At 66.8% G+C, this 56660-nt stretch carries 59 protein-coding genes and 9 pseudogenes (1 of these 68 running past the window's edge); 46 read left to right on the top strand and 22 right to left on the bottom strand.

The window, feature by feature from the left end:
• A pseudogene (locus tag RBJ77_RS22300) lies at positions 1-16 on the top strand (MerR family transcriptional regulator); it begins 276 nt to the left of the window's first position.
• Positions 17-384: 368 nt separating this feature from the next.
• On the opposite strand, the gene RBJ77_RS22295 reads toward RBJ77_RS22300, so the two are convergent.
• Complete coding sequence (locus tag RBJ77_RS22295) at positions 385-840, bottom strand: hypothetical protein (RefSeq protein ID WP_372346646.1); 456 nt, start codon at positions 838-840, stop codon at positions 385-387.
• A 151-nt stretch (positions 841-991) separates the two neighbouring features.
• Positions 992-1417: a hypothetical protein gene (locus RBJ77_RS22290; RefSeq protein ID WP_372346645.1), complete on the bottom strand. Its 426-nt coding sequence runs from the start codon at positions 1415-1417 to the stop codon at positions 992-994.
• 1146 nt (positions 1418-2563) lie between these two features.
• On the opposite strand from RBJ77_RS22290, the gene RBJ77_RS22285 reads away from it, so the two are divergent.
• Positions 2564-2902 (top strand): ANTAR domain-containing protein, encoded by a 339-nt coding sequence (locus RBJ77_RS22285; protein ID WP_372346644.1) that lies wholly within the window; start codon positions 2564-2566, stop codon positions 2900-2902.
• Positions 2903-3742: 840 nt separating this feature from the next.
• Here RBJ77_RS22285 and RBJ77_RS22280 read toward each other — a convergent pair.
• Both RBJ77_RS22280 and RBJ77_RS22275 read right to left on the bottom strand, forming a co-directional pair.
• The gene (locus RBJ77_RS22280; RefSeq protein WP_372346643.1) at positions 3743-3934 is read right to left on the bottom strand and encodes a hypothetical protein; all 192 of its coding nucleotides are present in this window, start codon (positions 3932-3934) and stop codon (positions 3743-3745) included.
• A gap of 12 nt (positions 3935-3946) precedes the next feature.
• Positions 3947-4270 carry a hypothetical protein gene (locus tag RBJ77_RS22275; protein WP_372346642.1) on the bottom strand — a complete coding sequence of 108 codons (324 nt, stop codon included), beginning with the start codon at positions 4268-4270 and terminating at the stop codon, positions 3947-3949.
• A 667-nt stretch (positions 4271-4937) separates the two neighbouring features.
• Here RBJ77_RS22275 and RBJ77_RS22270 point away from each other — a divergent pair.
• From RBJ77_RS22270 to RBJ77_RS22255, 4 genes and pseudogenes are all read left to right on the top strand, one after another.
• Complete coding sequence (locus tag RBJ77_RS22270) at positions 4938-5732, top strand: hypothetical protein (protein ID WP_372346641.1); 795 nt, start codon at positions 4938-4940, stop codon at positions 5730-5732.
• Between the two features lie 9 nt (positions 5733-5741).
• Positions 5742-5867 (top strand): hypothetical protein, encoded by a 126-nt coding sequence (locus RBJ77_RS22265; RefSeq protein WP_372346640.1) that lies wholly within the window; start codon positions 5742-5744, stop codon positions 5865-5867.
• Positions 5868-6135: 268 nt separating this feature from the next.
• On the top strand, positions 6136-6330 hold the full coding sequence (locus RBJ77_RS22260; protein WP_372346639.1) for a hypothetical protein: 195 nt from the start codon (positions 6136-6138) through the stop codon (positions 6328-6330).
• 277 nt (positions 6331-6607) lie between these two features.
• Positions 6608-6812, top strand: a pseudogene (locus RBJ77_RS22255) (cold-shock protein).
• Positions 6813-7136: 324 nt separating this feature from the next.
• On the opposite strand, the gene RBJ77_RS22250 reads toward RBJ77_RS22255, so the two are convergent.
• Together RBJ77_RS22250 and RBJ77_RS22245 are read right to left on the bottom strand one after the other, a co-directional pair.
• Complete coding sequence (locus RBJ77_RS22250) at positions 7137-7454, bottom strand: hypothetical protein (RefSeq protein WP_372346638.1); 318 nt, start codon at positions 7452-7454, stop codon at positions 7137-7139.
• Positions 7451-7783, bottom strand: coding sequence for a hypothetical protein (locus tag RBJ77_RS22245; protein WP_372346637.1), 333 nt, complete (start codon positions 7781-7783; stop codon positions 7451-7453). The genes RBJ77_RS22250 and RBJ77_RS22245 overlap by 4 nt, the downstream gene beginning before the upstream one ends.
• Before the next feature lie 707 nt (positions 7784-8490).
• On the opposite strand from RBJ77_RS22245, the gene RBJ77_RS22240 reads away from it, so the two are divergent.
• The 5 genes from RBJ77_RS22240 (at position 8491) to RBJ77_RS22220 (ending at position 13552) form a co-directional block, all read left to right on the top strand.
• Positions 8491-8733 carry a hypothetical protein gene (locus RBJ77_RS22240; protein WP_372346636.1) on the top strand — a complete coding sequence of 81 codons (243 nt, stop codon included), beginning with the start codon at positions 8491-8493 and terminating at the stop codon, positions 8731-8733.
• A gap of 27 nt (positions 8734-8760) precedes the next feature.
• A complete protein-coding gene (locus RBJ77_RS22235; RefSeq protein ID WP_372346635.1) occupies positions 8761-9123 on the top strand; it encodes a hypothetical protein in 363 nt (120 codons plus the stop codon).
• A 78-nt stretch (positions 9124-9201) separates the two neighbouring features.
• On the top strand, positions 9202-10353 hold the full coding sequence (locus RBJ77_RS22230; RefSeq protein ID WP_372346634.1) for a hypothetical protein: 1152 nt from the start codon (positions 9202-9204) through the stop codon (positions 10351-10353).
• A 2580-nt stretch (positions 10354-12933) separates the two neighbouring features.
• Positions 12934-13125 carry a hypothetical protein gene (locus tag RBJ77_RS22225; RefSeq protein WP_372346633.1) on the top strand — a complete coding sequence of 64 codons (192 nt, stop codon included), beginning with the start codon at positions 12934-12936 and terminating at the stop codon, positions 13123-13125.
• A 127-nt stretch (positions 13126-13252) separates the two neighbouring features.
• Positions 13253-13552, top strand: coding sequence for a hypothetical protein (locus RBJ77_RS22220; protein ID WP_372346632.1), 300 nt, complete (start codon positions 13253-13255; stop codon positions 13550-13552).
• Positions 13553-13578: 26 nt separating this feature from the next.
• On the opposite strand, the gene RBJ77_RS22215 is transcribed toward RBJ77_RS22220, so the two are convergent.
• Positions 13579-13815, bottom strand: a complete 237-nt coding sequence (locus tag RBJ77_RS22215; RefSeq protein WP_372346631.1) for a hypothetical protein — start codon at positions 13813-13815, stop codon at positions 13579-13581.
• Positions 13816-14827: 1012 nt separating this feature from the next.
• On the opposite strand from RBJ77_RS22215, the gene RBJ77_RS22210 reads away from it, so the two are divergent.
• Positions 14828-15766 carry a hypothetical protein gene (locus RBJ77_RS22210; RefSeq protein WP_372346630.1) on the top strand — a complete coding sequence of 313 codons (939 nt, stop codon included), beginning with the start codon at positions 14828-14830 and terminating at the stop codon, positions 15764-15766.
• Between the two features lie 882 nt (positions 15767-16648).
• On the opposite strand, the pseudogene RBJ77_RS22205 reads toward RBJ77_RS22210, so the two are convergent.
• Positions 16649-17792, bottom strand: a pseudogene (locus tag RBJ77_RS22205) (IS3 family transposase).
• Here RBJ77_RS22205 and RBJ77_RS22200 point away from each other — a divergent pair.
• Together RBJ77_RS22200 and RBJ77_RS22195 are read left to right on the top strand one after the other, a co-directional pair.
• Positions 17685-18215, top strand: a complete 531-nt coding sequence (locus RBJ77_RS22200) for a hypothetical protein (RefSeq protein WP_372346897.1) — start codon at positions 17685-17687, stop codon at positions 18213-18215. The pseudogene RBJ77_RS22205 and the gene RBJ77_RS22200 sit on opposite strands and share 108 nt — an antisense overlap.
• Positions 18216-18258: 43 nt before the next feature.
• Positions 18259-18477, top strand: coding sequence for a hypothetical protein (locus RBJ77_RS22195; RefSeq protein ID WP_372346629.1), 219 nt, complete (start codon positions 18259-18261; stop codon positions 18475-18477).
• A gap of 225 nt (positions 18478-18702) precedes the next feature.
• Here RBJ77_RS22195 and RBJ77_RS22190 read toward each other — a convergent pair whose 3' ends face one another.
• From RBJ77_RS22190 to RBJ77_RS22175, 4 genes and pseudogenes are all read right to left on the bottom strand, one after another.
• On the bottom strand, positions 18703-18807 hold the full coding sequence (locus RBJ77_RS22190) for a helicase (RefSeq protein ID WP_372346628.1): 105 nt from the start codon (positions 18805-18807) through the stop codon (positions 18703-18705).
• 183 nt (positions 18808-18990) lie between these two features.
• A complete protein-coding gene (locus RBJ77_RS22185; protein ID WP_372346627.1) occupies positions 18991-19344 on the bottom strand; it encodes a hypothetical protein in 354 nt (117 codons plus the stop codon).
• 20 nt (positions 19345-19364) lie between these two features.
• Positions 19365-19670 (bottom strand): annotated as a pseudogene (locus tag RBJ77_RS22180) (helicase associated domain-containing protein); the annotation flags it as partial.
• 499 nt (positions 19671-20169) lie between these two features.
• Positions 20170-20898: a hypothetical protein gene (locus tag RBJ77_RS22175; RefSeq protein WP_372346626.1), complete on the bottom strand. Its 729-nt coding sequence runs from the start codon at positions 20896-20898 to the stop codon at positions 20170-20172.
• 68 nt (positions 20899-20966) lie between these two features.
• Between RBJ77_RS22175 and RBJ77_RS22170 the strand changes: the two genes are divergently transcribed.
• From RBJ77_RS22170 to RBJ77_RS22155, 4 genes and pseudogenes are all read left to right on the top strand, one after another.
• On the top strand, positions 20967-21410 hold the full coding sequence (locus RBJ77_RS22170; RefSeq protein WP_372346625.1) for a hypothetical protein: 444 nt from the start codon (positions 20967-20969) through the stop codon (positions 21408-21410).
• A gap of 582 nt (positions 21411-21992) precedes the next feature.
• A complete protein-coding gene (locus RBJ77_RS22165) occupies positions 21993-22901 on the top strand; it encodes a LamG domain-containing protein (protein WP_372346624.1) in 909 nt (302 codons plus the stop codon).
• A 53-nt stretch (positions 22902-22954) separates the two neighbouring features.
• Complete coding sequence (locus RBJ77_RS22160) at positions 22955-23317, top strand: LamG-like jellyroll fold domain-containing protein (RefSeq protein ID WP_372346623.1); 363 nt, start codon at positions 22955-22957, stop codon at positions 23315-23317.
• Positions 23230-23421: pseudogene (locus RBJ77_RS22155) on the top strand (LamG-like jellyroll fold domain-containing protein); the annotation flags it as partial. The gene RBJ77_RS22160 and the pseudogene RBJ77_RS22155, both read left to right, overlap by 88 nt.
• Here the strand turns inward: RBJ77_RS22155 and RBJ77_RS22150 are convergent.
• The gene (locus tag RBJ77_RS22150) at positions 23415-23576 is read right to left on the bottom strand and encodes a hypothetical protein (protein ID WP_372346896.1); all 162 of its coding nucleotides are present in this window, start codon (positions 23574-23576) and stop codon (positions 23415-23417) included. The pseudogene RBJ77_RS22155 and the gene RBJ77_RS22150 sit on opposite strands and share 7 nt — an antisense overlap.
• Before the next feature lie 45 nt (positions 23577-23621).
• On the opposite strand from RBJ77_RS22150, the gene RBJ77_RS22145 reads away from it, so the two are divergent.
• The 13 genes and pseudogenes from RBJ77_RS22145 (at position 23622) to RBJ77_RS22085 (ending at position 31725) form a co-directional block, all read left to right on the top strand.
• Positions 23622-24059 (top strand): hypothetical protein, encoded by a 438-nt coding sequence (locus RBJ77_RS22145; protein WP_372346895.1) that lies wholly within the window; start codon positions 23622-23624, stop codon positions 24057-24059.
• Between the two features lie 765 nt (positions 24060-24824).
• Positions 24825-25193, top strand: a complete 369-nt coding sequence (locus tag RBJ77_RS22140) for a hypothetical protein (protein WP_372346622.1) — start codon at positions 24825-24827, stop codon at positions 25191-25193.
• A gap of 19 nt (positions 25194-25212) precedes the next feature.
• Positions 25213-25392 carry a hypothetical protein gene (locus tag RBJ77_RS22135; protein ID WP_372346621.1) on the top strand — a complete coding sequence of 60 codons (180 nt, stop codon included), beginning with the start codon at positions 25213-25215 and terminating at the stop codon, positions 25390-25392.
• Positions 25389-25949 carry a hypothetical protein gene (locus RBJ77_RS22130; protein WP_372346620.1) on the top strand — a complete coding sequence of 187 codons (561 nt, stop codon included), beginning with the start codon at positions 25389-25391 and terminating at the stop codon, positions 25947-25949. The genes RBJ77_RS22135 and RBJ77_RS22130 overlap by 4 nt, the downstream gene beginning before the upstream one ends.
• Positions 25946-26548: a hypothetical protein gene (locus tag RBJ77_RS22125; protein WP_372346619.1), complete on the top strand. Its 603-nt coding sequence runs from the start codon at positions 25946-25948 to the stop codon at positions 26546-26548. Before RBJ77_RS22130 ends, RBJ77_RS22125 begins: the two co-directional genes overlap by 4 nt.
• Positions 26549-26728: 180 nt before the next feature.
• Positions 26729-27031 carry a hypothetical protein gene (locus RBJ77_RS22120; protein WP_372346618.1) on the top strand — a complete coding sequence of 101 codons (303 nt, stop codon included), beginning with the start codon at positions 26729-26731 and terminating at the stop codon, positions 27029-27031.
• 174 nt (positions 27032-27205) lie between these two features.
• Positions 27206-27439, top strand: a complete 234-nt coding sequence (locus RBJ77_RS22115; protein ID WP_372346617.1) for a hypothetical protein — start codon at positions 27206-27208, stop codon at positions 27437-27439.
• A 115-nt stretch (positions 27440-27554) separates the two neighbouring features.
• Positions 27555-27908 carry a hypothetical protein gene (locus RBJ77_RS22110; RefSeq protein ID WP_372346616.1) on the top strand — a complete coding sequence of 118 codons (354 nt, stop codon included), beginning with the start codon at positions 27555-27557 and terminating at the stop codon, positions 27906-27908.
• A gap of 393 nt (positions 27909-28301) precedes the next feature.
• Entirely contained in the window at positions 28302-28751 is a 450-nt protein-coding gene (locus RBJ77_RS22105; protein WP_372346883.1) for a hypothetical protein, read from the top strand.
• Positions 28752-29872: 1121 nt separating this feature from the next.
• A pseudogene (locus RBJ77_RS22100) lies at positions 29873-29995 on the top strand (hypothetical protein); the annotation flags it as partial.
• A 91-nt stretch (positions 29996-30086) separates the two neighbouring features.
• The gene (locus RBJ77_RS22095) at positions 30087-30632 is read left to right on the top strand and encodes a hypothetical protein (RefSeq protein ID WP_372346615.1); all 546 of its coding nucleotides are present in this window, start codon (positions 30087-30089) and stop codon (positions 30630-30632) included.
• Positions 30610-30849, top strand: a pseudogene (locus tag RBJ77_RS22090) (polymorphic toxin-type HINT domain-containing protein); the annotation flags it as partial. The gene RBJ77_RS22095 and the pseudogene RBJ77_RS22090, both read left to right, overlap by 23 nt.
• Positions 30847-31725 (top strand): hypothetical protein, encoded by an 879-nt coding sequence (locus RBJ77_RS22085; RefSeq protein ID WP_372346882.1) that lies wholly within the window; start codon positions 30847-30849, stop codon positions 31723-31725. The pseudogene RBJ77_RS22090 and the gene RBJ77_RS22085, both read left to right, overlap by 3 nt.
• 437 nt (positions 31726-32162) lie before the next feature.
• On the opposite strand, the gene RBJ77_RS22080 is transcribed toward RBJ77_RS22085, so the two are convergent.
• On the bottom strand, positions 32163-32639 hold the full coding sequence (locus RBJ77_RS22080; protein ID WP_372346881.1) for a DUF3732 domain-containing protein: 477 nt from the start codon (positions 32637-32639) through the stop codon (positions 32163-32165).
• A gap of 1032 nt (positions 32640-33671) precedes the next feature.
• Here RBJ77_RS22080 and RBJ77_RS22075 point away from each other — a divergent pair.
• Positions 33672-34233: pseudogene (locus RBJ77_RS22075) on the top strand (NUDIX hydrolase).
• Positions 34234-36036: 1803 nt separating this feature from the next.
• Positions 36037-36327 (top strand): hypothetical protein, encoded by a 291-nt coding sequence (locus RBJ77_RS22070; RefSeq protein ID WP_372346614.1) that lies wholly within the window; start codon positions 36037-36039, stop codon positions 36325-36327.
• On the opposite strand, the gene RBJ77_RS22065 is transcribed toward RBJ77_RS22070, so the two are convergent.
• From RBJ77_RS22065 to RBJ77_RS22050, 4 genes are all read right to left on the bottom strand, one after another.
• Positions 36293-36805: a hypothetical protein gene (locus tag RBJ77_RS22065; RefSeq protein ID WP_372346613.1), complete on the bottom strand. Its 513-nt coding sequence runs from the start codon at positions 36803-36805 to the stop codon at positions 36293-36295. The genes RBJ77_RS22070 and RBJ77_RS22065 overlap by 35 nt on opposite strands.
• 191 nt (positions 36806-36996) lie before the next feature.
• Entirely contained in the window at positions 36997-37119 is a 123-nt protein-coding gene (locus RBJ77_RS22060; protein ID WP_372346612.1) for a hypothetical protein, read from the bottom strand.
• A 167-nt stretch (positions 37120-37286) separates the two neighbouring features.
• A complete protein-coding gene (locus RBJ77_RS22055) occupies positions 37287-37613 on the bottom strand; it encodes a hypothetical protein (RefSeq protein WP_372346611.1) in 327 nt (108 codons plus the stop codon).
• Between the two features lie 58 nt (positions 37614-37671).
• Positions 37672-37923, bottom strand: coding sequence for a hypothetical protein (locus tag RBJ77_RS22050; RefSeq protein WP_372346610.1), 252 nt, complete (start codon positions 37921-37923; stop codon positions 37672-37674).
• 2739 nt (positions 37924-40662) lie between these two features.
• Between RBJ77_RS22050 and RBJ77_RS22045 the strand changes: the two genes are divergently transcribed.
• The 12 genes from RBJ77_RS22045 to RBJ77_RS21990 all read left to right on the top strand — a co-directional run bounded on the left by RBJ77_RS22045 (position 40663) and on the right by RBJ77_RS21990 (position 51096).
• Positions 40663-41448: a hypothetical protein gene (locus RBJ77_RS22045; protein ID WP_372346609.1), complete on the top strand. Its 786-nt coding sequence runs from the start codon at positions 40663-40665 to the stop codon at positions 41446-41448.
• Positions 41351-42286 (top strand): IS5 family transposase, encoded by a 936-nt coding sequence (locus RBJ77_RS22040; RefSeq protein ID WP_372346608.1) that lies wholly within the window; start codon positions 41351-41353, stop codon positions 42284-42286. Before RBJ77_RS22045 ends, RBJ77_RS22040 begins: the two co-directional genes overlap by 98 nt.
• Positions 42225-42407 carry a hypothetical protein gene (locus tag RBJ77_RS22035; protein WP_372346607.1) on the top strand — a complete coding sequence of 61 codons (183 nt, stop codon included), beginning with the start codon at positions 42225-42227 and terminating at the stop codon, positions 42405-42407. Before RBJ77_RS22040 ends, RBJ77_RS22035 begins: the two co-directional genes overlap by 62 nt.
• A 723-nt stretch (positions 42408-43130) precedes the next feature.
• Positions 43131-43634 carry a hypothetical protein gene (locus tag RBJ77_RS22030; protein WP_372346606.1) on the top strand — a complete coding sequence of 168 codons (504 nt, stop codon included), beginning with the start codon at positions 43131-43133 and terminating at the stop codon, positions 43632-43634.
• 392 nt (positions 43635-44026) lie between these two features.
• Positions 44027-44188: a hypothetical protein gene (locus RBJ77_RS22025; RefSeq protein ID WP_372346605.1), complete on the top strand. Its 162-nt coding sequence runs from the start codon at positions 44027-44029 to the stop codon at positions 44186-44188.
• Positions 44189-45214: 1026 nt separating this feature from the next.
• Complete coding sequence (locus RBJ77_RS22020) at positions 45215-45733, top strand: hypothetical protein (RefSeq protein ID WP_372346604.1); 519 nt, start codon at positions 45215-45217, stop codon at positions 45731-45733.
• A 589-nt stretch (positions 45734-46322) separates the two neighbouring features.
• Positions 46323-46553 carry a hypothetical protein gene (locus tag RBJ77_RS22015; RefSeq protein WP_372346603.1) on the top strand — a complete coding sequence of 77 codons (231 nt, stop codon included), beginning with the start codon at positions 46323-46325 and terminating at the stop codon, positions 46551-46553.
• A 964-nt stretch (positions 46554-47517) separates the two neighbouring features.
• Positions 47518-47814 carry a hypothetical protein gene (locus RBJ77_RS22010; protein WP_372346602.1) on the top strand — a complete coding sequence of 99 codons (297 nt, stop codon included), beginning with the start codon at positions 47518-47520 and terminating at the stop codon, positions 47812-47814.
• A 303-nt stretch (positions 47815-48117) separates the two neighbouring features.
• Positions 48118-48561 carry a hypothetical protein gene (locus RBJ77_RS22005; protein ID WP_372346601.1) on the top strand — a complete coding sequence of 148 codons (444 nt, stop codon included), beginning with the start codon at positions 48118-48120 and terminating at the stop codon, positions 48559-48561.
• Between the two features lie 577 nt (positions 48562-49138).
• The gene (locus RBJ77_RS22000; RefSeq protein WP_372346600.1) at positions 49139-49291 is read left to right on the top strand and encodes a hypothetical protein; all 153 of its coding nucleotides are present in this window, start codon (positions 49139-49141) and stop codon (positions 49289-49291) included.
• Between the two features lie 1336 nt (positions 49292-50627).
• Positions 50628-50927 (top strand): hypothetical protein, encoded by a 300-nt coding sequence (locus RBJ77_RS21995; protein WP_372346894.1) that lies wholly within the window; start codon positions 50628-50630, stop codon positions 50925-50927.
• A complete protein-coding gene (locus RBJ77_RS21990) occupies positions 50854-51096 on the top strand; it encodes a barstar family protein (RefSeq protein ID WP_372346599.1) in 243 nt (80 codons plus the stop codon). The genes RBJ77_RS21995 and RBJ77_RS21990 overlap by 74 nt, the downstream gene beginning before the upstream one ends.
• A 561-nt stretch (positions 51097-51657) precedes the next feature.
• On the opposite strand, the gene RBJ77_RS21985 is transcribed toward RBJ77_RS21990, so the two are convergent.
• The 4 genes and pseudogenes from RBJ77_RS21985 to RBJ77_RS21970 all read right to left on the bottom strand — a co-directional run bounded on the left by RBJ77_RS21985 (position 51658) and on the right by RBJ77_RS21970 (position 54691).
• Positions 51658-52191, bottom strand: coding sequence for a CbrC family protein (locus RBJ77_RS21985; protein WP_372346598.1), 534 nt, complete (start codon positions 52189-52191; stop codon positions 51658-51660).
• Complete coding sequence (locus RBJ77_RS21980; RefSeq protein ID WP_372346597.1) at positions 52188-52751, bottom strand: DUF4240 domain-containing protein; 564 nt, start codon at positions 52749-52751, stop codon at positions 52188-52190. Before RBJ77_RS21980 ends, RBJ77_RS21985 begins: the two co-directional genes overlap by 4 nt.
• Positions 52752-52833: 82 nt before the next feature.
• A pseudogene (locus tag RBJ77_RS21975) lies at positions 52834-53891 on the bottom strand (IS3 family transposase); the annotation flags it as partial.
• A gap of 332 nt (positions 53892-54223) precedes the next feature.
• On the bottom strand, positions 54224-54691 hold the full coding sequence (locus RBJ77_RS21970) for an Rrf2 family transcriptional regulator (RefSeq protein WP_372346596.1): 468 nt from the start codon (positions 54689-54691) through the stop codon (positions 54224-54226).
• A gap of 140 nt (positions 54692-54831) precedes the next feature.
• Here RBJ77_RS21970 and RBJ77_RS21965 point away from each other — a divergent pair, with 140 nt between their 5' ends.
• Positions 54832-56064, top strand: a complete 1233-nt coding sequence (locus tag RBJ77_RS21965) for an NAD(P)/FAD-dependent oxidoreductase (protein ID WP_372346595.1) — start codon at positions 54832-54834, stop codon at positions 56062-56064.
• The last annotated feature ends 596 nt before the right edge of the window (positions 56065-56660 follow it).

The following is a 56660-nucleotide window of genomic DNA, read 5'->3' as shown; positions in this document are numbered from 1 at the left end:
CACGAACCGCAGATGAACCCGAGACGGGCCCGGTCGGCCCTCTGGCGAGGCAGCGGCACCGCCCGACGTCGAGGGCGCTCCGTAGGGCGCAGCTACTCTTCGATGTCGTACTGATTGAGTCAGCAGCTCGCCACCGCGACCCGCTTCAAGGGCTCCACCCGGCGCGGCGAGGCTGCCCCGCCGTGATGGCACGCGTCGACCAGCGCTCCGCGCCGTCCTTGACCTCTGGCACCGGCTTGCTGGTCGGGTAGCGAGCCGCGTCAGGTGTCGGCCCGATGGCGCGCGCCTCCGCCTGAGCCGATGGACTCTGGTCGGGGCCATCGTGCAGCAACTCACTCCTGCTGAGCGGAGTAGATCATAGAGTGCGGTCTCGGCCCGTCGCGCTCACCCCCGTGGCGCGGAGGGCCGACCCAGGTCACGACGTACGGGGACCACGCCGGTCTCCGTACGCACCGCGCCCGCCGGGCGGGATCGGCGCCCGGCGCTGGCTGCGCAGAGCGGCGAGGGGGTCCCACCCGATCGGCTCGGCCTCCCGTTCACGATGCGGACCAGGGCCAGCGTCTCCAGCTGGCGTAGCTGGTAGTGGACCGCCGACCGTGACCGCAGTCCGACCGCTGTGCCGATCCGGGTGAGCGTGGGCGGTTCACGGTGCTCGCGGATCCACGCCCGTACGAAGTCGAGGATGGCGTGCTGCCGCTCGGTCAGGTCAGGCATGATCGCGGTTCCTCTCGCGGGCTGCCGCCGCATCTGCATACGGGCGCCGGCGAGTCCGGCCTCCCAGTAGGGATGCGCGGTCAGACGGACGGAGAGCAGCACCAGGCGCCGCCGCAGAAGCGGCATGCGGGCCGCGCTCGTGCGCGAGCGCCTCGTACGCGCGCGTCCATTCCATCTGTGCGTGTACGAGATCATCCGGAATCGGCAGGTTGCGCATGCACCAAGCAGATCAGGTGTTCGATTTTCTCGACAAGCCGCGGCCCGTAGGAGCCGTGGACTACTCCGGTTCGTTGGTCAGGTGTAGGCCGAGGTGGATGATCCGGTGGGCGATGTCGCTGGTGGTGGTGTCGTCGGTGTAGGAGCGGGCTTTGATGAGGGCCAGGGCGTCCGTGATGCCGCAGCCTTCCCTCTCGCGGTGATGCCGGCGGCCTGGTGGACCTCGTCGTGCAGGTCGGTTTCCCGTACAGCCAGGGTCGCCGTCCGGGCCGAGGAGGATGTCCTCGGTCAGGGCCGCACCGACGCGCTGGAGGTCCGCCTGGCTGGGGCAGCTGCGCGTGGTCGTACACCACCAGCACACCGAGCGCGTGCCTGCGGCGGTGAGCGGCACGGCGGCAACAGCCCGCAGCCCGAGATCGTGGATGCCGCACCCGTAGGCCGGCCAGCGCGCCAGCAGATCGGAGCCCGCGGCGGCCACCAGCACCACCGGTACGCGCCGCCTCTTTTTTCGCGCCTTGGCCGAGCACCCAGCCCAGATCCTGCGCCCGTTCGGCACGCTCATCGGACGAGGCGACCGCGAGGCGCTGCATGTTCGGGCCGAGCAGCACCAGCGCCCCGGCGTCGGCCCCGCACGCCGCGACGACACTGCTCGCGAAGAGGGGACGGGCTTCCTGTGTGCTGTGCGACCAGGCGGCCAGCCGGCGGGCGTAGCGCCTCCTGGATCTCGGCAGCCGCCAGGTGGCGGCGGCCGTCGCGCGGTGGCGCGCGGCCAGATGCCGGAGCGTCGCAGGTTCGCTGTGCTGTGCCAGGCGATCGTGCTGCTCGGCCCGCCGCGGCCGCAGCCGCCGCACGGGCACGCGCTCGGCAGCACGCTGCCGCGCTATCTCGGCATCGTCACCCCAGGGTCGGTCCACGCCCACACCCGAAAGCTACTCCCAGAACTCCCCGTGTGAAACATTCACACGGCAAGAGATCAACTCGGTCCCAATCCGGGCTGTTGCTCCGCAAAGCTGGTGCAAGAGGACGATCTGAGGGCTCAGACTCCTGGCAGGAGGATGCATCGGCGTCGAGAGGGCGACCATGGCGGACAGGTTGCGGATCTTGCTGGTCGACGACCACGAAGACACCCTGCTCGCCCTGCAGGCTGCCCTGATACCCCTCGGCTATCCGGTGGAACGCGCGACCGGGGCGCCCGTGCGCTGAAAGCTGCGTTGAAGGGCGGTGTCGGGCTGATCGTCATGGACGTGCGCATGCCCCTGCTCAGCAGGGCTGGAAGTGGCCCGCTATCTGGTTCGTCTGGATCAGACCCGCCACATTCCCATCATCCTGGTCACGGGGGTGCGCTCTGGACGATGAGCTGACCGGCGAGGCCTTGAGGCGGGGGTTGCCGACATCATCCACAAACCGATCGACGTCCACGCCTTGCGGGTCAAGGCCGCGCTATCTGATGCGCCAGAGCATGGAGTCTGCGGGTACGCCCGCATCGGATCGGCGCCAGTAGAGCGGGTAGCCAGCTCAAGGTGCTGCTTCCGCGCCCGGGAGGCTCTGCCTGCCGTGTCGGCGGACGTGTTGCGTGAGTATGGCGGGGCAGGTGACTGTGTGTAAGAGACCGACCGCGTCCTGGAGGAGTGCCGTGCCGACGCCCGACGATGTTCCTGCTGGGGAGACCGCTCGGATTGCCGATCTGGAGACCGAGGTTGCGCACCTCCAGACCGCGATGCAGTCCCGTGCCCACGTCGACCAGGCCATAGGAGTGATCAGCGCCGTGGGGAGAAGGCAGCCGGCTGAGGCCTGGGATGTCCTGCGCGAAGTGTCGATGCGCACCAACATCAAGCTCCACTCGGTTGCCGAACAACTGGTCGCGTGCGCATGGTCGGGGGTTCTCGCCGAGCCGATCCGTGCCGAACTGGACCGTCAACTCATGCTGCGGCAAGCACAAGACGCAGCCGAAGGCGGCTACACGGCCTCATAGCGGCGAGCCCAGCGCCCACCACTTCGCCCATGAGGGGTATCGGATCTCTCGTCTTGCACCGCGTTGAGCCGGCACCGCTTCGCGCGACCAGCCCTCACCCGTCCGGTGCCACCGACTGGGCGCGATCGTATCCCCGCGGCCGGGGTGACCGGGTCGGCACTGCCCGGAACTGACGGCCCGGGACGTCGGAGCGCTGAGGGAGAAAGCGCTGTCCTGTCCAGCCGTGGCGGCGAGCCGAGCCAGACAGCCGCGGGCTGGGAGGGGCCGGCACTCCCAGCCCGGGGTGACCGTGCTGCGCACGATCAGCGCTCGTGACGAGCGCTCCCGATCCGCCCGCTTCCGTCGCGTCCGGTGGTGGCTTCCGTGGCGAGCTGGGCTTCTCATCGCAGAGCCAGGGACGGCCGGCGGGCGGTCGGGGCGGCGTCGCTGCCGGCCGTGGGCGGAAAGGGGCGCGGACGGCGGCGATGCGTCCCGCCTGCCGGGGTTCGCCGTGCGGATTACGGCCAGCCCCAGGGAGCGCGCGCCGACGTCGGCGGCGCGCCTGCTCCGGCTGCTCCCGGATTGTGCACGGGCTGGCTGATGCATGGGTCGGTGGTCGACAGCCGCGCGCAGAGCGTGGGGCTCCGCTGCCGTCCTTTTCTCATTACTTGGTTAGCGATTCTGCGTTGATGGTCCGCTTCGTGCCGTTCTTCAACGTGAGGGTGAGGGTGCCAGTCATGTGGTCGTGCGCCTCGCTGTCTGGCCACCAGGCAGTCCACCTGCCCCAGGGCAGCGACGACCTCGTCATTTGCTCCACTGTGGCGTGGACGGTGCGTCCCTGGTCGCGCACGGTGATCGCCTTCACGTCCTCGCCCGCCAAGCCGACCACGTAGCGGAATCGAGCGGAGCCTTGCCGAGGGCGCCCTGTGCGTCCAGCGTGACGTCGTTCGCGGACACCCCGCCCTCTGCATCCGAGGTGATGGGTACCGCCACGCCTGGGCCTTCCGTGCCGGCCAGGCAGTACGCGGAGCGGTAGTTGGACGTGACGATCATGGAAACAGTGGTTCAGCGTCGGCCCCAGTTGAAGATCGCACCTGGTCGCCCCTTTCCTTTGTTGACGTCCATCGCCTTGCTGAAGCAGTTGCCGAAGGCGGCACTTCTTTGCTTCGGTCGGTGGGAGGTGCTGGTCCACGTGGCCACTTCGGCCGACGACAGGGGTCCGGATCCGCCCGGCTCGGGTGGTTCAGCCGACAGGGTCACCGTAAGGAGGGCGGCTCCCGCGGCGAGCCCGGCAGCGGTCGTGTATGCCAGGCGTCGTACGAGCGGGCGGCGAAATCCGGTGGCGACGGCGCGGCTGGGCCGGTCGGTGTCGCTCAGGACGATCGCCAACAGCTCTTCCTTGCGGTCGAGTTCGGCGGGGGAGAGTTCGGCGCGCGGTGCGGGCCTCGACCTCCCCGGCCGAGCGGCTGCGCCTCCTTGAGGACGTCTTCGCCGTGGCGGCCGATCGGGCCCGCATCAGGATGGACCGCTGCGCGAGCCGCGATGGGGCCGGGAGGCCGCACCTGGTACACGAGGATGGCCAGCAGGCGCACAGCAATTCGATGCGTACCGTCGCGGCCGGGACGCGCACTGAACCCGGTCTTCTTGTCCAGGGTGAGCGGCTTGACCGCGAACCCGACCACGGCGGGGCGCAGTGACGGCCACCGGCGGGGCTGTCCTGTGTCATCGAACCTTGGTCACGTGCCGGCGGGTTCCGGGTGGAGACGCATGGCGCGGATCAACGCCTCTCCGTAAGGAGATGAGGCAGTGTCCCCACAGACAACACCCACCATGATCGATTTGATCAGAGGGCTGTGTGACCAGGCCGTTTCGGGCTCGCACATGATCGTTGAGTATGCGGAATGCTGACGGCCGGGCTGTCACACCTGCCCTGCCCTTGAACGGAAGAGTTGTTCCTTGAGCCTCGCGAAACTGTCCCTGTGCTACTCCCGCCTCGGCCGACACCCGACCGGGCTTGAGTCCGACGTCGTATCGGCTGGCCCGGGCTGCAGCAGCGGTGACCGTACTGGCCGCAAGCGCGATCGGCACGGCCGTGGTGGCTCCCGCCGCCCACGCCGACGGCGACGTGTTCACCGCCGCCCAGCCCGGCAAGTACACGATCACGGTGCCCAAGGATGTCACCGAGGCGACCGTCACGATGTGGGGCGCCGGAGGCCACGGCGGCAGCGGTGGCCGCGGCGGAGCCGGTGGTGACGGCAGCACGAACGGCGGCGGGGGCGGCGGGGCCGGCGGTGGTGGCGGAGCCGCCGGGACCGCCGGGACCTACGTCGAATGCCGGCTGAGCGGCCTCCAGGCGGGCCAGACGTACGAGGTCGTGGTCGGCTCGGCCGCCGCATCGACGTTGGAGGGCCGGACCAGCCTGCTGCGTCCCCCGAACATGGACACCAAGCCGCAGTCCATGAGCCTGGCCGTGGCCGCGGGTGGCGCTGACGGTGGCAACGGCGGCGATGGCGGTGCCGGTGGCAGCCCTGGTTTCTTCGCCGGCGGCGGCAGCGGGGGCAACGGCGGCAACGGCGGCCAGGCCGGCACCGAGACGGGCCCCGCGGGGTGCGGACTCGCGGGCAGCAAGGTCAAGTCCGTACAGCGGGAGCTGAACCGGAACGAGACCGGCAGGCCCGGAGCCGCCGGCGCTCTCGGTCAGGCGGGAACGTATCGATGGGCCGGCCTGGCGGGCACGGGGGCGACGGCGGTGGCGGCCGGTCCGCATGGAAGAGCCCCGCTCCCGGTGTCGCCGCCGGGGGCGACGGCGGCAAGGGCGCCACCGGGGGCGACGGCGGCAGGAGGGCCGTGACGGAGACGAATGGTCAGCCCCAAGGCCGATGCGCAGACCGGCACGGCGGGCGGCAACGGCCAGGTCATGGTCACCTGGCACGTTGAGGAGCCCATGCCCGAGCCCGAGCCCGTGCCCGAGGACCAGGACTCCTGAGAAGCCATCATCCGCAAACCGGTGCTGACCGGACCTGAGCCTGTGTCACGTGCCCGCCGGGCGCCGAGTGGGCACAGGCTCAGGGGCGGACGGCGGTTCACCGGACGGGCGCCGTTGGGCAGTCGAGAACAGGGAACGCCGCCGGACTGACGCCTTGCAGGGTGAACACGATCTGCGTGGTGGGGCCGCCCCACAACGGGCAGACGTCGACCAGGACCTCACGGGCGCCCAGAAGTGCCTGAGATGCACTTTTCCAGGCAGGTTCTTCGTGAGCGTGCACGACGCGGCGACCTCCTCGGTCTCTCCCGACAGCGCTGCCGCCCGTTCACTCGTGCCCGGCCGCCTCGCCGATCCGCGCCGCGACCTTGGCCGACTGCGCACCGTCCTTGAGTCACCGCTCACCACCGTCCAGCCGGCGCTGATCGACCGGACGCGGCTGAAGGACGCGGCCAAGGGTAAGTAGGCCTGCACGCATCGTGTGAGAGGGAGTGCACGAGCCTGGACAGTCACCTCGCATGCTGCAGGTCCACTGCTGGCGGAGCCTGAGTGCAGCCGTCCCGTTCTTCTGTGGGGCGCGGGTGACATCAACGTCAGCCCGGATGCTCGTGTCGACAACTTCGCGTCCAACCGCGGCTGAACTGGGGCTTGTGGGGCAAGATGGGCTTCGAAGCACCTCGAACGGGGTGCGTGTGGACTCCGGGCCTTTGCTGAGGACCTCGGGTGATGTGAAGGATTGCAGTATGGCCAGCGGTACCGTGAAGTGGTTCAACAGCGAAAAGGGTTTCGGCTTCATCGAGCAGGACGGTGGCGGACCCGACGTCTTCGCCCACTACTCCAACATCTCCGGCAATGGTTACCGCAGAGCTCGTTGAGGGCGAGAAGGTCACCTTCGACGTCACGCAGGGCCAGAAGGGCCCGCAGGCTGAGAACATCGTGCGCGGCTGACACCGCATCACAGCGCGAAGAGGGTGCCCGCCGAACACGGCGGGCACCCTCTTCGCGCTTCCGGTCTGCACGGTGTATTCCTCAGACGTATGGCACATGACGCACGCACGTCGACCCGGGCTGACCTGACGCGCAGCGCAACTGCATGAAGGCGTTCAGGCGGCCTCGTGCAGGAGCTTCTCAGGCGGCGGTGCGGTTTCCGTCGGTGTCGCAGGGGAGCGTGGCGGTGGGGTTGTGGGCGGTGAAGTCGCGGTGGGCCTGGCGCTCGGTCTCGGCGATGGCGGTGGGGAGATGTCGATGATGCCGCCGAAGGGCCGGTCGACGTCACGGATGATGATGAGGGCTGTGGTCAGCAGGGCGGTGATCACGACGAGAGTAGTGATCTGGCCGCGGTTGTTCCTGCAGGGGCAGGCACACGCCGAGGGCGGTGACGGTGATGACCAGCGTGGCGAGCAGGAACCAGAAGATGGTGGCGGGGATGCTGGAGGTGGCCTGGGTCAGGCGTTCCTCGCGTTCGTCGGAGCGTTTGTTGTCGGCGGCGACGAGCATACCGAACACCGGTTTGCCGGCCAGCGTCTCGAAGGTCTGACGGAAGCCGGTCGACCACACGTTGGGTGCGGCCGAGCCGTTGCCGTCGCTCATGGCCGGCCATTCCTGGACACGGACGGCGCGGGCGTAGCAGACGGCGCCGGCTTGGATGCCGGCGCGCTGGGTGGCGGGTGCGTACTCGGCTGTCTCGACGAGCTGGTCCAGGCTCGGGCCTCACCGCGGGCGGCGACTTCGGCCTTGCCGTAGGAGCCGTTGGCGGTGACCAGGACGAAGGACAGCAGCAGGACGGTCATGGTCAGCAGCGGGCCGACGAGGTCTTTGACGGCCATGCCCTCGTCGTCGGCGGCGTTGACCAGGCGTGGCCGCAGCCAGCGGTTGGCGGCGAGGCCTGCGAGCAGGGCCAGGAGTGCGACGACGATCACGAGTACCACGAGGAGGAGCCTTTCGGAGCCCAGCGGGAACGGTGGGCCCCTCCCGTGCGGGAGAGGGGAGGAAACAGCGGAAACGTTCGTTCGCCCCGCACGGGGATACGGCTTGAGCCAACCGGCACCACAGGGACCTGCACGGGAAAAGCCACCCCCTGGAGCTTGGCCGGTCGACGCCGACGAGGTCCTCGGCGGGAGCGGATGGGTGGGATGCCGACCCGTTCTGAAGATCCAGACAGTTCGTGATCTTCGTAGTGGGCAGAGTAGTGCGGACCCGCTGGCACGCGCGGCCAGGTCACTCTCACACGTGACGAAAGTCGGCACGCCATAACGCAGTTCAGGTCCGCGCAGACCAGCGGCCCTGACGGTGAACTCCTCCAACTCCTCTGTCGTTCGGACGACGGGAGCGCGTCCGCTCGATCCCAAGACGCCAGTGAGTTGGGCGGTCGTCCATCAGCCCGTCGAGGATCAGCGGAGGCGGTGAGCGGCTGCTTGGTCGGCGCGTTGCTGTCTGCTCGCACCACCCACGTCCGTCGCAGGTGGCCACAGGACAGCCCGTCCACGTCGAGTTCGTCCTGCCCTACGACCTGCTCAACCATGATGTGGCGCATCTGAGTGTCGCGACGGACGCTCTCTAGCCGCTGCTTGACCTGCAGTCATCCCGCAGCATCGGCCGAGCGCGGGCACCGGCCGGGAAGCACTGGTTGCGGCCCTCACGGAAGGGGTCGCGCTCGTCGTCTGGGACCGGCGGCCCGACACACGCCATAGGCCTTCGAGCTGCCCAGCTCCTTCCCGGGCATGGCCCGGGTCAACTCCCTTTCAAAGTAAACCAATTGCGGGTCCAGGCGGACACGGAAGAAGAGGGACGGCTTCTGGTGGTCAGAGATGTCGCGTTCCTGTGGGACGACCCGAACCGCCTCATCGACTGTGAGGAGATGCCAGCATGAGACGATCAGTACGGCACAGTGCGGCGTGTGTTCCACGGCGGCGGCAGTGTCCCGGTGGGTGCGGGTCCGACCCTGCCCGACTGCGAGGCCTCGCGGGCCGCCCGGCGGCGGCTCGGCGAGGACCAGGTCCTGCTCTGTCCGCGTCAGGAAGACATCGCCATCGTGAACGCGGCGCTGCTGCGCCGACCCCTGTTGGTCACCGGTCTGCCTGGGGTCGGCAAGGTCCAGCTCGCGTACCTGATCGCCCGCGAGCTGGGCCTCGGCCCGGTCACCGCCGTGGGGATCGTCTCGCGCACCGCGCTGAAGGAAGGAGCTGTACGCCTACGACGCCATAGACCGTGCCCAGGCGATCGTGGCGTGGCGTGCGGGCGCCGAATTGGGCGCCGGTGAACAGGCCCCTGCGGATGGGCGACTTCGTCCCCCTGGGCCCCGCTCGGCACCGCGCTGCTTCCGTACGAGCAGGTGCGCGTGCTGCTCATCGACGAGCTGGACAAGAGCGACCTCGGTCTGCCGAACGACGTGCTGCACGTTCTGGAGGACGGCTCCTACGACATTCCGGAGCTGAAGCGCAGCTCCGAGGATGCGATCTGCGTCTTCACCGACGACCCGGGCGCCCGCACGAGAGTCGATCGCGGTCTCGTGGAGTGCCGGGAGTTCCCTGTCGTGGTGATCACCAGGAACGCTGAGTGCGAGTTTCCGCTCGTGTTCCGCCGCCGGTTCCTGCCGCTGGAGCTGCGGCTGCTCTTGCGCGAGCGGCTGCTGTCGATCGCGGCGAGCCATCTGAGCGGCAGCGAGGACGTCGTCGGGGACCTGGTGGACGACTTCGAACGACGGGTGCAGGACGGCGGAACGCACTCGGTGGACCAACTACTGAAAGCGCTGCGGCGGGCCACCACGGGTGGTGTCCAGCCAGACGCCGACAAGCTACTCAACACACTGGCCCCGGCGCGGCCCCACGGCACTCGTCCACCTCTAACCGCCGTACCTGCGCCACCGTTCGTCGCTGTACCCGTTCCGCGCGCAGTTCGGCGCGGCCAACACGGCCTTGGGCTGCCGTCCGCCGCAGACATCGCGGACCCGCTGCCTCTGCTCCCCGAACCCGACGGCGGCACGGTTCCGACGCCCGACCTCAGCACGCATCCCGCCTCGGAGACGGCACGGGACCATCGGGACGGGAGCGACCCCGAGTTCGCCGACGGGGTTCGCGAGAACCTGCTCGCCACCGGCACCCGCACCCAGCTGGCCCGCATCGTGGACGTCCCCGCCAGAGCTGCGCAGGGGCGCGGGCCACGGCCCCGCTGCGCGCCGCCGTGCGCAAGCCGGAGGACACCCCGCTGCCGGACACCGGCAGTGCGGGCTGGCCGTGGTTGCGTGGTGAACTCGCGATGCTGCGCGCCCTGTCCGGACCGCTCGCGCTACGGGCTGTTCGTATCGTCGCGGGGCCCACAGACGGCGTCACGAACGCAGGGTCGTACGGGATGCAGCAAATATACCAAGGGTCGGCTGGGGAAGAGCTGGTTGCTGCGAGCACAGATCTTCTCAGCCATGACTGAGCACGTTCTCGCCGACGGGGTGGGATTCCCGCTCATGGGCAGGCAAGCGGAAAGGGACAGGCACTGATGAACCGTCCAAGTGATCAGCGAGCGGTACTGCTTCTCACTGCTGATGGGGGATCGGTGACTATGCATTCGTTCCCGGCCAAGACCCGAGATCGATCGTCTAGGCGGCGTCCGGGCCGGAACGCAAGAGGAGACGACAAGATCGCGAGGGCCCGTTGGCCCGAGGGCGGGAGGCGGAGGCTGCTGCTTCGCCGAGAGCCGATTCGTGCGGCCGACCGACTGTCAGTGACTCTTCTACGCTTCCAGCCGTGAACACAGATGATCTTTCATGGCAGGCCGGCAACCACGGTGGGCTTGCTCCCCGGAAGGTGGATCTCCTACTGGAGCACGGTCACTCTGGACCTGGTGATCCAGGCTGCGGAAGAGCGCGGTGAGTGGTTCTGCGCAAAGCGCGCGGCGCAGGAGCTTTGCCGGTCGGGCGAGTTTGTGCAGGCGCTGGAGCTGATGGAGCCATTCGTCGCGGCCGGCTGGCGGCCGGCGCTGTTGAGTGAAGGCGGAGGTTCTGCTGCGGGCGGGCTGGACCGACGGGGCCCTGGATCTGGTCCGTCGGACGAGGAGGGCCGTACTTCGCAGTACGATGTGCCGGGACTTGGCCGAGCTGCTCGTCAAAGCCGGGCGTGTCGATGAGGCAATTGATCTGCTCGTGCCGCACCTCGAGGGCTGGTGGATCCAGTCGGTGCTGGTGGACATCACCGAAGAGGCAAGGCCGCGACGAGCGGGTGCTGAAGCTGATCGCCTCGTGCGCCGATGCGGCACGGCAGGCTCTCAGAGACAAACCGTGGGGGTCTCATCGATGAGGAGGCGCTGGTACTCCAGGCTCGGATGCTGGAACGCATGGATCGCGTCGACGAGGCAATCCGAGTCCTCGGTGCGGACATAGCTGTAAAACGCTATGGCACCCAGAACACCCCTACCGCCTACGCCGAACTGTTGTCACGCCACGGTCAGCTCGACGACCTGCGCAAGCTGGCATCCGGAGAGCACGCACACACCGTCCTGGACGTCTTCGCCGATGCCCTCCGCGACCGCGGCCGGACTGCAGAGGCCGAGACGGTGATGCGTGACGCCATCGCCGCTGACGACTGGGTCGGGTACCGGGCCTGGCTCTCCTCGAGCCTGCTGCAGGACGGCCGGCTGGACGACGCGATCACCGTGGCCGAACCCGGCTTCAGCTGGTACGACTGCTCCAACCTCCTAGCCCCACTCGTGTACCTGCTTTCGACCGTCCCGAGGAGCCGCTTTACCTTCTGGACCATCCCCTCACCGTGCCCCACCACGACCACGAGGAGTTCCAGCACTCGTGGCGGGCCTTCGCCTCGCCAGTCTCGGTCGCACCGAGGAAGCGATCGCCGTGGTCGAAGCCCACCCCGATCCGTGGACCGACCCCCGCCTCGTCCGAGCCGCGCCTCCTCACTGCCGCTGGCCACCTCGAACGCAGCCGCGCGGAACTGCGGGCCGCGGGCACGGCCGAAGCACGTGAGGATCTGTTCGAGGTCCTGGTCAAGCGCGGGGCGAGCGGCCGAGGCGGTCATCGCTCACCCCACCGTCGCCGAACAACGTGCCGCCGGGCGAAGACCGCATCCGTCCCCGTGCGGGAGGACGGGTACTCCGCGGAACCCCCTTTCTAGACGATGCCTTCAAATGATCTTGCCTGGTGGATCATGGTGGCGTGATACATCGCCGCGAGTTGTCGGGCGCCGAATGGGAGTTCGTCCGACCGTTGTTGCCTCTGCCGTTGCGGGGTCGGAAGCGGCTGGGCGACCGCAGAGTACTGAACGTGGTTCGTGTGGAAGTTCCGCACCGGGACCGCCTGGCGCGACGTGCCCGAGCGATACGGTCCATGGGCCACACTCCATACCTGTTTCCGCAGGTGGGTGTGGGCCAGAACTACGGCTCGAAGTCGATCCGCACCTGGCCATCGCCGTCCGATGGGAACGACGCTTCGAAGGCCTCCTCGCCACAAGTGGCCTCAGGTCGTCCGAAGCCGAGATCTTGTCGACGGCAGCAGTGTGCTGTCCCGGATGATGCACGCCTTGGCTGTGGTGGTCTTCATGGCCTCGGTCAGGGGCGGGGCGCGGGCGGGAGGAGTTCGATGGCCTCGCGCAGGGCCGTGCCCGCGACCTGACTGCTTGGGATGCCCAACTGCCCAGTGCTGTCAAAGCGGTGGCGTGCCGACAGAGGCAGAACGTAACCTCTTCTCTAATTCAGAGAAGAGGAGTCGCTATGGCGACGCGGGTTGACTTCAATCTCGGTGACGACGGAAGCCAGGAGGCCGTCGTGATCTCCTCCGACCAGCTCGCCCGAGTGGTGTGCGCCGCCCTGCAAGACAAGGTGCTGTTGTCGGAGCAGGCCGCGCCTCACGACCTGTGGAGGGACATCGAAGCCGTGACCAGACTGCTGGAGGCCTGGAGGATTGGCGGGAGAAGGCCATCGTGGCAGTCGACGAAAGCGGCACCGTGGACCGAAGCGCCCTCGGTGTCGCCGCGAGCATGGGCGTGGCCAAGCTGTACGACCTTTGGAACGGCACGGCAGGCCACGCAATCAGACACGGCTGACCCAGGTGGAGGTGCTGGAGAACCGGGTGACTGGCGAGGACGGAGAGTGGGACCCGGCCCGCGTCGTCGCCACCATGAACAGCTACGGCTGGGAGACCGACGACAAGCGGGCCCGCGCACTGCTGCGGGCGCTGACCGAGCAGGAGGTGCTGGAAAAGATCCCGAACCGAGGCGGACGCGCCGTCTACCAGGTCGTCAGTCCTCGGGACTGGCTGTAGCCCTGCTCTGGACCCGGAGCGCGACACGATCGATAACGGCCCCTCCACCCTCCCGGCGCGGGTCGCGAGGCTGGCACGCGAAGACTCCGGTCCGACCGAGTGGTGGCTCGGGAAGCCGCTAAAGCGGATGAGGGACGGCGACCGGTTGTGGATCTACTTCGGCGGGGTCGAAGGGAAGATCGCGGCGATGGCGCATGTGAAGTCGTCGCCGCGACCGGCGCCGATCGGATCGCAAAAGCCGTACGAATTCGACGCCGAACTGGATCTGAAGGCGACCACGGCTCTGTCCAAGTCGCCAGTACGGCTTCGCGGAGATGGATCAGAGGCACCCGCAGGCATGCGGGGAGATGCGGGCGGCGGACGTGAAGCTGGCCGAAGCGCGTGCCAACATCTGACCGCCCTCACGCCGTGCGTGCTCAACTCTTGAGGGCTTGCTCGATCCGCTCGAAGTTCTCAGGGCTGAAGTTGCCCCGGCTGATCTGCACGCTTCGCTGTTGTTTCTGGAGTCACCACATTCGGATACGACGCCAGCTCCGGCACGGCGATCTCCCATGTGGCCGCGATGCGCCCTAGGACGATCAGCGCCTCATGGGACATGGCGCGGCGCACCAGGTGGAAGGCGAAGGACTGAGAGGGCAGTGTGTACGGGATCGGCCGCCACGATTGCGAATGGTAGCCGTGGAACTGCACCGCAAGCGATCTGCCGAGCTAGTTCGTCGTGACTGTGCCCCTGCTTCGCCAGGCCATTTAGAGTCCGGGACCACCAACGGAGTCCTGGATGGTCCTTGTCGGGGTGCGTCAGAAAGTGATTGGGCGTCCCGCCGGCTTTCGCGATGTGCTGCAGGGTCCGCTCGGTCACACCGGGCCGGGCGTAAGCGGCCGGGTCTGTGTCACGCACGCCAGGATTGGCCAGCAGCATGACCAGCGGCGCGTCGTGCAGACCGATGAACGGTTCCGGCGGGAGTGTCAGGTTGAGCCGATACGGCGCGTGCGAGGGGTGAACTTGGGTGTTGGCGAGGGCCTGCAAGTGCGGCAGGTCTTCTGGGACCGCGTACGGTGCGCTCCTGGTCGTGCGGGTCCACGGATTGAGCACCTGATCCCCCGCTTCCGCGTCGTCATGGCATTCAAGCCTACGAGCATCCTGCGAGCGGCCAGCACCCTTCCGGCCAGCTATCGGCGCAAGGAGCCCATCCCATCTTGATCAGGTGTCGAGTTCGAGGGCAACGACGGCACGGACAGCGGCTGTGATCCGCGTGGTGCTGCAGGGGGTCTGGAGGAGCCCGCCAGGGCTGATCGAAGCTTGGGTCGCGCGCCGACATTCCGTCACCCCGTGAGCTGCATGGCGTCGGCGCCTCTCATCTCGAGAAGATCGACATTCGCACTGCGTACGCGAGCACGCGACGTGGACCAGAGCCCAACACGCGTCCAAAGCCATCTTGTGGAACTGTGTTCCGTCCGGCGAGGAGGCCGGGTGGCTCTGCAGGTGTCTACCAAAGACGCTTGTTGTCGGCTTCGGAGGGCCTGTGCCAGAGCTCTCGACTCACCTGCATGGCCACTGGATCTTCGTCCTCCCCGTGCTCCTGCTTCGGAGTCTCGGCGAAGAAGATTTGGCTGCGGTGTAAGGACGTAGCCTCCTCGCCCCTCTTCAGTAGGTGACAGCTCCTCACCAAGGGCTGCTGGCACCGGCGTTGAAGGGAAGACTATGGATCTGGTCACCGTACTGCTCGTCGTTGTGGGGATGGTGCTGCCGAGTGTGACGAAGGTGATCGACAGCATCGCTTACCGCAACCGTGCGGCCGCAGACACCAGGGTGATCAAGGCTCGCCGCGGGAGGAAGGGAAGCCACGAGGTGCCTGATTCGAAGCCAGCGTCCCGCGATGAGTTGGGTGACCTGTTTGCCGCGCAGGCGGAAAGGATCGTGGTCCGCGTCCGTCAGTGGTTGCGCGATGCCGGTGTTCCTGAGGCGTATGTCGATGCCGAGAGACCTGGTGCAGGACGCCTTTGTCGCAGGTCTGCCGGTCCGACAGTCATATCCGCAACCCCCGCGCCTACATCTACAAGATCGTCAAGAGGGGGTGGCGGACTCCGTACAGCGCTACCGCCGCCGGGAACAAGCGCACTGTCCCTTCGCGACGAGCAGTTGTTGCCGGACTGTGCGGATGCTGTCATCAGCCGTCTTGCCGTTCGCCGCGCGGTACGGGCGCTGCAGCAACGGGCCGCAGTATGGGCGACCCAGGCGATGGACCAGCCCCAGGCGGAGTACGCCGCGGCCGCGGGCAGGGCGCCCGGCACGGTCGGTGTCCACGTGATGCGCGCCGTGCGCGTGCTGAGAGCCGGTACTGGCGGCTACTGCCGTCGCAGCCGCTGTGATGGTGTGCGCCCTGGGCGCCGTGGGGATCCGCCGCTACTCGGCGGCCAGCAGGCCAGGCCGCCCGCCCGCAGAGAAGGCCGAGTAATCGACTGGCTGGCCACCGTCGCCACCGTGATCGGCCTGACCATGGCCGGCATCGTCCTGCTGAGCCTCACCGCGCTGGGTATCACCCGCGGCACAGCCCGAAGGCGACACCAGAAGCGCCCTGGCCGCAATGCCACAGTCCTGTGGTGTGACTCGTGCCAGCAGTACACCGAGGCCGCGTACTGACTGAGGCAGAGTCGCAGTGGTGGCGAGGCTCGTGGGAAGGCGGAAAGTCTGAGGTTCCGCAGGTGCGCGAACCATGGATGCCTGGCAGTCCGCGATCGATTCGACAAATCGCGTTCCACCGTTTTGCCGGAGTCGTTTCGCGAGAACGCAACCGGTCGTCAGCCCCGGCCCAGTGACTCCATGTTCTGATGAGGTGGTGGGTTCGCATCCGACGGAACGTGCGGTGCGGGCGGCCTACTCCGGCTCGCTGGTCAGGCGCAGGCCGTGGTGGATGATTCGGTGGGCGATGTTGCTGGTGGTGGTGTTCTCCGTGTAGGAGCGGGCTTTGATGAGGGCCAGGGCGTCCGTGATGCCGCAGCTCCCTCTCGCGGTGATGCCGGCGGCCTGGTGGACCTCGTTGTGCAGGTCGGTTTCCCCGTACAGCCAGGGGTCCCCGTCCGGGCCGAGGAGGATGTCCTCGGTCAGGGCCGCACCAACGCGCTGAAAGGTCTGTTAGCCGGGGCAGGCTTTCGTGGTCGTACACCACCAGCACACCGATCCGCGTGCCTGCGGCGGTGAGCGGCAGGGCGGCAGCAGCCCGGAGCCCGAGATCGTGGATGCCGGACCCGTAGGCCGGCCAGCGCGCCAGCACAGATCGGAGCCCGCGGCGGCCACCACGCCACCGGTACGCGCGCCGCCTCTTTTTTCGTGCCTTGGCGAGCACCCATCCCAGATCCTGCGCCCGTTCGGCGCGCTCATCGGACGAGGCGACCGCGAGGCGCTGCATGTTCGGCCGAGCAGCACCAGTGCCGCGGCGTCGACGCACGCCGCAACCACACTGGGGGTTGCTGCAGGGTTGGGTGACAGAGTGTGGTCACGTGTGGCTGGGTAGGCCGGTGTGTGTCATGACGGTCTCGAATTCGACGGGGTCAGTCGGCCGAGGGCGGCTTGTCTCTGCGGCGTCGGTGGTAGGTCTTCTCGATCCAGGTCAAGATCGCGTTCGCAGTTCCTGACGGTGGCCCAGGAGCGCCGGTCGAGAACGTTGTTCTGCAGGAGGCTGAAGAAGGACTCCATGGCCGCGTGTGTCGCCGCCGCGACTCGCCCTATCGAGCCGGTTATCTGGTGCAGGCCGTCGAGTGCCTGGACGAATTCCCGTGACCGGACTGCGATCCGCGATCGCTGTGCAGGCTGCACCCGGCGACGTGATCGCGGCGGGCCACGCACAGCGGCACGTTGAAACCAGAGGCGGCGACGGCCGGCGGGACTTCATCCGTGCGTCGATGGAGTAGCCCACGATCCTCTTGCTGAAGACGTCCTGACCGCGCAGAGATACAACTTCCCTCACCGGTGTGGTGTTCGGTGATGTCGGTGAGCCACAGCTGATTGGGGCCGGCTGCGGTGAAGTCACGGCGGACCAGGTCGTCACTGGACCGGCGGTCCGGCCTTCTTGGTTCTCCCGCTCTTCTTGCCGAAGACGCTCCACCAGCGGTTGTCCCGGCAAATCCGCCACGCGGTCCGGTCCGCCATGCCGGATCCCATGCTGCGGGCTTCGTCGGCCAGGAACCGGTAGCCGAACTCCGGGTCCTCGCGGTGGGCGTCGAACAGTGCGTTCGCGCGAGTGGCCCGCTCGAACTCGGCATTGGTTACCGGCTTGTCGAGCCAGCGGTAGTAGGGCTGTCTGGCGAGCTTGAGGACCCGGCACGTGACCGTGACGGGCACCCCGCCTGCGGCCAGCTCTTTCACGAGCGGTTAGATCATTTTCCCGGCAGGTTCGCCTGGGACAGGTAGGCAGCGGCCCGGCGCAGGCCCTCGTTCTCCTGTTCCAGCAGCTTGATCCGCCGGCGTGCTTCGCGGAGTTCCGTGCTCTCCTGGCTGGTCGTTCCGGGCTTGGTCCCTCGTCGATGTCGGCGCGGCGCATCCATTTCCACAGCGTCATCGCATGGACTCCGAAGTCGGCGGCCACCTGCTCGACGGTCACACCCGGGCCGCGGTTCCTCGCGACTCGCACGACGTCCTGGCGGAACTCTTCCGGATACGGCTTGGGCACAGCGACATCCTTCCCACCCGCCCTACAGGGCAAGCCAGTTCAGATGTCACCCGATCATGCGGCAGACCCTACGCTCCTTCCATGTGGAGTGAGTCGAACAACCATGGCTTCGAGAACGAGCTGGACTACCTGCGGTCGATCAAGAAGAACGACCGCTACACGTTCACGTACCGGTTCGAGTACATCGCCAAGAACCACGGCAACGACAACTACGACATCGGCACAGCAGACATGGTTGTCCAGGTCCAGTGGAACGACACGGAAGCCGGATACACGATCGCCTACGACGTCCCCGAGATGGACAAGATCGATCCCGCTGAGGGGAACGGTGATGCAGCGAGCTTCTACGAGAGCGACGTCTACTGGAGACTCGTAAGCGACCTCGACAGCATGGGAATCAGCTCCGAGCTTCGTGCCATCTGAGGTCGTTTCTTATGGCTGCAGAGCGGCATGAGAGCCTCCCGGCATGAGCTACGACCTTGCTGTCTGGGAAGGCGAGAGGCCCGCGGATGACAAGACCGCGGGCCGAGTCTTCAACGACCTGTACGACCGCTACATCGACAGTGAAGTGGAAGAGCCTCCATCCGAACGCATAGCGACCTACGTGGCTGCGCTGCTTGAGCGGTGGTGTGACCTCACCGAGGACGAGAGGAGGACACCTCGCCCTGGTCAACCGGGCCGTTGACCGGCGAAGCCATCGGTCCGCTGATCTACTCCCCATGCGCTGGAGCATGGCCGAGAGGCGTCCGCCCACGCGGCGGCAGTGACGCGGCGTCCATGGGGCTGGTCTGCTTTGACGTTCAACAGAACCGGCTCAGGTCGTAAGGAGAGGAGCCAGTCGGCGGTAGCTGATGCGGGCTGCGGCTCATGCCGACGAAGGCGAGGACTCAGCCGAAAACTTGAGCAACCATCACCAGCGCATGCCAAGCTGGTCGAGGTCGTCCCTGCGCTGTGCCGAGAGTTTGTCGGCGCGGCGGCGGGTGTTGGCGAGCCACATGCCGAGTGCGACGGGCACGCCGTCTGCGCCGCGTTCGGCTCCGGCGCGCCGCGGCCGGCCTCGGTGAGCGGCACCAGCTCGGTGTGCTTGCGGGGCACCTGCAGGTGTCCTTCGCGGGCGTGGAAGCGGCGTGCGGCCGCCAGGTTCAGCATCCACTTGTCGTCCTGGGTGCGTCGCACCGGCCGCTCGTCCTCGCTGGCCTCACTCGAGGCCGAGGACCGATTCGAGCAGCCACTGCTGCGCGGGCCCGAGCTTGTCCCACCCCAGCCGCTGCGCCTGCACCCACGCCCCCAGGTCCTCGCCCTGGACGACCAAAACCCCGGCCCCGCACTGGGGGAGGATGCCGCCGGCGTCGAGGTGGTTCTTGGCGAGGCGGTAGCAGCGCTGCCAGGCGGTGTCCCAGGCCGGGCACCACCCGGAATCGATCGCGTCCAGCGCGTCCAGACGGCTCTGCGACAGCCCCCACCCGCCCGAGGCACCCTCTGCCCCTGCTCGTGCGCCGCAGCGGCCTCCACGGCCTGCCTCCGGCGGCCGCGCCGCTGGTTCTTCAGCCACACCCCGATCGGGAACCCGCCCTCACTCACCGCACTCACCGGTGCCAGCAGGTGCCCGTGCTCTTCTGCCCAGGCCCGGGCGACGGCGAGGCCCTCGTCGAAAGCATGGCCGTGCGCGTTCCACACCATGCCCAGCGCATCCAACTGCCGCACCCGCTCGGCCTCCAACGCCTCCGCGTTGTAGGCCTTGCGCTGGTCCGCCAGCCACACCCCCAGCGGGAAGCCGGCAGGCGCCCACTCGTCCGGTGTCACGTACCGATACGGCGCCGTCAGCTCCTCGACGACAGCCTGTTTGAGGTACTGCAGGCACGCGGCGATGCCGCGCCGCCAGTGGGCGCTTCTCCGAGTCCAGGGTGCGCGGCTGGATGAACTGCGCGAGCAGCGCCGGGTCCCGCAGCGTAGGGAACCGCAGTGTCGGGGATGTGGGGCTCGCGTTAGCTGGCGATGTCGGCCGGTCGGTGACGTGCGCGGAGCGGGTGGCGATGTCGGCTGGGCATGTGATGGGCGTCACGCATATGCCATACAACCTTTCGGCAGTGCAACGCAGGCCACATTCTCTGTGTCCTACTTGTGTGCTTGGTGTGAGCTTCTGACCAATTGATGGGTGGTCAGTGCACGTAAAGGCGGCTTAAGTTCACGCCGATAACAAAGGAACGTACCTGGTAGGGCGGGGTTTTGATGAGCGGGAGACGTCTCAGACGGCAGCGTTGGTGGGGGTGGTTGTCGCAGTCGCGCTGGGCGCCGGTGTGCTGCCGGCGCTGTCCACGGTGTCCGCGGCACCGGCTGCTGCTGCGGCCAGTGAGCCGACGGGCGACGCTGATACGGCTCAGGCGGTCTCGGAGAGCGAGGCGATGCGTCGGGCGAAGAAGTCCGGCGAGCCGGTGGAAGTGGTCTCGCAGCGGGGAGAGTCGCGGGAGGTCTTTGCGACACCCGACGGGAACCTGGAGGCGCGGGAGTATCTGCGCCCGGTGTGGACCCGGTCGGGCAAGAGCTGGAAGCACATCGATACGACGCTCGCGCGCCGGGACGACGGCACGGTGGATCCCGCGGCGACGGCGGTGAAACTGGCGTTCTCCGGCGGTGGGGACACGCAGCCGTTGGTGCGGATGGAGCGAGCCGGCCGGGCGGCGAGTCTGACCTGGCCGGCGGCGCTGCCGACTCCGGTGCTGGACGGTGCGGTGGCCACGTGTCCGTCGGTGCTGCCGGGTGTGGATCTGCGGATGACGGCGCAGGAGGACGGCTTCTCGCAGCTGTTGGTGGTCAAGACCGCGGAGGCGGCGCGCAGAGCGAGGAGTTGGCCGAACTGCGTCTCAAGCTCGGCACCGAGGGCCTGGACGTCAAGGAGACCAGTCAGGGCGGCCTGCAGGCGGTCGACCATGGTGCGGGCGGTCACGGTCTTTGAGGCGCCCCAGCCGCTGATGTGGGACTCGAGCAAGGGCGATACGCAGACCGTGGCGACCCGGAGCGCCACCGACGACGAGGGCAGCAGCAGTGCGCCGCAGGAGCCGGGAGCGGCCGAATCAGGACAGCTGGCACCGGTCGGGGTGGAGGTCACCTCGACGACGAGCTGGTGCCGACCCCGGACACCGACGTGCTCAAGCGGGTGCGGACACCACCTACCCGGTGTTCATCGACCCGCACTGGTCCTCGCCGCGGGCGGAGGCGTGGACGATGGCGTCGAAGTACTGGGCGTCGTCCCCGCAGCGGAAGTTCAACGGCGAATCCGACGCCGGCATGGGCTACCGCAACTGGTCCTACTGTCAGCCCAACGACACCAAGCGGCTCTTCTACCGCATCCCGGTTTCCACGTTCGCGGGCAAGACGATCCTGTCGGCCGAGCCCGTGGTGCACAACACCTGGTCCGCTTCCTGCACGGCGAAGTCCGTGGAGCTGTGGCAGACGAAGGACATCTCCTCGTCGACGACGTGGACCTCGCAGAACGCATCCGGGTACTGGATCAAGCAGCTGGCCTCGGACTCCTTCGCGTACGGGTACACGGGCTGCAGCGCGCAAGGATGCCGAGTTCAGCGTGAAGTCGGCCGTGCAGTCGGCCGCGAATGCGCATGACTCCACGATGACGTTCTGGCCCGCGGGCGGCCAGCGAGAGCGATCCCTATGCGTGGAAGCGGTTCTCCAGCAAGGCGTTCTTGCGGGTGAAGTACAACCGCCCGCCCGCGCAGTTGAAGTCCTCGCAGCTGACCATGCAGTATGGCGGGACCTGCAAGCCCTCCTCGAACCCTGCGCGGGTGCGCACGCTGAGGGAAGATCACCGCAAACAATGTGACGGACCCGGACGGCGACAGCGTTTGCGGTGCAGTTCCAGGCGAAGTGGGATGGCGGCTCGTGGAGCCCGGCCAAGACCAGCGCCAAGTCATCCGATCCGACTTCACGATCAGCTTGCCCTCGACGATCCCGACCAACAAGACGGTGAACTGGTATGCCCGCGTCCACGACGGCAGAGCAGTACTCGCCGTGGTCATACGCGGAGATCCGCAGGCCTGCTACTCATCTCACGACACGGCCGTGCCGAGGCACCCACCGTGGCATCGAGCCAGTATCCGGAGTCCAATCCGGATGATCCGGATGACCCGTGGTACGACGGGGTGGGGCAGTACGGATCGTTCACGATCGACTCGGCCAGCACGCGACGTGACCACCTACTGGTACGGCATCAACACTGACCCGTCCTCCAAGAACAAGATCACTACTTCGGACGGGGCTGCGGAGATCGCACAGATCCTGCCGTCCAAGGCGGGCGTGAACTTCGTGACGGCGCAGGCCTTCGACGCGGCCGGCAACGGCAGTGAGATCCGCACCTACCAGTTCCGGGTGAAGGCAGGCCAGCCGGCGAGGGCGACCTGGCAGCTGGACGAGGCGGCAGGAGCGAGCGAGGCCAAGGGCTCCACGCCCGTGCGCACACTGGCCCTGCACGGCGGGGCGACACCGGGCGCGGCAGGAGCCGATGGCACGGCGGTGCAGTTCAACGGCACCGACGGTTACGCCTCCACCGATCTCTCTCCGGTCAACACCGGCGGCGGGTTTGCTGCTGTCTCCGCATGGGTGAAGCTCGACAAGATTCCCACCGCCACGGCGGACGTGGCCCTGATCCCGGGCAACAACGCGCCCGGAATGGAGCTGTACTACTCCACCACATACGGCTGGTCGTTCAACCAGTACAAGTCCGACGACGCCGCCGGCAGCCTGGTCCGCGCCGACCAGGGCGACACCAGCAAGGTCAAGGCCGGCACCTGGACGCATCTGGTCGGCTCCTACTCGACCACCACCGATCTGCTGCAACTGTTCGTGGACGGCCAGCTGGCCGAGTCCGTCTCCTACGACGCGCCGTGGACAGCACGCCGCGGTCTGCTGGTGGGCGGCAAGAACTTCACCGGCACCCCAGCGCCTCTTCCCTGGCGCCATCGACGATCTGCAGATCTTCGACAAGCCGCTGGCCCAGGACGAGGTCGACAAGCTCAAGGCCAGGCAGAGCGTCGGCGACCCGCCGCCCGGCCATCGCCATCTTCGACCTCGACGAGGCGGCAGATGCCACCGAACTGACCGGGCACGGCGGGGTCCTGCCCGCCAAGTACAACGGCACGGTCACCACCGGGGTGGAAGGCATCGCGGGCAAGGCCGCCAAGTTCGACGGCACCAGCGGCTACGCGAAGATCGGCCAGACCAGCGGCCCGCACATCAACACCGAGCGCAGCTTCACCGTCTCCGCCTGGGCGAAGCTGGACAAGAAACCGTCCGGCGCCGCAGTGATCACCGCACAGGCCGGCCAAGCGGCTCCCGGCTTCGAGCTGTACTACTCGGCCGCCTACGACCGGTGGGCGTTCAACCAGTACTCCAGCGACAGCGCGGCCGCCACCCCGCGGTACGGGCGATGCAGCCCGACGGCACCACTGCCAGGGCGAGTGCGCACCTGGTGGGCGTGCACGACACCACCGCCAACACCCTCACCCTGTACGTGAATGGCGCCAAGGCCGGCACCACGACGCTGGTGGATGCCTTCTACGCGGACCAGTCGATGTACATCGGCGCGTCCCACTACGGCGGTGCCATGGGCGCCTACTTTCCCGGCACCATCGACGACGTACGGGTGATGGACCGCCCGGCCTCCGCGGAGGAAGTGGCGCAGATGTTCCGGCAGCGCCCGCTGGTCAAGGCCCGCTGGAACTTCGAGACCGTCACCGACGCGAGCCCGGCCACCAGCCCGGATGCCTCGGACAACGCCAACACGATGACGCTGGGTGGCCAGGCCAAGCAGGCCACGGGGTGGTCGACGTCAACGGGCTGCAGCTGGACGGCGTGGACGACTACGCCACCGCAGCCAGCCAGCCGCTGGACACCTCCACCAGCTTCACCGTCACCGCCTGGGCCCAGGCGGCCGCGCTCCCCACCCAGAACGCCAGCGTGGTCTCCGCCGCCGGCACCCACACCAGCGCCTTCGACCTGCACTTCACCCCGGACTCCACCAACGCCGACGGATGGGCAGCTACAGCGCGACATCCGCGCCGGCGACGACGCAGGCGCCAGCACCGACAGCGTGGCGAACACCGAGTTCTACGACGCACGGGAATGGAACCACCTGGCCCTGGTCTACGACGGGTTCGCCAGGAAGCCCGCCTCTACGTCAACGGCGTACTGCAGGAGACCGCCTGCACCGACGCCGACGGCAACGGCGACGCGGACGACACCACCTGCCAGACCTGATCGCCTGGGCCGACAACGTCTCACCTTCAAGGCGGCCGGCACACCTGCGAGGTCGGCCGCGCCAAGACAGCGGACGCCTCTCGGACAGTACTTCCCCGGTGTCATCGACGACGTGTGGGCCTTCCAGGGCGCGCTGAACGACAGTCAGATCGCCGAACTCGCCGGCTCGTTCTACGACATCCCCACCGACGTGCCCTCCGGCGCATAGACCGGTCCCGAGGAGCGGGCATGACCCGCCCCTCGGGACCCGGTTTCTTATCCCCGTTCACCTGGGTGCCGCCGCGGCGGCACCCCTGGCCTGGATGACACATGCCCATACCAAGATCAGTCCGCGCGCGCGTGCTCTGGCGGCCGGCGGCAGCGACCCTGTCCACCGTGCTGATCGCCGGTCTGCTGCGAGACCGTCGCAGCGCCCGCGGCCAGCAGCCTGCCGGGCGCTCCCGCCTCCGAGAAGCCCGTCAAGGGCTCCCACTCCATCGAGACCAGAAAGCCGCGCCCCAAGGCCAAGAGTCCCGTGTGCCGGCCACCACTCCCCCAAGAAGTGGCCCACGGCCGGCACGGCCACCGTCACCGTCCCTACCGCCGACGCAAAGCCCGGAGACCCAGCTAAAGCTGGCTGCCGCCGACGGGCAGCCCCTCAAGATCGGTGCGGCACCCCGTAAGGCCGGCGCCAAGTCCCAGTCCTCGACAGCGCAGCAGACGCCAGACGCGGTCAGCACGCAAGTCTTCGACCAGCACGACAGCCGGCAAGCCGGTGTGGCAGGCATGCTGTTCACCGTCGCCCCGAAGGCGACGAAGGACACCGACAACACGGCGCCCGGCACGATCGCCGTCAGCGTCAACTACACAGACTTCGCAGGCGCATACGGTGGCTCCTACGCCTCCCGCATGCACCTGGTCAGCCTCCCCGCCTGCGCCGTGACCACCCCGGACAAGAAGGCATGCCGCACTCAGACGGCCCTCGCCTCGACGAACAACACCGCGGACAGCACACTGACGGCCACCACCGTCGCTCTGTCGGCGACAACCCCACCGTGCTGGCCGCGGTGGCAGACACCGCCGGCGACAAGGGCGACTTCAGGCGACCCAGCTGTCCCCGTCGGCGACCTGGTCCACCAACCTCAACACCGGTGACTTCACCTGGTCCTATCCGATGGCCACGCCGGAAGTACCCGGCGGCCTGGGCCCGGATCTGAGCCTCGACTACTCCTCCGGCACCATCGACGGTCGCACCGGCAACACCAACAACCAGGGATCCTGGGTCGGAGACGGATTCGACCTGGAAGGCGGCTTCATCGAACGCCGCTACAAATCCTGTGCGGACGACGGGTGAAGAACGCCGACGGCAACAAGCCCGGTGATCTGTGCTGGGACTCCGACAACGCCTTCCTCACCTTCAACGGCAAGGGCGGAGAACTCGTACCGGCCGGCACCGACACCTTCAAGCTCAAGAAGGACGACGGCACCGTCATCAAGCGCCTGCGTAACACGGAGCTGGCCAACGGTGACAACGACGGCGAGTACTGGCGGCTGACCACCCCCGACGGCACCAAGTACTACTTCGGCTACAACCGGCCCTCCGGCTGGGCCGACGGCAAGGACGAGACCAACTCGAACTGGACCGTCCCCGTCTTCGGCGACGACAGCGGCGAGCGCGTGTCACGCCTCCGCGTTCGCGGACTCCTGGTGCCAGCAGACCTGGCGCTGGAACCTCGATGCCGTCGTCGACCCGCACGGCAACCTGATGACGTACTACTACGGCAAGGAGACCAACTCCTACGGCCGCAACCTGACCGCGTCCGACGACACCTCCTACGTCCGCGGCGGTTACCTCAAGCTGAATCGAATACGGCCTGCGCGCCTTCTACGACAAGCCGCTGGCCAAGGTGAACTTCACCAGCGCCGAGCGCTGCCTGTCGCAGACCGGTGTCACCTGTGCCGCAGACACCATCGACGACCAGGCTTTCTACTGGTACGACACACCGTGGGACCTGAACTGTAAGGCGGGCACGGACTGCGACAGTGGCCAGTTCTCCCCCTCGTTCTGGACCCGCAAGCGCTTGACCGATGTCAGCACCCAGACGTTGCAGTCCGACGGCAGCTACCACGACGTCGACTCCTGGAAGCTCGATCACCGCTGGGGCATGGCGGACATCGACTACCAACTCGAACTCGACAGCATCCAGCACACCGGCAGCTCCGCCACCACGGCGATCACGCTGCCGAAGGTCGGCTTCGTCTACACCCAACTCGAGAACCGGCTCGACAAGACCGGCGACGGCTACGCCCCCTTCATCAAGGACCGGCTGTCCACCGTCACCGACGAGTCCGGCGGCCAGATCGACGTCAACTACTCCGCTGCCGCCTGCTCCTGGGACGCACTGCCCACACCGGAGACCAACACCAGCCGCTGCTTCAGTACCTCGGCGGCGACAGCGACTCCGACCCCGAACTGCAGTGGTTCAACAAATACGTCACCGACTCGGTGACGGCCACGGACCGCACCGGCGGAGCCGCCGACCAGGTCACCACCTACCAGTACCTGGACGGAGCCGCCTGCGCGCTGGGACGACGACCCACTGACCAAGGACAAGGAAAAGACCTGGTCACAATGGCGCGGCTACGGTCACGTACGCGTACAGACCGGCGGCCAGGGCGGCGCCAGCGCCATGAAGTCCCAGACCGACTCCTACTTCCTGCGCGGCATGAACGGTGACCGCAAAGACACCAGCGGCGGCACCAAATCGGTGAGCATCACCCTCGGTACGAACGAGGGCGACCCGATCACCGACTACGACGACCAGAGCGGCTTCCCGTACAAGACCGTCACCTATGACGCGCCTGGCGGCAAGGCCATGAGCCGGACCGTCAGCCACCCGTGGCGCCCCCAGTCCGCCACACAGACCAGACCTTCGGGCACCCTCACAGCTGCGTTCACCGGCACGCTCAACACCTGGGGTTTCACTCCCTGACAACGGCGCCGGCGCCCAGTGGCGCACCACGTACACCTCCTACAGTCACGACGCCCACGGCCGTGTCATCGCCGAGCACGATGCCGGCGACACCTCCACCGCCGCCGACAACCGCTGTACCCGCACCGACTACGCGACCAACACCACCGACAACATCTCGACAAGGTGTCGCGGGTGGAGACCGTCGCGGTCGCCTGCGCTGATACTCCTGACCGGTCCAAGGACGTCATCTCCGACGTCCGCACCGCCTACGACGGCCTCCGGGCCTACAACACCGCCTCCCACCAAGGGCGACGCCACCGCCGCCGCCAGCCGCTCAAGAGCAACGACGGCACCAAGGCCACGCTACCTGGAGACCGGCACCACCTTCGACAGCTACGGCCGCCCGAAGATCGGCCACTGACCTGACCGCCGCCGACGTCGCCTGTCGACGGCACCAACGCCCTTCCGGTGCGCACCGCTCGCACGGACGGCCGCACCACGACCACCGCCTGCAGTCCGGCCACCGGCTGGCTCCACAACGGTGACCTCGACCACCCCGCCGGCCACGGCGCTTGACGCGTCGAGCGCCCAGACGACCACCACCGACCTCGACCCGGTGCGCGGGCAGGTGGTCAAGCAGACCGACACCAACAGCAAGGCCACCCAGACCGCCTACGACGCCCTGGGCCGCATCAGCAAGGTCTGGCTCGCCGACCGCAACACCAGCCAAACCAACTACGAGTACACGTACACAATCACCGGCAGCGCCCCGCGGCCGTCGCCACCAAGACGCTCGACTAACAACGGCGGCCAGACCACCTCGTACGCGCTGTACGACGGATCTCCCGCGGGCCCAAGTCAGCTCCAGTCGCCCGGTCCGGACGGCGGCACCTGATCGCCGACACCTTCTACGACGAACGCGGCCTGACCTCCAAGGTCTTCGCCCCTACTACGCGACTCACGGCGCCCAGCACCCAGCTGTTCGCGCCGGCGAACGCCCTGTCCGTGGAGACGCAGACCCGCACCACCTACGACGGCCAGGGACAGCCCGTCGAGGTGAAGCAGATCGCCGGCAACGGCGACGGCGGCACCGTGCCGGAACACCACGACCACCATCTACGGCGGCGACCGTGTCACCGTCATTCCGCCCCAGGGCGGCGTCGCCACCACCACTCTCAGCGACGCCCGCGGCAACACCACCGAGCTGCGCCAGCTGCACTAGCCGCGATGCGACCGCCGCCTACGACACCACTGGGCACGCCTACTACCCCAACGGCAAACTCTCAAGATCGGTCACCGACACGCCGGCAGCACCTGGTCCTCGACTCACGACCAGCTCGGCCGCCAGCTCACCGCCACCGACCCCGACAAGGGCACCACCACCAGCACCTACGACGACCGCGGTCAGCTGACCTCGGTCGACGACGCCCGCACCGATGTACCCAAGCTCGTGTACGTCTACGACGGCTGGGCCGCAAGACCGAGCTCACGAGGCCACCGCGACCGGCACCCTGCGCGCAAATGGGTCTACGACACCATCAGCGGGGCCAAGGGTCAACTCGCCGAATCCACCCGCTACATCCGGCTGGAAACGCCTACACCAACAAGGTCACGGCGTACGACAATCTCTACCGTCGCATCAAGACGGCCACCGTCATCGCCAGCGAGGAGCGCTCGCGCCGGCACCTATCAGACCGGCGCCACCACCACAAGCCCTCCGGTGCTGACCGCCAGCTGAAACCTACTCCGCCGCAGGTGCCTGCCCGGCGCGCGTCGCCTGCGGCTACGGCAGGCAAAACCCTGCGCCTGACCCACTCCGTCTACGGCCAGGGCATGACCACACCAGCGTCAGCTACTCCTGACCGGCAAGCCCCAGGTCTACCAAATGGGCCTGACTGGCTCGGCGCAAGAGGGCCCAGGTCGCAGCACCTACCAGCACCCAGCGGCTGTCCAACACCCGCGTGGACCGCACCGATGTCGCCGGCGTCGACCGCAGCCTCACCTACGGCTACGACGACAACGGCAACATCCGCTCCATGTCGGACGTCAACCGCGACGGCACCGACGCAGTGCTTCAACTACGACTACCTCAACCGGCTCTCCGACGCCTGGACCCAGAACACGACCAGCTGCGCCGCCGCGCCCACCAGTGCTCAGATCGGCGGTACGGCTCCCGTACTGGCGGTCCTACACCTACGACGCGTCCGGCAACCGCAAGACCGAAACGCAGCACAGTCCCACCGGTAACACGGCCCAGGACATCAACCGCACCTACACCTACCCCGGCCCCGGACAGGCCCAGGCTCACAGCCTGAAGACCGTCACCACCAACAGCTCGTCGGGCACCGCACCGACCAGTACGCCTACGACACCACCGGCAACACCACCGCCCGGCCCGGACAGACCCTCCAGTGGGACGCCGAAGGACACCTGGCCAAGGTCACCGAGGCAGCAACACCACCAGCTACGTCTACGACGCTGACGGCAATCGCCTCATCAGCCACACCCCTTCCAAGACCACCCTCGACCTCGGCCACACCGAAGTCACCCTCGCCAGCGGCTCCACGCACACCGAAGGCCACCCGCTACATCGACCTCGGCAGCGGTCAGACCGCCGTCCGCAACGACGACGGGACCTTCACCTTCACCATCGGCGACCACCAGGGCACCGGCCAACTCGCCATCAACGCGGCTGACTTGGCCTGACCCAGCGCCGTACCCAGCCCTTCGGATCCCCGCGCGGTACCGAGCCCACCAGCTGGCCCGGCAGCAAGGGCTTCGTCGGCGAGCACCAACGACACCGCGGACACCGGCCTCACCCACCTCGGCGCCCGTGAATACGATGCGACCACGGGCCGCTTCCTCTCCGTCGACCCGCTGTTCGAACTCGACAAGCCGCAGACCTTCGACGGCTGCAGCTACGCCCTGAACAACCCCGTCACCAACGCCGGCCCGGCGGCCTCGGCAACGCCGACTGCATGAGCGGCGTCGTCAGCGGCTGCCACGGCGGACTGCCGGTCCCGCACATCCGTCTACCACGTGGACCGCGAGAACAAGCCGCCGGTCAAGCAGAATGCAGACTGGCGGGCAGGAGAGAAAGACCGGCAAGGACCTCAGTAACGACGGCAACATCACCCTGCTCCCCGGCGTCAATATCCCCGAGGACTGGGGGCAGGCCGACAAGTTCATCACCGTCTTCTACGACCGTCTCAACTACCTCAGCAGCGGCTACGGCCTCGACATGTACCTCGACCATCGAGACGAGTCGATCGCCACGACGGACATAGCTCAAGCCCTGCTCGATGCCTGCCACGACACCGGATGCCCTGGCAAGAAGGCGCTCTTCTTCAGCTGGGCTTCAAGCGTCGTCGTCGACGGCGTCGCTGAAGGCGGCTCCTTCAAGGCAGGCCGGGAAAGCGCCCGCAACAGCGGCAAGAAGTCGAAGTCGAAGAAGCCGTCCGGCTGCAACTGCTTCTCGCCGGCACCGACGTCCTCATGGCCGACGGCACCACCAAGGACATCGAGGACAGTAGGTCGGCGATCAGGTCCGCACCACGGACCCGGAGACCGGCGAGACTCGATCCCGCAAGGTCACCCGCCTTATTCATGTCGACAGTGACAAACACTTCAATAGGCTGTCCATTACCACCCCGGACGGCATTGAGCAACTGACCGCCACTGAGGAACATCCCTTCTGGTCACCATCCCAGAACGAGTGGGTGGTCGCGAAGGACCTCAAAGCCGGGATGACGCTTCTGACGGCCAACGGCGCTACCGTCACCGTCACCGCCAACAAGACCTTCACCCGGCACGTCCGCACCTACAACCTCACCATCGACGAGCTGCACACGTACTATGTGCTGGCGGGTGAGACGCCGGTTCTGGTCCACAACAGCAACTGTCCGTCGGTCTCTCGCCAGAAGCAAGATCAGCATGTTCTCGGGACGAGGGAATACGAAAAGCGGATCGAGAATGGCACGCCTACGTCTGCGTTCGCGAGTCGGAGCGAGGCGGATGCCTATGCGAAGCATGCTTGGGAAAATGGAACTCCGGTGCCCGGCCGTCCGAATGTTCGTGACTATGAGTACGGGCTGCCGGTAGAAGGGGGCCCAAGGGTGGCTGGCAGACCAGAGTGCGAGTTCACATTGATCAGTCCGGAAAGGTTCACGCCCATCCGGTTGGTCGCGAGTACGCTGATTAGCGGAGAAAGGGGAAGAGTTCGTGAGAGCGAGAAATCCTTGGCCCTGGCGGGAGTGGGATCTTCTGCTGCAGGATATTCAGACCGCGTACGAGAATCCCTGGTGACGCCCAGGAGGGCTTTTGCTCTGACTGCTACGCGGCGCCAGCCTTACCGCGATCTAGTTGAGGATCTGGCTGGCATTGCAGATCTAACAGACGACACGGACATCAACTGTGACGTATGTTTCAGCTATGTCGTCGGGTCGCGACCGCCGTATTTCATTCGACTCTCGATGGTCGGGGCATATGCCGCTTTCGCGAGAGTGAACCCTTCCGGGGGTGCGGAATTTATTTTTCCGGGTGAAGCTCCCTTGTCGGAATATGAGCGCGACGTGCTCCGATTGTTTGAGGTGCGCCGTATCCGTGTTCTGTCGAGAGATCAGTTGAATGCGGCCATCGATCTGAAACTGCCGGAAATCGAGCATGTGAAAGTCTATAATGCTCTATTTTCGCCAGAGGAAGAGATGCCCTAAAGGTTTCGGCTAAGTGTAGGTAAATCCTCGGCACTTGCCCAGGCTACCTCTGTCAATAGTTCCGGTAGAGGGTGGATTGTTGCGGCGAGTGTCTCACCCTTCCTTGCCGGTCCGGAGGTGACTCTCGCCAGCGAGACGTAGCTCGATGGTAAGAGTCCAACCTCGATCCTTCGTGACGGCCCGTCGGATTATCCGACGGGCCGTTTCGGCGTCGTGGCTGGTTGCGGGTGTGGTGAGGGCCGAGCGACTGCGGCGGGTGGGTGCCGGGGTTCCACGATTTCCGACCGGAGCGACTTCGTCCCGGCGGTCGATCGCGCCTGGGCGCTCGTATGCTCCTTCGTCCAGACAGGGAGCTCGAAGATCTGGGCGAGTGGTCCGAGTTGTAACCGCACACGCATCACCAACCGAGACATCGTCTGAGTGCCGCCCGGCCGCAATCAGACGTCTGCGGTGCCGCCGTGCTCGTCGATCCAGGACTGCGGGATCAGAGCGCTGCCGTCGCGCCAGTTGTAGCGCACACGATCCTGGAACCACGCCTCCGGCAGGTTGGCGTGGTCACTGACGATGATCTGCAGACCGCCCCGCAGATCGGCGACCACATCCCGCATCAGCTCGAACAGACGCCGCACCGCCTCGCGGTCCGCGTCCAGCACCGCCGTGCCGGCCTCCTTGGCCGCAACGTCCGAGGGGTAGTACGGCTGGGTGGGCTGGTCGAGCATCAGCATCCGCGGCACCGGTCGTCGGTGCGCCACGAAGTACTGGTGCAGCGCCAGATGGGCCACCAGATGGTAGCCGACCCAGTTCTTGCCGCTGCCGATCCGCATCAGCTCGGCCACCCCCTCGTCGGAGTCTGTGGCGGGTGCTGTGGTTCGGTGGTAGGCGGGGTGTTGTGACCTGGTGTTTCTTTTCTGGATGGGGATTTGGGGCTCAGTCGGGTGTGTGGTGAGGGGCGAGGGCCGGGCCTGGCGGCGGTTGTTCGGTTTGGGTGTTCAGGGGTGTTGAGCAGGGCTTTCGTGTGTGTATGGGATTGATCTTGGGTTTGTTGTTGATCGGGGTGGCACACAGGGAGGTAGCGGTGTCGGGGGCTGATCAGGGATGTGCTCGGAGGTAGGTGGTCAGCGGGTCGTTGGTGCTGAGGGGAGAACCGGGCCAGGCCGAGTCGGTCACCGATCACGCCGATGGCGTCGTGAACGAGGCGTGTCTGGTGTGGGTGGGGAGGGTGGCCAGGGTGCGGGCGAGCGTGACGGTTTCGGGTAGGTCACCAGGTCGCGGGCTAGGAGCACGGTTGATGCGTTTCCTGCACGACCCAACTGCGGGTTGCTGGTGCCGAGTTGGTGGAGGCGGTGGTGCCATCGGTGGGTGAGGTGGTGTTGCTGGTTTGGTGCGCAGTCCGTCGGGTGGGGATGCGGTGCTCCGGCTCGTCGCGGACGGTCAGCGGAGCCTGGCCCTGGCGGAGCGTGAGGCGCTCACGGATGGATGACGCCTCGGCGGAGGCCGTAGAGGTCCTGGAACAGTGCCAGAAGGTGGCGGAAGTTCGCTCGATGGCCGAAGCCATTCAGCGTGAGGCGCAGCTCCGCGAGTGGGTCACCGACTGGAGACGGCGCTCGCCGACACCCTGATGAGGCTCAGCGGCACGAGGCCCGCGCAGCAGTACGCGGCCGAGGTCGTCGGGATCCAGGCACGCGCCCGCGGCAGCGTGCACCGGCTGGCGGCACTCGCCGACTGCGAGTTGCGGGCAGGCGCCGTTGACCAGGCGGCCGCGACGGCGGAGCGGATGCTCGACACCGTGCAGGGCATGGAGTCCCACCGCCTGCACGACCGGCTCTCGGAGTGCGCCGGAACCTCGCGGGCACCGGCAGCCGCTTTGTGCGCGCCATCGTCGGCCGGCTCGACGATCCCTTGCGGATCCGCTGTAGCTCCCTGTGGTCGGATGGGAGACGTACCCGATGGGAGGCGACAGCGTGTCTGTGTGGCGCAACCTCGGCGAGCGCACCGTGTGCGAGAACCGGTGGTGCACCGTGAACATGGCCGATGTGGAGTTGCCGGACGGGCGACACCTCGACCACACGGTGATGCCGGCTGCGCCCGGTCGCCGTGGCCACAGTCGTCAACGGCGCGAACGAGGTGCTGCTCCTGTGGCGGCACCGGTTCATCACCGGCGCATGGGGATATGAACTCCCGTCCGGCGGGACCGGGAGGGCGAGGATCCGCAGCCACGCAGCCGCGCGTGAGCTCGAGGAGGAGACGGGATGGCGGCGCGGGCCGATGCAGCTGCTCCTGGCCGTCGACCCCATGCCCGGTATCTCGACCTCGCACCACCGCGTGTACTGGTCGGACACGGCGCAGCAGGTCCGCGAGATCCCCGAGGATCATCACGAGATCGTCGCGCCGGGACTGGGTTCCGCTGACAAGATCCCGGACCTGATCACGCGCGGCGAGATCCGATCCGCGAACGCCGTCGCCGCACTGCTGATGCTGCACCAACTGCGCGTCGCCGCACGGCCGTAGACACAGCGAAAGGGCCCCACCGCCAATGCGGTGGGGCCACTTCATACCTACTGCCTGTGCTGCGGATCAAGAGCTGCGGCCACAGACGGCGTGCGCCCGGAGTCCGGGTTCGGCTGCTGCGGAGGGGCGGCACCGGTCCGGCGACACACGAGAGCGCCGGGATCATCCGGCGGGGCCTGTCAGCTGTACCCGGATGGACACGTTGTCGTGCTCGCGACAGGTAGCTGATGCAGCTTTGCATGTCCGAACTCCCTGCTGCCGTGGTGGAGACAGGCCGGGGCCCGCGCGGCTCTCGCACAGACGCGGGCCCCGGTCGTGCCAGGCAGACGCACCTTCGCCCGCAAGACGACCTGGAAGATCTCTTATCGGATGGGCGAGCGAGCAGGACAACGAGTCGGTCTCTGCCTGCCCCCGTTCCATGATCGGATACGGGGCAGGCTTTGGCACGTGGATCGTCGACGTGTGCGGCGCCCTGAATGGTCCGTAGAGCAGTGCCGTATGCCCTACCGCACCTCATTGTGCCCGGCATGGAGAAGGTGCAGCTCAGGGCGTCTGCTGGGGGTGTACCGGGTGTGCCGACAGCCCCTCACCCGCGCACTTCGGCCTGGGACACAGAAAGGGAAGGAAGGAAAGGAAGGAGCAGACGGCAGGACAGGAGCGGTGCGTGCGTGCTCGCGGTTCGCAGCCACGTTGTCCTCTCCTGCGCGTCGGCCAGGTCTGTGTGTTCGTGGCTGGAGAAGGCGGGACACGCGGAAAGGGCAGCGACCTGTGCGCAGAACCGCTGGTCCAGCCCCCTGTGCCTCAACAGGTTGCTGCGGCACGGCGTTTGCATCAGGCTGCAGTGCTCCGGCACGGCGGACAGAGTCTGTCCGAGGCGCGCGGATCGTGACACCCGCAGTTACGGCTTCGATACGGCTGACGCCGAAAGGGCCGCGGCGCGCGCTGTAGCTCCGATACCCAGAGGCATGTCGGCCCGTCAGAAAAGCAGGTTGGGAGGTCGTTTCGGTGTGGGCGTGCGGGTCACCGCAGGGAGGATGTCGGTGGTGGAGGTTCGCCGATGCCCTTGAGCAGCTGTACCAGCCGGATTTGTCTGTATTCCTTGCGACGTCAGGAGCGGGCTGTTGCTGATGATGAACATCAGCAACACGTCGGTGATTGAGTCCGGCTTGGCCCCGACCGCGCGCAGCTCGGAGTGGGCGATCGTCAGGTCTTCGTGCGGTCGCTTTTCGCCCGGCGACGGGAGGGGCAGCTTGATGGTGGGTCCGGCTGCGCATGCTTCCGATCGGATATGGATGGCCAGATGCTTGCATGCGAGGGTGAGCTTGGCGAGGTCCTGTGTAGGGGAGGGCAGAGCCAGTGAGCCTGGCGGGTCAGCTCTTCCAACGCCGCGGACAGAGCGTTCGCTCGCGCCTCATCTGATGTCTGTCGTGTCGCTTCGAGCAGCCGTCTGGCCGTCCGGTCGACGGCCCGAGGGTCAGGCTGATTCATCTCTCCTCGTCCTGCAGGCAACGGATGACGGCGGGCTGCGCGAACTGATTGCCAGAGCGCATGCGGCCGGAGGGGTGGGTGCGGCCGTAACCCTGGCTGCGTGGTGTCTGCGTAATCAGGTAGAGGGGAGCAGCGCGGTGATGGTGGAGCGGACGAGTTCGGCGGCCGACACCACACCTGGCAGGCCTCCGCACCGATCCAGCAGATTCCCCAGGACGTATCGAAGGGTCCGCGGGTCTTGACGGGCTCTGCTAAGCGAGGGGTGATCTGGTCGAGGTCGGCCAGCGCGGCGTCGATTACCGCGGCCCGGTCCGGGTGCTGACCGCGCAGATCCTGCAGTTGGGTCCGCAGTTGATCGACACTGCTGCGCGCATCCTGCACGGCCTTAGGGGCGATGTTGTTTGTCTGGGTCACGTTCTGGGAGAACGGTGCGCCTGGACGGGGCCGTTGATGGTGCCGGGATTGGAGATACCGAAGTTGGCGCCGGGCGGGTACGGGTTGGACGGAGAAGCACCGGACATGATCACTCCTGTCACTCAGGTGGACGGTCGCGCGCTGGCGGGCGCGTTGTTCATCGAAGGACTGTGGGAGAACGGTGCGGCCTGACCGGGCCGGACATGGTGCCGCCGTTCATCACTCCGAAGTTGTAGATGGCCGCGGACTGCTCGCGATAGGCGGCGATGTCGACGTTGTGGTTACGCAGGAAAATCTCAGTGGAGTCGAACACCCGGCGTTGCATCATCTGCACGTAGTAGCGGGCGTCGTCGTGCATGTGCATGTCCTCGATCGACCGCACGCTGTACACCTCGCGCAGACTCACCGGTCCCTTGCCTGGATCCAGTTCGGGGTTCGGCCGGCGCTTTCTGCGCACCAGCCGTTGCAGTCCGTCGATCATGTCGCCGACCGCATTCGCGCCCGCCCGGACGAGCCAGCGCGGCTTCGCTACCCGCGCGGCCGCGAGGCTGTCGACCGCGGGGTTCAACGGCGTCATCACATGCGGGCGCACCGTCACCCGCAAGAAGCCGCCCTGGTAGGCGACATGCACCAGAATAGCGACGATCAGTTCACCGTTCCACGCGGTCACTCTCGACCAGATGTAGCGCCGCGCCACTCTCTTCGGGCGGCGGCTTCGCCGTGCTGCTGGTGGCCAGCTCCCGCAACCGCTCCCACGTCTTGTCGTCGATTGCGTCCCACCGGTTGATGTGGATTCCTGCGATCCTGCGACCTGCATCCGCGGCTGCGGATGGTCGCGATGATGCTGCGGCGCGGGATCGTTCAACCGCTGTTCCACGTGCCGAGGTGCAGATCCACGGCCTCGAAGCGCTTCAGCTGCTTGCGGGCCACCGGCCGATTCTGCCGCTGTAGTGCCTCGAGCACGGCTCGCGCGACTTCCTGCATCTCCGCCTGCGCGTCCGGGCGCCCGGCGGGAATCCTGTTGCAGGGGCGTCCGCCTCGTCTTGCTCCTCTGGGGCCGGCTCCACGTCGATTCCGATGACCGCCTCCGCCATGCCTGCAGCCCCGCACCCACGAACCGATCCCGCGTACTTTCCAGATCCCGCACACGGTCATGCGAATACGGCAGAGCGGCGCCGCCGGCCGCACCGGCACCCCGGCGAGCACGCCCGCCAGCACGGCGCGTTGAGCTGCTGCTGCGCTACCACTCGATCACCCAGGAACAGCGCCCACACGCCAACCAGTGCCGCCACCAGCGCCCACCACGGCTCGACCGCACCCAGCCCCGCTGAGATGGCCGCCACACCCGCCACCGCAACGATGCCGCTGATCCTGCGGCGGCGCCTGGCAAGCGCCCGGTCGACGGCACTCAGCACCGGAGCTTGGTCGAACGCGTAGACCGGCAGCGGTCGCTTCGCCTTCTTGATCCGCTGGCGCACCCACAACGCGTAGTCATCGCCCAGTACCACCGCCGGTGCCCCCGGGGGCCCGGACTGCTCAACCGGCGCGGCAGGAAGCGGGAGCAGCCACCGCAGCCAGTGCCGAACCTTCGACTTCAGCAGCTTCCAGGCCTTCTTGACCTCGTCTTGCAGGAAGGCGACCCAGTCCGCGGCGCACGAACGCGGCCGCGCTCAGCTTCCGCGTGATCTGCTCGGTATAGGCACCGTGCATGACCAGCGGGCCCTCGCCCACCGTTCCCACGGGCGCAGCCGGCGCCGAGAAGAACGCATGATGCTCCGTGTACGACAACAGGCCCCCAAGCCTCCATCGGCACCGCGCACAGCCCCAACGCATATGCACCACACCGAAGAAGGCATCGTGCCGCCGCCCCGCGAAACCAGCCAGACGACAAATCGCAATAGGCCGGGCACCCACCCACTGCGTCCCAAAGTTGGCCGAAACGCAGACCGCGCCACCTCCGCCGCCGGACGAAAACACGACCTCCGCTCAATGGCGGACCCATCCTCTAGCGGGATGCGCATGCTCGGGGAACAACAAGACCACACCTACTCTGTGTCTCCCGAGGCGCGGGCGGCGAGAGCGGACGACGGCCAAGGAGCGCCGGCCGACTCGACGAGGTGACGATCTGCTCGTCGACTTGCCCGGCCCGCGCGGGACGTTCTGAAGGCGAACGGTTTCTCTGGCTGGCGGGGCGGGCGATGCCGGACGGTCAGGCTGATTGAGTGGCCGCACGCCAGGCTGAGGCTACCGCCTTCCTGCGTTGGCGTCTGTGGCGCACGTCCGCCGCGGTGCGCCGTCGTCGATTCCTCATGTTCTAGTGTTGGTAATGGGATGCGTGAGACTAGCGAGGTGCTTAACGGTCTCCTCTTTGCGTTCACTCCGTGGTTGGTCCTGCTCGTGATGGCTCTGTTCCTCGTTCCTGGGCCGGTTCAGCGCTGGGGAGCGGCGTCCCTAGAACGCTTGCAGCGATGGCGTGCCGACTCGGGGGTGCGGCGAGCTGCTCCGCTTCTGGCGCAGTTGATGCTGCTGCCACCGCAAATACAGGACCGAGTCGGCGGCCACGGATTGGCACCGGGGTGCGTCGCGCGCTGGTGGCGTGCCCGGTCTCTGGCCGGGCCATTCAAAATCATCCGGTTTGTGCTGCTGCTTTAGTGTTGTGGACATATTGATGACATGGCCGACTGGGAAAACTTGCGGCTGAGCGCGGATCCTGGACCACATCCTGGCGTGGTGCAGGTGCTGCTCAGCGACTTCGTGGCTGTGCCGATGTCGGTGCGCCACTTGCACTTTCCGCGGTCACCAGGGGGACAGAGGTTCTCATCTGGGCCCTGATATTCATCGCCGAGGTGCGGTTGATCAAGCGCATGAACCTGACCAGCTCCGGCAGAGGCGCGACACTCGCGGCCTACGACCTGGAGGGCCTTACCAGGTACGCAGATGCGAGACAGTGCCCGCCTGGAGGATCGACGCGCGCTGGCCGGTTGTGGCCCTGCTGACGGTCACGCCGTCCAGTGCGCCACAGTTCTGCGACGCTGGGAACAAACCCAACCGGACTGCCAAATCCCGCGCGTCTCTGTCCAGCCGGTCGAGCGAGTCAGTTGGAGAGCCCACCGCACCCGCCGAGCCAGAGCCAGACGACACAACGAACGGCAGTTCAAAGCCCACGCCTCCCTGTAGGTCGGCGCTCTACGACAAGCCGAAGCACGACAGGACTCCCAGCCAGACCGCGCGCTGGAAGACCTCAGCTGTGATGCTCTTGATCATCGCTGAACGCTACGCTGAAGGCCGTATTGACGACCTTCTCGACGCAGATCACCTCGCAGGCGTGACTCCGGCAGTACCGAGAGAACGTCTGCGGGGGATCATGGTGGCTCACGGTCGTCATGGTGATGGCCGGCGCAGCGTTCCTTGGCTTGCCCGACGCGGCTCTCATCCCTCTGCTGCCGGTCGTGGTCATCCTCGTCGCGGTCGTCGTCAACCGCGGACGGATGCCGAGCGCAGGGACAGCTCACGGATCTGATCATCCCCAGATGAGGCGGAAGACGTCGAGGAGTAGCACCCCTGTCCTGGAGTTGCCCCAGTAGCTACCGCTCGCCCCAGAGGACATGTCCCGCCCCTGTGCGGCTGGCCCCCGGCGACGGGCCCGCGCACGCGGCGGCGAGATTTACACGACGACTGGACCCGGGCCCGTCGTCGAGGTCGCAGCCGGGACCACCAGGCACTCCGTCGCCGGGGTGCTCCGCACGCGTGACGGAAGCCTCCCGCCAGAGCAAGGTCCCCGGCAAACCACGGCGGGAGCGTCACGCGATCAGAGGGCTACGTACGGGCCCTCGTCCCCCAACGCAGCCGCTATGGGCTTCTGTTGGCTGCGCGTCTCGCGGACGGCGAAGGTGCGCTAATTTCTCGCTGCATGGAAGACATCTCTCGACTTCGTCAGGCTGTTCTCAAGCTGGCTTGAGCAGGCACGTGACCTGCCCTCCATACCCCTCGAGGCCATCACCGATGTAGCACTATCAACGCAGCCAGGGTTTGAAGCCTTGAGTAACGCGGTCGTCCATGCTGCACCGAAGTCTGAGCATCGCGACCTGTACGGCAAGGTCGACGGTGACTGGATGCCCCGATGGTCGACGCTCCTGGGGCATCGGGGCTGGGTGACGCAACCCGTCTGGTCGCCCAAAGAGCGACTGTGCCAGTGGAAGAGATAGCGGACAGCTTCGTCGCTTTTTGTACAGCACCCGCGCCAGCCATGGAGAACTGGCTGCTGCTGAACGGCGACTTCCCAAAGGCACGCGAATCCCGCTGGGCCCCTACACCCTGGAAACCTTACCGCCGAGGAGCTGAGGCAACTGGGCCCCTTGCCTCGCCCTCCATGCCCTTCGCCCGGGCGAGCTCGACTTCCGTCTCCTGGACGGCGCACCGTTCGTTCACGCCCCCGATCCGAACCGCGCGTCGAACCGTAGCGGCGCACCATGGTTCGACTTCTCCGGCCCACGGCCGGAAGCCCGGCATTGGAGGGCACTACTGCCGTTGATCCTGTGGGATGACAATCTGCTGCATATCGATGCGGTATTCGACGTCGAGCGAGGACGCAACTTCGGCCTGCAGCCCAACCATGTGCCCACCACTATCAAGATCTACGAAGACCGCCACGGCGGGCACGAAGAAGTTGAGGAACGAGATCAGGGAAGGTTCCGCGTCACTCCGGCGGAACTCCCGCAGTTGCAGGCTTTCTGCACCGCCGTGACGGCAAAGATCGACACTGTCATGGACGGTACCGCCAGCAGCCGAAGCCTGCCCAAGAAGCGTGCCCGGCGTCTGGAACGAGCCGCGCGCCACCTGCTGCAGGCATACCAGCGTACCTACACGGACGACGGGGTGTGGGAGCAAGAGGCCGACGAGCTTCACCTGGACTACGTCATCGCGCTCGAAGCCCTCATGGCCAGTCCCAACGACAAGAAGGAGGGCATCAGCGAGAGGATCCGCTCCCGTGCAGCCGCCCTATTCCTCACCCCGTCAGAGCGCGAGCGTGTCGAGAAGAGGGTGCAGGAGGCGTACAGCGCGCGCTCCAGATACGTACATGGAGACGTGCTCAAGGACCAAGACGAAACGACAAGGCTTGCAGACCTGCGCAACCTCAGGCTGCTCGTGCGGCAGGTCGTATTGCGCTGGCTCGTTCTCACTCCCCACGACACGGAAGACCTCGCGCCTCGCCTCGATGCCGCAGCCGACGGCACCAGCCGCGAACGCATCATTGACGAGCCTCTACGAGCCTTCTTTGAGGAGACGCCGTCGCGGAACGTCACTCGGGTCTGAGGCAGCGCCTTGCCAATCTCTTACGGCTCCGGCAAGCGCAACGGACCCCGCCTCTACGCGCGGAGTCAGGTGGCTGGTGCAGTGGGCGGCGGGGCGGAGTCATCCAGACAAGGCCACTGTGCTTGCCCGCAGATCACTGATTGTTCAGGCCGTGTTTGAGATCTGCCGTGTCCCTGTTGCCCAGGGGTTCGTTGAATCATCTGTGAGCGGTGTTGGGGGTGGGTATCCGTCGGACCTGACGGATGAGCAGTGGGTGCTGGTAGAGCCGTTGCTCCCGCGGGCGCGGGTGGGGCCGAAGGGCGGTCGGCGGGAGAAGCATCCGCGACGGCGGATCGTGGATGCGATCTTCTATGTGGTGCGGATGGGGTGTGCCTGGCGGCAGCTGCCGAAGGACTTCGCGCCCTGGCCGACGGGGTTCTGGTACTTCACGTGGTGGCACGACGACGGCACCGTCGAGCGCATCCACGATGCCCTGCGTGGCAAGGTCCGTGAAGCCGACGGCCGTGACGCGGAGCCGAGCGCGGGGCTGATCGACTCGCAGTCCGTTCGCACCGCCGACACAGTCCGCGCCTCCACCAGGGGCTTCGATGCGGGCAAGAGAGTCAAGGGTCGCAAGAGGTTCATCGTCACCGACACTCTCGGCCTGCTCTTGGCCGTTCACGTCGTCGCGGCGAGCGTTCAAGACCGCGACGGTGGGAAGCGGCGCTTTGCTGTGGACCAGACTCGACCACCCGAGCGTCAAGAAGGTCTGGGCCGACCAGGGCTTCGCCGGCCGCTTGGTCGCGTGGGTCGCGCAGATCCTCGGCCGCGATCTGGAGATCGTCCACAAGACCCCTGACCAGCGCGGTTTCCAGGTCCAGCCCAAGCGGTGGGCGGTAGAGCGCACCTTCTCGTGGCTTACCGCCCACCGGCGCCTCGCCCGGACCACGAGACCAGCCCGGCCCACTCCGAGACGATGATTCGATGGGCCATGATCGGCGTCACGCGTCGCCGCCCTACCCTCGGCCGACCGGCAGCGATCAGGCTCACGATCGCTCCCTGCGCCGAGGCCCACGGGCTCAACCGCGGTGCGGCCGAAGGCTCGCCGCTCACTTCATGAACGCAATCACCAGCGGGTCCGACTCCGGCGCAACGTAGTCGTATGTCGGGGAGTCGACGTGGCAGTGATCGCTGGCACCCGCCTCGGAGGCGAAACTCTCAAGGTTGTCAGCGAGGAGGTCGAGGCTGCCCGTCCTCCCTTGATCCTCAGGACCTGAGCTTCCGTGACGATCGAAACGGTGGCCGGCTCCGGATCCTCCCGAAACGCGATCTCCGACAGCGACCTCTCGTAGGGAGAGGGGCGCGGATTCTCCGAAAGATCACAGCCTCCACCCTTCCCCCGAAGCGAGCTGACCGAACGCCAGCAGTCCTTGACGCGTCCCGGAGAGCTCGAGCTCTTTCGTTTCCCCGCTGTACAGAACCTGCAACATCACATCCCCTCAGCCCTCCGATCGTACCGATCGCCAAGAGGATCGCCCCGCAGGCCCTTCCGCCGCAATCGGATCTGCGGCTCTGCGGCAGATCTCAAACGCGGTCTCAGAGCCTGGTCAATTGTCGCGGCTCGCAACTAATCTTGCCGAGTGGAGCAAGAGTTGCACAAAGCCGGACGCCGAAGCGCCGGTCACGAGCCGAGAGCGGACGCAGTGCGCATTCTGCTGCTCATCGATGGTGCCAGCGAATCTGTCAGCGATGCTGTGCGTGACGATCCCGGTCTTGTGGACGCTGTGGGAGTTGTCCGAACGCAGGTGCGGTTGCAGAAGCTGGACTTCTGGCTGCGCAATCCCGACTACCTCGCAGATGAGCTGCTGACGGAGTACGAGCAGAGCGGTGAAGAGCGCGTTGTTGTCGCTGGCCGCGACGATTCTGGACTCGAGGAGCCCGAAGTGCGGCGCTACCCGATGCTGCGTCACCACTTCGGGGCGTACGAGCCGCTGGACAACGCGCTAGCGGTGCTGCGCAGTGCCGGCCTGGTGGCCCGGCGGCGCCGGGGCACGGTCAGCCGGGTCCGTCAACATGACTACTTCCTTCTGGAAGCCGGCCGTAGCGTCGCCCGTGAAGTGCTGCAGCAGGCTCCGGTGTTCCGCTACTACGTCGAGCGTGTTGAGCTCGTCGTCGCGCTGGCGGATGGGCTGGGGGAAGCCAGCTGAAGCAGCGGCAGTATTTGCAGCGCGAGTACGCCGAGGCCGCCCGGGCGAGCGGATCGGCTCGGTCAGCGCTCGGGCGCGGGAACGCCTGGCGCGGTTGCGTATGCAGCGCAGGACGGGATAGGGGTGGGGAACCATGGGCGGGGATGACGTGCTGCTGGAGAGACGGATCGCCGAGCGCTGCGGCCGTGAGCGTTGAGGATGTGCGCGATGCTTTCGCCGCTCACGGCGTTCCCCTGGTGACGCCGCCGGCCCGGTCGCGCACTCTGCGGCTGCACCGGCTGCGTGTCGCAGGCCAGCGAACGGGATCGGTTTACCCAGGGGCCCTTCGGCACGCTGCTGCCGTTCTCCGAAGGCCTGACCGCTCGTCGCGTCCAACCTGCAGCAAGACCTCGGTGCTGGAGCTCGTGACGTGGTGCCTGCGCGGTTCCCCGCGGGACCTGCTGCCCGAAACGCACTGGCTGCGCGAAGTTGATCTCGATGTCGACATAGCCGGGCAGGTGGTCGGGATCCGGCTGGACCTGACCGACGGAGAGATCACTCAGCGGTCGTCCTGACCGGTCCCGATATCGGGTTCCTGGAGGTGGTGCGTGCTCCGGATGCAGGCCGCGGGATCGTGCCCCTTCTGCGGGCATCCAGCTCGGCAAGTTACGCAGAGCAGATGCAGGCGCTGATGATGGACCGCCTGGATCTGCATCCGCTGGTCAACAGCTACAAACAGACCGGCACTCAGACACGCACGGCTGGCCGGTGTACTTCGGAGCTGTCTACCTACCGGCCGGCCGGACAAGGCCTTGCTGGGCGAGCACACGATGAACGGCTTGGCGGGCCGACTGTTACAGGTCTTCTTGGATTTGCCTTCTGCGGCCGCGCTCACGCGCGTCAAGACTGCTGGCGACGTGCTCGCGGCCAGGCACAAGGCGGCCCAGGCAGCGGATGCGGAGGCGCGGACAAACGGGACTCAGAGCGCAGCAGTATTGCCGAGGATCTGGAGCGGGCTCAGGAGCGTCTGGCTGCCGTCTCACGTACCGAGGACAGTTGGGAGTCGCTGCCCGAGGTTGCCTCTCAAGTGGTACAGCTGGCACGCGATATCGCGGACTCACGGAGACGTGGGACGAGCTGATGCAGGTCCACCGACGGACCCGGCTGCAGCGTCAGCACGACACAAAACTCGTCAACGACGTCACCGAGAGCGCCACCGCCCGCCAGCTTTTCCACGGCCTGGACCCCACCGCGTGTCCGCGCTGCGATCAGGCGATCGCCGCAGACCGCAGACGCCAGGAGCGCGAGGCCCACTCCTGTGCGGTGTGCTCGCGGCCGGTGACGGGCGATGACCACTCGCCGAAAGAGGTAATCGACGAGGCCAAGCAGCGGCTGCGGATCAGCACCGCGGCCGAGCAGACGGCCAGGAGGCGCTGGAAGCGTCAGAAGCAGACCTGCACGGGCTGTCGCGCCAACTCACACGGGCCCAGGCACGGTTGCGACGTGCAGAATCCGCGGCGCAGGCGCCAGCCCGTCTCAGCGCACGTGAGGAGGTACTGCGGCTGGAGGGCGCGCTCAGCGTCTTCCCGGAGCTGCCTGCGTTGGTCATCGACGCAGACGAGTCGAAGGCACTGAAGATCTTCAAGGCAGCAGCCAAAGTTCTGGAGAAAGACCACGAGGCAGCGGCCCAGACGCTGTTCGACGATCTGAATCGGGAGATCGCACATCTCGGCCGCCAATTCGGCATCGACGGACTGGAGTCGGTAAAGATCAACCGTGCCGCCCATCTGGACGTCACCAAGGGCGGGGGACGCACCAAGCCCTTCGGATCCCAGAGCCCAGGGGAACGGCTGCGACTGCGGATCGCGGTAGTCATCGCCCTGCTGCGAGTGGGCGCCCAACACGCTGTGTCTACCCACCCCGGGCTGCTGCTGATCGACAGCCCGAAGGCAGAAGAGGTCCAGGACCTCGACATCCGCCGACTGCTGCGCGAGCTCGCCGAATTGGCGTCAAAGAACCATCTGCAGGTATTGATCACCACCAGGGACTTCGACCTCGTGCACGACGTGCTGCCAGACGAGAACATCATCGAGGCCCGCGACGGCAAGCCTTTGTGGTGAGCGATCCACACCGGCGCAAGGGAGATGAAGCATGACGCAACTCGCCGAGCGCCTCGGCGACCTAGCCGCAGCCGGACGGGCGTCCATCACCTTTGAGGACCTCGGCTTGCCGGCCCAGACGCTGCACGAGCAGGTGCAAACTGTCGCTGCTGGTCCACTGGCCCCTCGCTTCTGGCCGAAGCGGTCGCCCACGCCTGCGACGTCGCGGACACCGCCTGGACCCAGGCCGCTGCCGCCTTTCCCATTGGGCTGGCACAGCAGAGCAGTGTCCTGGCCCTCACCTCCTCTCTGGAGACGCTGCTGGGCAGTATCGCCACCGTGAAGTCGCTGGCCAAATCACTGAACGGGGCCCTTCTGGACGGTCTCACCGAACAGGTCGACCGCGGCCCGCTGCTGGCCGCCGCACGGCTGGAAGGAGCGGTCAGGCTCGCCGCCTGCGAGGCGGTCCGCCCCTACCAGGTATGGGAAGTCCTGGAAGAACTCCCCGCACAGGGCCCCGAAGACTTCCTCGAGCGCCTACCTCGCATCCTGGGCGTGGCCCTGGACTGCTGGTCACACCAAGAAGCCCGCGTTTCAGCTGCTGCAGGACTTGTCCGTCGACGAGGCGGCCGATGTCGACGCGCTGTTCGAGCTGGGATGCGACCGCCTGCGCACCGCACTGGCCGCCACCGACCTCAAGGAGGTGAGCCGCCAGATCGTCGAAGCCCGCTCACTCTTCGCGGCCGCCGAGGCCGCCGAGGAGCCCGCGATGACGCTGCCGCCTACCTCGCCGTATGCGATGGACTCCTGGGCTTCACCGCACACGACGCCGCCCGAGTGACACACGCCGCCAGCCGCCTCGCACAGGCACTGGAACGGCACCGCGCATGGCTGCACGGCGCCACCAGCCGGCCTGGCTCCAGCCCAGGCGGAGCGCCGAGGTCGCCTGGTCCCAGCTCCTGATCCAGCTCCGGGCTGCGGCCGACCGATTCGCCGCCGATGTATGGATGGACTCCTGGCAGGCCGTGGACGCAGTCCTCGGCGCCTACCGCGCCGCCCGCACCATCCAACCGCTCGGAGACGGACGTGACACGCCCGGTCTGGCCGTCCTGAGTGGAGCCGGTCGTCGAGGTGATGGCTTCCTGCGCAAAGAAATGTTCCTCAGCGCTCTACGGCACGCCGCCGCCCGCCCGCAGGACTTCCCCGGCACCGACTTCGACACAGTCACCGCGGCTGCGATCCTCGCCCGCCTCGACGCGCCCGCGAGACCCGCAGCCCCTCCGGCGGTGACTCAAGCTGACACAGACGACGCGAAGACCCGACCCCGCGGGCCGCAGACGAACGATCTCTCACCGCATCGCCCCGACCAGCTGGCTCTGCCGCCCAGCCCAGACGAAACAAGCCCTGCACCTAGCTGAGCTTCCCGACGCTACCCTCGCCGCGGTCGAGGGCATTGCTACGACAGCGACCTCGCGCGCCTCGAAAGCCGACGACGCCGTCATCATGCCCCTGCTCGACAGCTTCCTGGAACACCTCTCTCAGCATGAGCGGTTCACCGGACACATCCGGCAGACCTTCAGCACTCTGCTCACCCAGACCCTGCTGTTCCTCAAGTCACGGACCGACCTGGAACGCACACACATCTTCGGCACCGGAAGAAGGACGACCCTCCTACGACTACCGCCGCAAACCAGAGAAAGGCCAGCGAGAAGCCAGCGAAGCCGATCTACAACGCGATTTCTACCAGTGCGCTACTCCAGGGACCCCTGCACAACGTCGTCCAGGTCGAGACGAACAACGTCGGCATGGGACGCGGCGATGTCATGGTCCACTTCGGCCCCCTGCGCTACCTCACCGAGATAAAGCAAGACGGCGACAACAACAGCCGCTCCCACATCGAAGGCAAATACCTCACGCAGGAAGCCGAGTACACCAACACCAACGCACCCTTCGGCCAGCTCCTCGTCCTCGACCTCACACCGAAGACCACCAGCAGCGGCACCTACGCATCAACGAACTCGCCTGGCTCGCCACCCACCGCCCCCGCAGAGCTACCGTCGACCGCCGCGTTCTGGCCGGCATCGTCACCGGCAACCGCATAACCCCTCCGCCTACTCCCGCTGACCCAGCAGGATATGGCGGCGCAATGCCTCCCGGCCTGCTGCGACTGCCAGGACTGGCCCTGGGGCATCCATGATGGATACCTCAAACCGATCGCGCGGGTACCGCGAGATCCCTTACTGTCCAGGTATGGCGCGATCGTGCGTACTCTGCGGCGGAACCCCACTCACCAACGAGCACGTCTTCCCTCGGTGGATGGCGGAGGGCTTTCCGGTCGAAGCGCGCACCGAGCAGGCCCTCATGGTCTCGTACACCGAGGGGCCGAGCGCCGCCGCACGGGACGAATGTTCACCACGACGGTCAAGTCCGTGTGCGCGCAGTGCAACAGCGGCTGGATGTGCGATCTCGAAGGGGCCGTGAAGCCGACCCTCCTCGCCATGGTCAAAGGCGAGCTGGTGAGCAATCCCTCCAGGAAACAAGAGATGCTGGCGACCTGGACCCTCAAAACCTCTCTCATGTGCCAGCTCATGCAAGCCAAGACCGTCCAAAACCTTCCTGCATCGCTCTACACGGACCTCTTCCGGGACCGGCGCCCCAGCGAACAGATGCGAGTCTTCACCGCTTTCATGCCGCCGCTCCAGTACCTGAATGGAGAGAGCAATCGAATACAGGTCCATCCTCGAGGCGACGTTCACCACACCGGACAGTCGGCACCACAAGATCTGGGCCACCGTCGTGACCTTGCGCATCGGTTGGGCGGTGCTGCGGCTCATAAGTGTTCGTCCTGATGGCTACGCATACGAGATCGAACTGGCCGACTTCGCACCTCATGTGAAGCAGCTGTGGCCCGCGCAGCCTGCACCGTCTCCTGGCCGCCGAGCATCCTCAGGTCGATCGGCGACCTGGACCAGCTCGCCGACCCCTTGAGGTCTCCCAAGATCGCAATCTAAGACGAAGCCGGTGATCTGCTTGAGGCTGGATAAGCTCGGCCAAGCAGGCAACGTCCGCCGTCTGCGGCTGCTCCGGCGTTACGACGCGGCCAGCTCCAGCACTTCCGGATCGCGCAGCGGCGAAGGCCGCCGGCAGACGGACGCTGGCGGTGAAGCTCTAGCGGCCGGGCAGGGTCAGGTTGCGATGCTTGAGCCGGAAAAGCCGGGCGACGTCTCGTCGCGGATCTCGTGTCCCTCTGCCTTTAGCTCGGCGACGACGGCGTCGATGCAGCGGGTCATTCAGAGCATGATGATGTTGAGGACCAAGCAGAGCGCGCCGAGCTAGTCCTCCGTGCCAACCTTGACGCTGACGGTTTCGGAGCAATGCGAAAGAAAGCCCTCCTTGGTGGCGTCCTCTGCATGGCACCATGCGGTCATGACGGAAGATCAGGAGTCTTCGGAGAAGCCGGAGAAGCGGGAACCCGTTGATCTCTCTCGCTTCTACGCGTCAGCGTTCAAGCCACTCACCGAGCTCTACACCAACGGGACATCAGCAAGCAGCTTTCCGACGTTGCTGCGGTGCGGCTGAACATCCCCGAGTCACCTTTGTTCCGCTGGGCGTGCGCGCGAATCCGGTCGCCGAGAGATGCTGGGCGGCAGCTGGCAGATCTCACTGGACTTCAACGCATCGATCCGAAGAAAGGCATGCCATGGAGCCGCTGAACCAGTTCTACAGGGATCAGTGGCAAGGCATCTTCCGTCGCTTGCCGAACTCAGAGATCAGGTCTTCCCAGAGAACCTCCGGACGCTGCTCCGCCACTCAAGTTGCTGGAGCCGCCTGCTAATCGACGGAGGCGTCGCTCATGTGGGTGCGGCTCCAAAGACCAGTGCGTGCTCTGCTCGAGCGCACCTGACGCTGCGGCTCCTTGTTCCGGCCGCGCCGTCCATCCGGTGTTCGGACCCGCGTGGAGCATCAATCTGATGGTGAGATTCACCCGCTCGCGGTGGTTCATTGACCGAGACCATCGCTCACGAAATCCGGCAGCTGCTGCGCTATCCGCTCACCAGCGCATGCCGAGCACATCCAGTCCTCCGTCGGTCGTCGGTGAGTTTGTGGGACTCGCCTGCGTACGTTCGCGAGCCACATGCCCAGCGCGACGGGCACGCCCTCCCCGTCGCGTTCCGCCCCAGCGCGCCGCCGCAGGCTAACTCTCAGCGTGGTACGAACTCCATGTGCTTGCGGGGTGGGTCCCCGGCCCAGATCCGGAAGGCCGGCCAGCATCGGCTGGTCACGTTGCTGCGGCCGCCAGGCGGCAGGATGGCGAGCGGCTGGTCGAGAAATCTTCGCCGCGTTGGACGAGCGAGACCGTCACCGTTCCAGGCACCGAGGCGGCCGCTCTGATCGTCCCGAGCCTGGCCGAATCCTTGGCCGCCGTCCTTGACCAGCGGAAACTCTTGGCTGGGCGGATCGAGGAGCTGCTGGAGCCTCACCCTTCTTTCAAAGTCCTGACGTCGATGCCGGGAGTCGGCGTCGGACCGGAGCCCGGATCCGATCGAGGTCGGCGACGGCAGCGCGTTCCCGACCGCAGACGGGATGATGGGGCAGGCGAGAGCCTGTCTGGTTGCCCGCACGTCAGTATGATCAGTGTTTGCCATGGGGGTGCGATGCGGAGTGCAGAGTGGGGCGGCGAGGGCAGAAGTACGCGCTGATCTCGGACGAGGACGACAGCGACTTCTGGGGTTTGTGTACGAGGCCGACGGGTTGTTCACGCCGCTGTCGGATCAGGGCGACAGGGTTCGCGAGTGCGGCTCGTGGGTTGCCGTCCGCAGGGCGGCCTGCACTGAAGAGCGTGGGCCATGTCGGCGGTCGTCGTGCCGTGGTGGGGAGCGCCTCGTTCGAGCTCCTCGACCGTGACGGAGCCACCATGGCGTCCGACTTCGTCCACGAGGTCCGTGTCATCGATGTCGAGCCATCCGCTCTCGACGCCGGCCTCGTCGACCTCACGGTGACGCTGTGGTGCGATGACGCTCTGGCTGGACAGGAGCAGATATGGGATCTGATCCGCACGGGTCAACTGAATCGCCCCGGCATGTGGCGCGCACTCGCGCCCGAGGACAGACGAGCGTGGCTGTCGGTGGCGCTGTGGTCCCATGAGTACCAGCGCCGGGGAAGCCGAGCTGCTCCTGCAGGCAGGTGTTCACCTGGATGGCCGGCACATCGTTGACAGGGATACTTTCTGCTGTGCGATCGGTGAGGCCATTAACGGACCTGGTGGGTACTTCGGCTGGAACCTCGATGCCCTGGACGACTGCTTGTGTGGCGGCTGGGGCGCCACCACTCCGTTCACTTTGCACTGGGATTCCATCGACCGAGACGAGGGCGCGTTTGGTTGATCCCGTGCGGGTTGGTGATCGCGAGGTTGCGCTGTTCGACCTGCTCGTGGAGAGTCTTTGGGGAACGGGGCGTGAGTGTCATTCTTCGATGACAGCTTGTTGCATGACGGGCGTTGTTAGGTTTTTCAGTGATGTGACGTCATGGGTTTCACTGCCGTCGCCCCAGCCCTCACCGTCGCGCCGCAAGAAGGCTGGACGAGAGCAGCAGCCGGCGGACACTATCTGACCCGTCAGCGGCACCCACCACTACTGGTCCTGGACCGCACGAGAAGACATGCAGGGCTGCCCTCAACCTCTCGGCCACCGCAGCCGCTAACCTTCCCTGGAGACACAACCCCCACCACGCACAAGCCATATGACGACACGTCAACTACGCCCCCCTTGGCCGTGCGAATCTAGAGTAGGGATGTCACCAGGGGTCTGCGGTGGATGCCACCAGGAGTGGCTGTGTCGGTCTGGCCTGTGATACGGCGGGTGGTGTCATCGAGGTGAGGCGTTGCTGGTGACGTGGGGACGAGTATGTGCTGGTCGGTGGGGCGCAGTGAGCGGTGATCGGCTTGGTCAGGTGGCGTCGGTGTAGGCGAGGTGGTGGCCGCAGATGGTGCATTGGAAGAGCATGGCGCTGGCACCGTGACCGAGGCTGCGTAGGAATTCCTCGAGGTGCTGGGCGTTGTGCCAGCCGCCCATGCGTAGGTCGGTGCGGAGCTGGTCGAGGGCTTCGGGATGTTGGGTGAGTTCGGTGTAGCCGACTTCACCGATGAACGCGGCGGCATCGTGGCAGTGGACGAGCCAGTGGGGGTCTTGCCACGCGGAGAAGGAGGGTGTGCGGCGGGTGACTTCCTGCAGCACCTCAAACGACACGCCATCGAGCCCGTACGCGTCGACGAACTCGGCGTCGAACCGTTCGGCCGCGGTACCGTCGGCGATGCACCACGGGCAGATCCGGCCTGGTACCTCCTGTTCGGAGAGCAAACCCAAGGTGTAGATCCAGCCGCGTGCTTGCCCGCAACACGCGCACACCTCACCGCTCGCCGCGATCGCCCCGGTGGCGACGGGATCCGGGTGATACCGGAAAGACGGCAACGGCCGGCTCACTGCCGGACCCCTTCGAGGTAGAGGGCGGCGAGGCGGGGGAGGCGTCGGCGCATCTCGTCCGCGTTGTCGAAGTCGAAGTCTTCGCCCATGTCATGGTCTTGGTCATTCCTCACGCCATGGGTGGCGCGGTAGTGGTCGAGGGCGGGATAGAAGCTGTCTCTGTCGCTGGTGAGGTGCTCCCAGGCGACTGCGGTGACGTAGCTCATCTCTTCGTAGAACAGGGCCTCTTCGATGCCCGTGGCGAGCGCTTGCTGGATGGCGGGGTGCTCGGCGAGATCATCGGGGCAGTCGACGACGCGTTCGTACCAGGTGCGGCCCAGGGCGATGAGACCTGCTTTGAAGTCCATGAACGAATCGTCTGAGCAGCCGCCGCCGATGAGATAGCCGGCTGCCCACACGTCCCACCGGTCGATCGCCGTATCCAGCTGGTCCATGCAGACCTCGAAGGCCAGGACATGCTCCTCACCTTGCGGGGCCAGCAGATCGGTCAGTGTTTCGTGCAGCGGCGCATCGGCCGCGTGGGCGGTATCGATGAGCTGCCAGAACGTGTCCGTGTCCATGGCGGATGACTGTGCCACAAGCCACTGACAGCCCTGTGGGGGGTCGTACCACTGCGTGCAGATCGATGTCAGGGCAATGCGGTTCGATGAACTCGAAGATCGCGTTGGCCAGTTCGACCCGGGTCTTCCACCGCCTGCGGCTGAGCAGCTCGGTCTGCATCGAGGACCAGAACGACTCCATCATCGCGTTGTCCAGGCCGTCCCCGACGGTGCCGAACGACGGCAGGAGGCCGGCGGAGCGGATCCGTTCCCCGAAGACCCAGGAGGTGAACTGGGTGCCGTGATCGGCGTGAACGATCCCGCCCGGCTCCGGGCGGCGGTTGCGGATGGCCATGACGAGCGCGTTGACGACGAGGGTGGAGTCCTGCCGTGAGTCGATGGACCAGCCCACGATCCTGCGGCTGAACGCGTCCAGGACCGCCGCGCAGCAGACCCACCCTTCCCTGGTGCGGTGCTGCGTGATGTCGGTGACCCACAGCTCGTCGGGACGCAGCCGGTGGAACTTGCGGTTGACCAGGTCGTCGGCGGTGACGGTGCCACGCAGCCGCTTGATGCGTGCCGGTCCGGGCAGGCCGTGGATCCCGGCCTGCGTCATCAGCACTGACACGGTCCTGGAGCAGACCCGGATGCCCATGCCCAGGGTGAGTTCGGCGTGGATGCGGCGGTAGCCGTAGGTGCCGCGGGAGGCGACGTGGACCTCCCGGATCAGCCCGGTCAGCCAGTCCCGCCGCAGCTGCCGCGGGGTGGTCGGTATGTGCTTGTGCTTGTAGTAGTTCTGCCGGGCGACGCCAAGGATCCGGCAGCACCTGTCGACCGGTGCCCCGGCCTCGACGAGTCGGTCGATCACCGGGTAGAGCCTTTTGAGCGGGGCTTGTCCTCGCCGAGGAACGTCGCCGCCTGCCGGACAATGGCCAGTTCGGTTTCCAGCTCACGAATCCGCCGGCGAGCGGCCCGCAACTCGGCAGACTCGCTCGACGGTGTGCCCGGTCGCCGCCCGTTGTCGATGTCGTCCTGCCGCAACCACTTCGACAACGTGACGGGATGGATGCCGAGCTCGGCCACGGTCTGTTTGACCTGCTTGCCGGCGCGGACCAGCGCGATGGCGCGTGCCCGGAACTCTGGCGGATAGGGCCGAGGCATGACTGCCAGCCTTCCGTGAAGGACTGTCAGATACCCACCAGAACCGGAACCCGGGACCTGGGGCAGGTCAACCTGTCACCCAAGGCTGCATCAGACCCCACCGAGTTCGCGAAGGTGCGCGGGAAATCGCGCCGGTCCACATCGCCTCCCGCAGCGGCAGCAGAGCATGGATCGGGTCGACGCTGAGGGACAAGCCCATGCTGTCACCCTCTGGGCCCGCAGCGGCAGCGACTCGAGGTAGACGTCCGCGACGGTCAGGATCCGGCCCAGTCTTCCCGACAGCGCAAGGACCAGCCCGTCCGCAGCGCTTGGTCGTCCGGCTTGGTGTCGGGTTAGCTCAGTGCGGAGCGGACCGCGTCCGCGACGTCGGGTCGGTGCTCGAGTTCGGTTTGGATCTCTGCCAGTGTCTGGGCGGCCAGGGCTTGTCGCCAGGCGTCTTCCGCGCGGACCATGGCGACCTTGACCGGGCATGCCTCCGAGGGCGGGGGTGTGAGCTCGCCGACTCGTCCGCAGCAGCGGATCTCTGTGCACTGGAACGGTCGGACGTCACCCTCGATGGCTTCGACGACGTCGAGGAGGGTGATGTCCTGGAGGGCTCTGGCCAGGCGGAACCCGCCGCGGGCCCCGGGCAGGGACGTCAGCAATCCCGCCTTGACCAAAAGCTGCAGCTGCTTGTTCAGGTAGGTGGCCGACAGTCCGTGCACCGCAGCCAGCTGTCCGCTGCCCACCGGACCGCCGCCCGTCATGTGCAGGTTCAGCAGGGTGTGGAGGGCCCATTCGACGCCCTTACTCATACGCATGATCTGGACATTGTATGTCCTGGACGCGGCGGCGAGCCGACCCCACCCAATCCTTGACATCCTTTATCCAGGATATTTAGTATCCAGAATCATGGGGTCCGCGAACCCGGACCTCAACCTCCCCGAACAGGACACAGCACATGACACACATCCTCGTGATCGGCGGCGGATTCGCCGGCGTCTGGAGCGCCGCCGGAGCCGTACGCGCCGCCCGCGCAGCAGGCCAGGCCGGCAACGACATCCACGTCACCCTGGCCAGCCCCGCGGACGACCTCGTGATCAGACCACGGCTGTACGAAGACAACCCCGAAAGCATGCGCCTGCCCCTGGACCGGATCCTCGGCCCCATCGGGGTACGCCGGCTGACCGCGACCGTCACCGACATCGACACCGAAGCCCACACCGCCCGCGCCGTGACCCGCCTCGGCGAACAGCAGGACCTGTCCTACGACAAGCTCGTCCTGGCGACCGGCAGCCGTCTCGTACACGCCCCGTTCCCCGGCGCGCAACACCTCTTCGACGTCGACACCCTCCCCGCGGCAGCAGCGCTCGACCACCACCTGCACCGCCTACCGCAACGCGGCACGCACACCGGACGCCACACCGTGGTCGTCGTCGGCGCCGGCTTCACCGGGCTCGAGGTCGCCACAGCCATGGGAGAACGCCTTCACCGCATCGCCGATCCCCACGGCATGAGCGACGAGGTACGCGTCGTGATCGTCGACCGCGCCGACACCCTCGGCCCCGAACTCGGACCCGGTCCCCGCCCCTACATCGAGTCCGTCGTCGGCGCCCTGGGCGTCGAGCAGCGACTCGGCCGCACCGTGGAATCAGTGACACCCGACCAGGTGGTCCTCTCAGACGCAGAGGTGATCCCCACCGCCACGGTGATATGGACCGGCGGCACCGTCGCCAGCCCGCTGACCGCGCAGATCCCCGGAGAACACGATCGCCTCGGCCGCCTCGCGGTGGACACGCACCTACGCGTCACCGGCGTACCCGACGTCTACGCGGCCGGCGACACAGCTGCCGCGCAGACAGAAGATGCCCACTCCTCCATGCAGAGCTGTCAACACGCCCAGCCCATGGGCAAGTTCGCTGGCCACAACGTCGTGGCCGACATCCTCGGGAACGACCCACTGCCTTTCGAACCCGACCCCTACACCACCTGCCTGGACCTCGGACCAGGGCACGCAGTGGAGACCCGAGGCTGGGACCGCATCATCGACCTGACCGGGCAGGAAGCAAAAACCCGCAAGAGGAACATCAACGCGCGATGGATATACCCCACCGTCGACGACCCCCAGGCCATCCTGGCCCACGCCGGACGCTTCGCCAACGGCGCCAACAAGCAGACACCGCACGCCGCGTAGCAGACATAGACGCATAGGTGATGGGCGCCGTGGGCTTTCCAGTGGTGTGACGTCACGGGTTTCACTGCTGGGCCGTGGGGTGCGGGCTGGGGTTTCGGATGTGGGGGAGTGTTACCGCTGTCGTCTACGTGGTGAAGTCCACCGTCGTTTCCCGGTGTTGTTGTGATGCCGCCGCTGTAGCGGGGCGGACTGCTGTCCGTGTCGCCACAAAAGCCATCGTGGGGATCGCCATCACACCCCATCAGCCGGGCCGGGACGCGGTACTGGCCGCACTGCGGGCGGGGATCAGCCGCACTACACCCTACGGGCCGCTCGGTAGCCTGCCGACCCGAGTGCGAGCCTTGGAGACACAACCTCCCTCACACACAAGCTATATGACGGCACATCAACTACGCCCCGGCGCCGGCCGAGCAAGCATAGCCACAGACACGCCGTGAGACCATAATTCATCTGGACACAGAAAATGACGCACACGAAATTCGACAGAGACGTTCCCTGCAGTCAAACCCGACAGCAGGGCGCACCCTGACCAGTCACGGTCCAGCAAGCCGGACCCCCACCCGACAGCTGCGCTTTTAGTGGGTCCACGCGGAGCG

Origin of the sequence: Streptomyces sp. KL116D (assembly GCF_030766975.1) — a bacterium.
Taxonomy (GTDB): Bacteria; Actinomycetota; Actinomycetes; order Streptomycetales; family Streptomycetaceae; genus Streptomyces; species Streptomyces longispororuber_A.
The sequence above is the reverse complement of the archived record's forward strand: the minus strand, read 5'-3'. Positions and strand labels throughout refer to the sequence as shown.

What these genes read in the sequence shown, in the direction of transcription:
- RBJ77_RS22295 (WP_372346646.1), bottom strand. Translation starts at nt 840, where the DNA reads ATGCCGCTTCTGCGGCGGCGCCTGGTGCTGCTCTCCGTCCGTCTGACC.
- RBJ77_RS22280 (WP_372346643.1), bottom strand. Translation starts at nt 3,934, where the DNA reads ATGATCGTCACGTCCAACTACCGCTCCGCGTACTGCCTGGCCGGCACG.
- RBJ77_RS22265 (WP_372346640.1), top strand. Translation starts at nt 5,742, where the DNA reads ATGGTCAGCCCCAAGGCCGATGCGCAGACCGGCACGGCGGGCGGCAAC.
- RBJ77_RS22250 (WP_372346638.1), bottom strand. Translation starts at nt 7,454, where the DNA reads ATGAGCGACGGCAACGGCTCGGCCGCACCCAACGTGTGGTCGACCGGC.
- RBJ77_RS22220 (WP_372346632.1), top strand. Translation starts at nt 13,253, where the DNA reads ATGAGGGACGGCGACCGGTTGTGGATCTACTTCGGCGGGGTCGAAGGG.
- RBJ77_RS22210 (WP_372346630.1), top strand. Translation starts at nt 14,828, where the DNA reads ATGGATCTGGTCACCGTACTGCTCGTCGTTGTGGGGATGGTGCTGCCG.
- RBJ77_RS22200 (WP_372346897.1), top strand. Translation starts at nt 17,685, where the DNA reads ATGGACTCCGAAGTCGGCGGCCACCTGCTCGACGGTCACACCCGGGCC.
- RBJ77_RS22195 (WP_372346629.1), top strand. Translation starts at nt 18,259, where the DNA reads ATGAGCTACGACCTTGCTGTCTGGGAAGGCGAGAGGCCCGCGGATGAC.
- RBJ77_RS22140 (WP_372346622.1), top strand. Translation starts at nt 24,825, where the DNA reads ATGCTGTTCACCGTCGCCCCGAAGGCGACGAAGGACACCGACAACACG.
- RBJ77_RS22135 (WP_372346621.1), top strand. Translation starts at nt 25,213, where the DNA reads ATGGCCACGCCGGAAGTACCCGGCGGCCTGGGCCCGGATCTGAGCCTC.
- RBJ77_RS22120 (WP_372346618.1), top strand. Translation starts at nt 26,729, where the DNA reads ATGAAGTCCCAGACCGACTCCTACTTCCTGCGCGGCATGAACGGTGAC.
- RBJ77_RS22095 (WP_372346615.1), top strand. Translation starts at nt 30,087, where the DNA reads ATGCAGACTGGCGGGCAGGAGAGAAAGACCGGCAAGGACCTCAGTAAC.
- RBJ77_RS22060 (WP_372346612.1), bottom strand. Translation starts at nt 37,119, where the DNA reads ATGCAGGAAGTCGCGCGAGCCGTGCTCGAGGCACTACAGCGGCAGAAT.
- RBJ77_RS22040 (WP_372346608.1), top strand. Translation starts at nt 41,351, where the DNA reads ATGCCGCAGCCGACGGCACCAGCCGCGAACGCATCATTGACGAGCCTC.
- RBJ77_RS22010 (WP_372346602.1), top strand. Translation starts at nt 47,518, where the DNA reads ATGGGACGCGGCGATGTCATGGTCCACTTCGGCCCCCTGCGCTACCTC.
- RBJ77_RS22005 (WP_372346601.1), top strand. Translation starts at nt 48,118, where the DNA reads ATGTTCACCACGACGGTCAAGTCCGTGTGCGCGCAGTGCAACAGCGGC.
- RBJ77_RS22000 (WP_372346600.1), top strand. Translation starts at nt 49,139, where the DNA reads ATGACGGAAGATCAGGAGTCTTCGGAGAAGCCGGAGAAGCGGGAACCC.
- RBJ77_RS21995 (WP_372346894.1), top strand. Translation starts at nt 50,628, where the DNA reads ATGGCGTCCGACTTCGTCCACGAGGTCCGTGTCATCGATGTCGAGCCA.
- RBJ77_RS21990 (WP_372346599.1), top strand. Translation starts at nt 50,854, where the DNA reads ATGAGTACCAGCGCCGGGGAAGCCGAGCTGCTCCTGCAGGCAGGTGTT.
- RBJ77_RS21980 (WP_372346597.1), bottom strand. Translation starts at nt 52,751, where the DNA reads ATGGACACGGACACGTTCTGGCAGCTCATCGATACCGCCCACGCGGCC.
- RBJ77_RS21970 (WP_372346596.1), bottom strand. Translation starts at nt 54,691, where the DNA reads ATGCGTATGAGTAAGGGCGTCGAATGGGCCCTCCACACCCTGCTGAAC.
- RBJ77_RS21965 (WP_372346595.1), top strand. Translation starts at nt 54,832, where the DNA reads ATGACACACATCCTCGTGATCGGCGGCGGATTCGCCGGCGTCTGGAGC.